Source organism: Gilliamella sp. LMG 34361 (assembly GCF_984569075.1).
The window spans coordinates 2187081-2244751 of the sequence record NZ_OZ474903.1; the positions used below are offsets into that span (position 1 = coordinate 2187081).

Sequence of the window (57671 nt, forward strand, 5' to 3'; positions counted from 1 at the left end):
TGTAAATGATGAACAAAATTAGGTACATTAATCGGTATAACAGATTCATTCCAACGTAAACTATCTTGGTCTACCCAATTCGCAAAATCGCTCGGCAAAAATAATATAAGCACACTGCCTTTCACTAAGGTGCCAGCTAACATTGCAAACGCATCTAGATTAAAACCTTCGGTAGCATCAAAAATAGCATGTTTGAACTCTTGCCCGAGTAATGATTTGCTTCGATTAGGTTGAATATGGTTTTTAATTATTATTGGCAAATTGGTTTGTGCAGTCACAGTAAGCCAATCGCCCGGCTGCTGTTGAATGATAGAACTGACTTGAGTAAATAATTGGGTTGGCGAACCTTTTAACACCCACAGTCTTCTGGTGTTATTAGTCATTAATTAACTTTTTCCAATCAATAATGACAAAATCCCCGCTGCAATTAATGGACCGACCGGTATCCCTTTGAAAAAAGCCACACCAATTAACGTGCCAATTATTAAACCATTTATGATGGTTGGCTGAGCCGCAATTAGTGATATGCCGCGCGTTCCAAGCCAGGAAACTAAAATCCCAACTAAAACAGCTAGTAATGATTGCCAAGTAGTAAATGATTTTAAAATATCGGTGATTTTTAATGAACCATCAGCCAACGGCACCATCATAGCTGCTGTTAAAATAACAATACCTATGATTAAGCCATATTGCTTCAGAAACGGAAAATAAGTTGCTAATGGTGTTAATTTAAATAATAACAGAAGCAATACTGCAAAGGCTACTGTGTTATTATGCGTAATATAACACAGTGCCGCTAAGCCTAATAAAAGAAAGAATGAGATATCAAATTGGACAAACATTAAAGCGGAACTCCGATGCGTTTGGCTACCTCTTCGTAGGCCTCGATCACTCCGCCTAATCCCTGTCGAAAACGATCTTTATCCATTTTTTTCAAAGTCTCTTTTTCCCACAAACGACAACCATCTGGGGAAAACTCATCACCTAAGGTGATTTCGCCCTTAAATAAACCAAATTCTAATTTATAATCAACGAGAATTAAGCCTGCTTTACCGAATAACTCGGTTAAAACAGTGTTTATTTTAAAGCTAAGTTCTTTCATGGTTGCTAATTGTTCGTCAGTTGCCCAACCAAAGGCCTTACAGTGCGATTCATTAACCATCGGATCATGTAGCGCATCATTTTTTAAAAAGAGTTCAAATGTTGGTGGATTAAGGATTTTACCTTCTTCAACACCTAAACGTTTAACTAATGAACCAGCAGCACGATTACGTACCACACATTCAACTGGCACCATATCAAGTTTTTTAACTAATACTTCATTATCTGATAATAGGGCTTCAACCTGAGTTGGAATACCTGCTTCACGCAACTTAGTCATAATAAAATAGTTAAATTTATTATTCACCATCCCCTTACGATCTAACTGTTCAATGCGCAGTCCATCAAATGCCGACGTATCATTACGAAATTCAAGAATTAGTAGATCAGGGTTGTCAGTGGTGTAGACAGTTTTTGCTTTACCACGATAAAGCTCAGCCAACTTTTTCATGTTTATAACCTTATATCAAATTGCCAATAAATAATTAAGGAGCTATTTGCCCCTCTATTTCAAATCAAATACCCCGTTGCTATTTATGTTTATTAAGAACCTAGCGAAGGTAAGTTACTCCAATATTGGGTTAAAATAGACTCGCGCTATTTTAACGCTTTCAGATAAAAGACTATCAGATCGATAAATTAGCGATCATTTCTGATGCTATCTTTAAGATCTTCTTTCAGATCCTTATTTTGATCTGATTCTTCACTATCTTTTTTTTCTTTAACAGGTACAGTTCGAAGTGATTCAGGGGCGACATCATCCATTAATTGATTGAATAACCCAACCACATAACGCTGAACTTCGATCGGTTGTGACATAAGATCTTCACCACCACGCGTTAATGAATTTAATACTATGGTGATGGTTTCTGTTTCGCCTAAAATTTGGCGGGTAAATACAAAAGATGCGTCAACAGGTTGCTGTTCATCTTGACGAATAATAATCGCATCATTGGTTTTAATGGTTTTACTATCGCTTGAACTGACCAGAATATTCTGTTTGTTTAAGGTATTTGGAATATTATTCCAAATACCATAACTAATAGGCACATTAAAAGTAACAGTACCATGTTCATAAAACACAAAAGAATCTGGGATAGTTGAAATAGTTAATGTTGGTGGACGGACGTCAAGTTGTTTACCAACAGCACCTTCAACATTGTTGTTGTCTACATAAAAATCACTAGATTCGACTGGCACAGAAACACCTTCAGGAATAATTAACGATTTTAAAGCTGGAGAACTGAGATAATCTTCATTGCCGTCAATTTCTCGTTTATAACGCTGATCATTACTACATCCAACAAGAAACATAGAAGTAATAACCGATAAAACAGCTATTTTCTTTAAAGCATTGCTTTTCAATTCTATTTTATTCAACATAGATTTCTGCTTTTAGAGTGAGGTTATAGTCAATTTAAATTAATTTAGCATTTTTCAATGCTTGTTCAACTACGGGAATAGAAGCTTCACCCAATTGGACTAATGGTAAACGGATAGCACCGTTCGCAATTAAGCCTAAACGAGCACACGCCCATTTAGCTGGCGTTGGGTTTGGTTCAATAAATAAATGAGTATGGAGCCCCATTAGAGTATCGTTTAACAGGCGCGCCTGTTGGATTTGGTTATTAAATGCCAATTCACAAACGGTTGCTACTTGTTTTGCTGCCACGTTAGCCGTAACCGAAATAACGCCATCACCACCTAAAATAATAAAATCTAAAAAAGTTGCATCATCGCCACTTAATAACTTAAAGTCGTCCCCAACTAATTTACGTGTTTTATAAACGCGAGATAGGTCACCGGTTGCATCTTTTAACGCAACAATATTTTTAATTTTAGCTAATCGACCGACCGTTTCAGGTTTAATATCACTACATGTTCGACCTGGGACATTATAAAGAATTTGAGGTAATGGCGAACTTTCTGCAATAGCTTTAAAGTGTTGGTATAAACCTTCTTGAGTTGGTTTATTGTAGTATGGTGCGACAGTTAAGCAACCAACTACACCAATATCTTCGACTTGACGAGTTAATTCGATCGCTTCTTTAGTAGCGTTTGAACCTGTGCCGGCAATAATATCAATTCGTCCATCTGCATAATCAATAGTACGTTTGATAACATCAATGTGCTCATTATGATCAAGCGTTGCTGATTCGCCGGTTGTTCCTACTGATACAATGGCAGACGTGTCATTTGCAATATGATATTCGACCAATTTTTTTAAGCTTACATGGTCCACATTTCCTTTCGAATCCATTGGAGTAACAAGTGCGACCAGACTTCCTGTAAACATAAAGCGACCTCTCATATTATTGGTTATGATAACAACTTAAAGATTAAAAAAAGCTGCGAATAAGTATGCGATATTTCTTATTTAAATTCAACTTTTGTTATGCAGGATTATCAATATCGACAAAAATAATTTCTAAGTCATTGTGTCTGGCTAACCATTCACCCAACTTTTTAATACCATAACGTTCCGTTGCATGATGACCTGCAGCATAAAAATTAATGCCATATTCTCGTGCAATATGAATTGTCCTTTCCGATACTTCACCTGTAAAAAACGCATCAACCCCTTGCTGAGCAGCCGATTCAATAAAATCCTGCCCACCGCCACTACACCATGCCACCCGATTAATTACCGCTGGTGCATTATTACCACAAAATAAAACTGAACTGCGACCATTATGTAGCTTTTGTTCAAGTTGTTGCTTAAATTCAAGCGCGGTTATTGGACTTTCGAACGTTCCTTTAAAAAGTAAATCGGTAATATCACAACGCGTATCAACTGTAATATCAAACATTTGACCAAGTAAAATATTATTACCCAAAACTGGATGACCATCTAACGGAAGATGGTAGCTATATAAATTAATATCATGACTAAGTAAAGTCTTCATCCGGTGATATTTGATACCCGTGATCGTTTCAGGTTCATTCTTCCAAAAATAGCCATGATGAACCAACACAGCATCGGCATTAAGCTCAACAGCTTTATCTAACAATAATTGACAAGCTGTAACCCCTGTCACAATTTTCTTAATCTCTGGTCGCCCTTGAACTTGCAAACCATTTGGTGCATAGTCACGATATCGTGTCACTTGAAGTTCATTATTAATGATTTGTTGCAGTTCTAATTGATGCATAATAACCTCTATGCGAGTTGAGTATCATTTTTATTGATTTCCCAAAGTACTTCAGGATGAGTATCTGCGATTTTAATCAACACTTTTGCTGGTCCCTGTGGTTCACGCCTTCCCTGTTCCCAACCTTGCAGCGTTTTTTTAGATATGCCAAGTAAGTTGGCAAACTGCGATTGGCTCAAACCGGTTTTTTGTCTAGCTTCGGCAGCGGGGGTTAATTTCACTCTAGTGTTTTTACCATTTTGCCCAGCCAACACCTTATCGACTGAAACACTTAGACGTTTGTCGAGTTTTTCATCAATGCAAAAAACCTCTTCATGGAGTTTTCTATTTTTTGCCATAGTTAAATTTCTTCTATATTAAGAGTATCATCTACCATATTTGGTAAATAAAAGCGTCTAAATAGTCCAACCATTGTACCTCATTGAGGTATAACTTCAACTACTATTCTACGATGTGAATAATATATTGTGATGAAACTATATAATGGTTAACCTAACATCGAAAATTAACTTATTTATAATTTATGATTTATTTTAACCTAATTAAATGATGAATTGTCGTATTTTTAACCAATAATATTGATTAAAAAGAGAATTATTGTGCCTATTTTTGGAATTGGTTTAAGTACGCTTTTTGCGGTATTTTTTGCGATTCATACGATAAAAAACAACAGGCATTTATAAAACTGCACCAGACATCTTATTGCAGTATGCTAACGCTTTATATGAAGATAAACAATTTAACAAAGTCTAAGAGACACTCGACTACCTTCGCGAAACCAACCCTAACTACTATTCGGATGAAGTTCACCTACTTTACACTAAAATTCTGGTTTCACTCAATCAAATCGAGCAAGCTAAAGAGAAGTTTGAAGCACTTGTTGATTACTACCCAAGCTTTGAAGTTATATCTTACTATTTGCAAACACTGATTAATTGGAATGAGATTAATAAGGCAAATCAAGTTTTACAAATTATCGACCACCGCTTAAGGCATTTACCTATACGTGCTAAAAAACTTAATAGTCAATGGATTAGAGAGATTAATTAATCACGACAAAAAATGAGTTAAATTAACCGTTAATAATCTATTGATAACGAATTTAGCCTATGTTCAATGATTTAAATTGATTCTAGTCGAAATAGCTAAAAACTGGCATAATATCAGCAATTATCGTAAAAATAAGACAACTATTGTGCTAAACGCTAAATTATGTGAACGTTTTCGTGGATTTTATCCAGTCGTAATTGATATTGAAACTTCGGGCTTCGATCCCCACCAAAATGCAATTTTAGAAATTGCCGCCATCACTTTAAAAATGGATGAAGATGGTTTTTTATCACCGGATCAAACCTTACAATTTAACGTCAATCCTTTTGAAGACGCCATTTTAGAACCAACCGCTTTAGCCTTTAACGGCATCGATCCTAATAACCCATTACGTGACGCCGTTGATGAAAAAGTTGCATTAGAAACAATATTTAAAGTGGTAAGAACTGGTATTAAAGAAAATGAATGTAACCGCGCGGTGATTGTTGCGCATAATGCCCATTTTGATCACCGTTTTTTAATGGCAGCATCAGAGCGAGCAGGGATTAAACGTAACCCTTTTCACCCTTTTGCCACTTTTGATACCGCCTCACTTTGTGGATTAGTATTTGGTCAAACCGTTCTTGCCAAAGCCTGTGAAGCAGCGCAAATTCCCTTCGATCACAAACAAGCTCATAGCGCTTTATATGACACCGAAAAAACCGCAATTCTGTTTTGTGAAATCGTGAATCGTTATAAACGGTTAGGAGGTTGGCCATTAGCGGTTGGTAAGTCGGAAAATGAAAAATAGTAAAATTCTACATCAAGAAATAAAAAAGAGAGTTTTAATGCTCTCTATTTTACATGATTAATTATGATTTATGCTTTTCAGCTGTCTCTTTGATTAACGTTTGTAATTCACCAGTTTGGAACATCTCTAGCATAATATCACAACCACCAATCAACTCCCCTTCAACCCAAAGTTGTGGAAAAGTTGGCCAATTAGCAAATTTTGGCAATTCAGTTCGAATATCTGGATTTTGTAAAATATCAACATACGCAAACGGCACACCACATTGCGATAACACCTGCACCGCTTGAGCAGAAAAACCACAACTTGGCAATTTTGGTGACCCTTTCATATACAATAGAATCGGATTTTCGGCAATTTGCCGTTTAATCTTATCAAGCGTTGTCAATTCAGTTGTCATTAAGTTGTTTCCTTAGTATGCGATAAAAAATAATGGCGGGTATTTTAACGTACAATAGTTACAAATTATATAGATTTCAACTTTTACTCTAATAGATAATTTAAATGAATTTTCTACTTAGGATTATTTTTTAGTGATAATAACTCAAAATCCCCATTTCTCGATTTTTTGAAGTTTGAAAAGTTTTTTTAAAATTTCAGAAATTTGATTGGTGTAATACGATTTTCTTCCCTTTATAATTGAAACTATTTTTACAATATCCTATCTTAATGAAAAAATCGCTTTTTCATTAATTAAAATCATCTATATAGATGTAATAAAAATTAATTAAACATGGACAATAATGGATTAACGAGGTAAAAAAATCACGAATAAACTATATGGCTTAACTGATATAACTGATTTTAAATTAAAAGGTAGTGCCAGTAAGGTTTGATTAGTCATGGAATGGAAAATAAAATTACTAATACTATTCATTGAGCTAAAGGATTTGTAAATTATTTAAAATTACTTTTGAATTCTAAAGAGAAAAATTATAAGGATATAATTCATGCATTGAAATCAGCTTCAAATTATATTCAAGAGATTTATAATGCAGCTAAAGATTCTTAAAAAAAACAAATAACAAGCTTTGAGTTAAATAAATCATTTTTTTGAAAAATTAATCAGGCAGAAAGACAACTATTGCAATTTAGGCAATTTTATAGGATAAAAATAAAAAAGTGAATTAATTATCAATAGGTTAATGAATTAAAATGATTTAATGTGATAATTAATTAGCGCATAAATTTAAGATGAGTATTAACTATTCTATTCAATTTGACTGCGTGAGGAATTTAAATTAAGGGATAATTATTTATAGATCAATGTATTAATAAAATGATTAAATATAAATATCGTGAAAAAACCGCATAACGCGATCAAAATATGATCATTTGATTTTTATCAAGTTGACAATTTTAAAGGGTACCATGCAATGCTAAGCATCAACAGGAGATTGATAGGACCAACCCTCAGCTTTCGATGAGGACTTAAGGGAGAAACAAGATGATTAGGATCTTGATTCTCTTAGCTCTAATAATGTTGAGTTTTTCCGCTTATTAGAACTAATCAAAGGCGGCGATGCAATCCCCCCAGACACCCTTAATGATAACAGCATTGTTGCTAAAGATCAAAGTGAATAATATGGCGTTAACTAGAACTGAAATTAATGAGCGTAGTAACGAAAAACGTGGTATAAAAAATAAATCATTTAAATTAAATATAGATGATATAGCAATGATTAAACAAAGTGCTATAGATTTAAATATGTCAGAAGCAAGGCTTGTAGTAGAAGTCATCAGCTTTTTCAAAGCTTCCAAATCAAAGTAAATACCACGCTAAACGCGCGCATACGCACGAGGGAAGAGCCTTATAATTAAATTATAAACTATGGATAGGCTACACTAATTCGTACAACTTTTTTAAGGGATAAGATAAACTACCCAAAAAAAAGGAAAATACGATAAAAATAAAACGACGAGAAAGACAAACCTATACAGATGATTTTAAACTGGTAAAGCTATATCAACAAGGTAAAAACCCGCAGTGAATTTGTTTTACAGTATGAGTTAACGCCATCAGCATTAGATAGATGGATAACACAATACTCCACAACGGGTTCATTCAAAACTAAAGATAATCGAAGTACTGAAGATAATGAGTTACTCGCCCTGCGCAAAGAGAATAAACGGTTATTGATGGAAAACGATATCCTAAAGCAAGCCGCACTGATAATGGGACGAAAATCGCAGTGATACAATCAAATCGACATCGCCATTCAGGTTGTGTCGATGTTTAGGTATATCAAGGCATTACTTTTATTATCAGTGCAAAACGCGCCTTGAGAAAAAAGTTTTAAAATATGCACAAGAAATTCAATCTATTTTTAATCTTAGCTATCAATCTTATGGTACGCGAAGGATACGAAAAGCGTTGTCAAATCAAGGTATAATCGTATCGCGTTGTTATGTGGCTAAAGTCATGAAAGCATTATCATTGAAATCAAAATATACCGTTAAACGTTATAAAAACCATTCTAAAGATGTTAATTCAGTTGCGATTGTCAATGTATTATAGCGAAATTTTACCGTGGGTGTAAAAGCGAGTGTTATTGTCGCTGATTTGACTTATATAAAAGTGGGGCAAAAATGGAATTATCTGTGTGTATTACTCGAACTCTCAGCACGAAAGATAGCCGGATTGGACAACACAAAACAACCGAGCTTGTTATGCAAGCATTAAGCCAAATTAAAGCACCATTATCCTCTATCGCGCTATTTCATTCAGACCGAAAAAAAGAGTTTGATAATCAATTATTCGATAGTTGTTTTGAGGTATTTGGTATCACTCGTTCATTGAGCCATAAAGGATGTCCTTACGATAATGCTGTTGCTGAAGCGACATTTAAGACAATTAAAACTGAATTTGTCAAAAATGAGATATTCACCAATACTAATGAACTACGACAACGTTTTTCTGCTTATGCATATTGGTACAACAACAATCGGCTGCATTCATCATTAGGTTATTTGACGCCGATGGCATTTAATAAACAGTTACCCCTTAATTTTGTTGTATGAAAAAGTGTAGACATTCCACATCCCCGCATCTTTCGCGCCAAATCGTCATCTTTTTCGGCAAAGGATATCTCACAGAAATAATCTGGGCTTGGCGATCGTGCGGCCACTCCAGTTGGTTGTTCGCCGACCAGGATGGACACCATGTCGGCATTAATACCTAGTTGTAGAACGTGACCAGATAATACTGTCCATAAATATAAATATAACGATATCGATTCGATGTACTCGTTTTGTTCAACATTGAAATAATTAGATAAAAACGTTTTGATGCGTGGCGTACCGTCCTATTTTAGACATGATAACCATCCGGTGGCTAAATCAAAAGGTTGTTCTTGGGCGACGAGTAACACGATGTCGCGTATCATCTCACGACCTATTGGCTTAAAGCACCCTTCTTCTAAACCAATACGTAGCCTAGAATAATCGGCATCGGTGAATGTTTGCCACTGATCACTATTAACTGGGGTATACATTATTTCATCGCGGAACTGATCAAACTGAATGCTTATTTGGCAAATATCAGGGCTTTGTACAGCGAGATAAACATTATTAATAGTAGCACCTCTATTTTTCCATTTTTATCGCGTTGAAATGCTGATAAAGGCTTTTGTCATCGGAGATTGGCACGATATCAAAATCTTGTGCGCTATAGCCGATGGCATTTAGAAAATCACCATCATCTTTATTAGCGTAGTGTGCATGTAGACATCTAAAATGGCCGAGATCAAACCCACCCGTCTCTTGGCGCAGTTAACATTATCTCAATAATATAAAATATTAATAAAAACCTTGCCAATAAAACTAATATTTCTGATTATCAATGAGATTTATTTTGGTTGCTTTGATCATTAGATATTTGTGATTGCTAGATATCAATACGATTTATAAGAATTTTAAATGCTTTGGTTTCGATATTGCAAATTATCTGACCTTGATGACCTTAAACTAAAATCAATTTTCAGTTTAATCTACATAGTCAGTAGACTTCCATTAATTCAGGTTTCCTGCGCACACCATTATCGGGTGCTAATGTTCCATTACAAGCACCCAACTGATATGTATACGGTCTTAATTTACTATTAAAAAAACAGCTGTTTTATATAAATCAATAAACTTAAATAATGATGAATAATCCAACTCTTACTCTCAAAAAATAAACTATTTAAAATTCGTTATGTTAGAATTATTAGATAGAGTTTTAACAATATTGTTTCAATATAGAAGATATTATGCAAATTTTACCCGCATACGATTTTATATATTGTAAGTAACATCAATCAACTGAATTAATGAAGAATTTTAATAAATGTCTGTTCAAATAAATAAGTACTATCCAGAAATCGACGGGTTGAGAGCTATAGCTGTTTTATTTGTATTAATTTTTCACCTCAATCCTGAAGGTATTTTTAGAGGGGGATATATTGGAGTTGATATATTTTTTGTTATATCTGGTTATTTAATTACTGGAATTATTTATAAAGATATCAATACTCAGCAGTTCAAATTCACCGATTTTATGCATCGTCGAATAGCTAGGTTATATCCTGCTTTATTATTCACTATTTTTTTTGTAATTGTCGGTGGATTCTTCATATATACTACAGATTATTATTTAACAACCTTAAAAACAGTTAAGTACGTTTTATTCTCTATCTCAAATATCTTCTTCATGCGTTCTAAAGGATATTGGGATGCTTCATCGAATGAAAACCCACTATTGCATACTTGGTCGCTAGGCGTTGAACAGCAGTTTTACATATGTTTTCCATTAATTATATATATTCTTAACAAAGCATTTAAAAGCAAATCAATAGTTATAGTAGCTACAATAATTCTTTCAATAATCTCATTTTTTTGTGCTAATTATTTATCTTTAAAAACACCATCATCTAATTTTTATTTCACTTTTTCAAGATTATTTGAATTAGGTCTTGGAGGAATATTTGCGATCAAAAAAAACAACCTAAAGAAGATAAAAAATATTAACAAAGAAATCCTATTTGTATTGGGGTTTTCTATATTATGTTTGTGCGCAATATTTTATAAAAATAAAATAAATTACCATCCGGGTTTAACTACATTACCTGTAATTTTGGGTTCTGTAATGTGCATCTTATACGGTGATGCTAAATTTGCCGGTTTAATCCTACGTCAAAAAATTGTTGTGTATATTGGCACTATATCCTATTCAATTTATCTAATTCATTGGCCTCTAATTGTATTTTATAAATATTTGTCACAAAAAAATTATCTAACCTATATAGAACAAATCATCATATTAGCAACCACAATTCTTTTTGCCATATTTATGTATAGATTTATTGAAGACAAATATCGCAAAATATCTATTTCAATCCTAAAAGCAAGTGGTAAAGCATTTGCAACAATATTTATTTTACTAATAATAACTAATTTTACAATGATACGAACAGAAGGTTTTCCCAAGAGACTAATTGCTATGCCTGAAGATGTTGTTAAGAAATCTAACTATGCGGGCTTTATACCAGAATATTCAAAATGGAATAATGAAATAAAATTATTGGGAGATAAAAATCAATTACCAATTGCCATATTCACTGGTGATAGTTTTTTAGGACAATATATTGAACAAATAGATTCATATTTCAAAAATAAAAATAAATCAGTTCTTATAATTGGTGAATATAATTGTTTGATGATTGATAATATAAATAAATCTAAAAGCCCTACATGTATTGCTGCAACAAATAAACTCTATAATAAATTAACATTAAATTTACCTGTTATACGTATATCAAATTGGTCATCTTACAAAGAACATTCTATGAATAATCGGTTTTATGATAATCAATTCAATGTAAAAAAAGTAGAATTTGATGAAATATGGAATGAAGTATTAAACCAGCAGAAAATTAATGGTAATAAAATGTTAATTGTTCTATCTCATCCTTTAATAGATTATACAGTACGTAAAAACGGTAATGGCCTATTATATTATCTGATCAATAACAACAATGAATTTATAAAAATAAAATATAAAAGCGATGATTTTAGAGTTGAAACTCATAATCAAATAATTAATCTAATTAATATCAACACTAATTTTTCATATTTAGAAATATATGATGTATTTTGTGATAAAGAATTTTGTTATAACGCCCCTAAAGAAAAACAAGATAAGTATTTTTATTCATTTAATGATCACTTATCGACATCTGGAGCAGAAAAAGTATGGGATAATATAGGTGATAAAATCTATCAATTTATTTTAGATAATTCAGGCCCAATTAATTAGGTTTCAAAATTAATGTTGATAAACCTCATCGTATTAATTATAACATGGAAACTGACCCCAGCAGGAATCGAACCTGCAACTAGCCCTTAGGAGGGGCTCGTTATATCCATTTAACTATGAGGTCATCAACACCATTTATTCTAATAAATTTATCAAGACATTACCATTTAAATAATGAAAAATTTTCTATTTTGAGCAAACATGATACAATTTAAGTATTCGATAATTATGATTTATAACATTATGAAAAAAAGAATAATAGGTATGATGTTTTCGGTTTTAGCACTGACAAGTTGCGCGACCTATCAGCCTGAAACCAATAGCTATAGTGACCCACTATCGGGTTTTAATAACGCCATGTTTAATGTTAACTACTATGCACTTGATCCATATATATTGCGCCCTGCTGCTGTGGTTTGGAAGGATTATGTACCAACACCAATACGGAAAGGAGTCGTTAATTTCTCATCTAACCTTTCTGAACCAGCATCAATGGTCAATAGCGCTCTGCAAGGCGAAGGACGAGAATCAAGTAAGCATTTAGCTAGATTCTTTATTAATACTGTTTTTGGTGTTTGTGGTATCTTTGATGTTGCTGGTATGGCAGATCCTCAGTTACAAAAAGGTGCTAAACATGGTTTTGGACAAACATTAGGTCATTATGACGTACCTTATGGTCCTTATGTTGTGTTACCTTTCTATGGTTCTGCTACTCTTCGTCAAGAAGGTGGTGATCTTGTTGATTCCTTGTATCCACCACTTGTTTGGTTAGATTGGGAATGGGCGTTAGTGCGAGGTGCTGTTGATGGTGTTGAAGCGCGCGCGATGGCTATTGAGTACGAAGATTTACTTAAAAACAGTGATGACCCTTATAATTTCATGCGTAATGCTTACTTCCAACGTAATGACTTTAATGCGTCTGGCGGTAAAGTTGATGAGCAAAAAGAGAAACAACGTCAAGAAAGCATTAATGGTATTATTGGCGATATCGACGCCCAATAATTTTTACCAAGCATTTATAGAGAAACACTGAGAGAAAAACGCCGAATCGTTCGGCGTTTTTAATTCTCTTGCATTTCCGGCAAATGTTGCCAAAATCGTCTTGGCATATTTTGTCGTTGTAATTTTGGATTGATTCTTTCTTTAATCGTTAACGCATTACAATAACGATACCACATCGTTTGAAAAAGTTTTTCATCGTCAGTCAGATAATCTTGGTTAATTTTGTTATTGACAATCAGATTATCACTATCGTTTAACGAGATTTGCTCTATTTTTTCTAAATTATAAAAATAACCATACTGGCGTTTTTCATCATAAATTGCCCATTTTTGGTCAGCATAACGATCTTTAAAAAATCGTGTGGTTAACGGTAAAGCATTATAAATAGGCTCTATAACCGCAAAATAGATTTTTTCATCAATATCGCTTGCTGGATTTTGAATAGTATTAAATCGTACAAATTGTTGAATATGGTGTTTTTCTTTGTTCACTTTTTTAGCGATATCATGAACCGTAAGCACATCTGGATCGCCAAAATCGGTTTCAATTGAACAGTTTGCTTTAAAAACTTTGCAAATATAACGAAAAATGATTAAGTCACTTTCAGGCAATTGAGATAACCATGTAAACAAAAGTTGATTGAGAGCTATGGGGGATAACTTTTTCTGTAGCGCCGTGTATACCCTTTCATATTTACTGTTACGATATTCCACTTGGTGAGATTGCGAAACCAAAAGCGGCACTAATTCATCATCGCTCAACAAACATTCAGGCATTTTTTTTAATTTAAACGCATCAAAAACCGCGCATAATAACCCTTCAAAAGTTTTGTCATAATGAAACGCTATCATAACTTACCACCCCATCACTAGCTGTTGTGGAATAGGCTCCTTCTTAACTTCAAGCATTGGCGGATCTTGTAAGCTAAGACGAATATATTCAGCGGATGAATCAAGTAATTTATAGGTTCTCATCTCATGACATACAATAAAAAATTGCGCGCGTTTTAGTACCACACCAATTCGTTTTAATGCTTCGATATTGAGCTTTCGATGTCGTCTTGCCATCACAATTAATTTTGCTGATTTAACACCAATACCGGGGACTCGCAGAATCTTTTGATAACTTGCGCGATTAATATCGACCGGAAAAAACTGAGGATTACGAATCGCCCAAGATAATTTAGGGTCAACAGTTAAATCAAGATCGGGGTGTTCATCATTAACAATTTCATCGACGCTAAAATCATAAAAACGTAACAACCAATCAGCTTGATATAAACGATTTTCACGCACTCTTGGTACTTCTTGCAATACGGGTAATCGTTTATCATAGCTATTTACTGGAATAAATCCTGAGTAGTAAACCCGTTTCATACTTGGGCGCTTATAGAGCTTAGCAGTAAGTTGTAATATTTGATTATCCGTTTCATCCGTCGCGCCAATAATTACCTGCGTGCTTTGTCCTGCTGGCACAAATTTGGGGGTTGATTTGATCTTTTTACGATCTTCAATATTTTCCAGCAAATTTTGTTGAATATGGCGCATGGGTTGATAGATGGTTTGATGATCTTTATCTGGCGCAAGTAGTTTCAAATTGCGCTCCGTTGGGATCTCAAGATTGACACTCATTCGATCTACTAGTAATCCTGCTTCACGGATTAACTCATTACTTGCACCAGGGATCGCTTTCATATGGATATAACCATTGAAGTGATATTCTTTACGTAGAATTTTAACCACTCGAATCATTTTTTCCATAGTATAATCAGCACTACGCACAATCCCTGAGCTTAAAAAAAGCCCTTCAATATAATTACGACGATAAAACTCAATTGTTAAATCAGCTAACTCTTTTGGAGTAAATCCAGCTCGAGCAATATCATTGCTTTGGCGATTAATACAGTAAGCACAATCAAACATACAGTAATTGGTCAACATGATTTTTAATAACGAGACACATCGTCCATCGGCAGTAAAGGAATGACAGATACCACAGCGTGAAGCACTACCAATGCCTTTATTTTTATTACTGCGAGAAGTACCGCTGGATGCACACGAAATATCGTATTTTGCAGACTCCGCAAGTATCTCAAGCTTTGATATTATTTTGTCTTGAATCATAATTATCACCAATAACTGTATATATTTACAGTATTATAGCGATTTTATGTGTCTTCGCAAGTAAATAATCAGATCACAAATAACAAAAAGTTGCTAATAAAACTGCATTTATACCTAATTTATCAAGCTTGCATTAATAAAATGTAAAAATAATGAAAGTTATTGGTTATTTATTTCATTAACCTCATCTTAATTAAAAATCAAAAAATAAAATCAATTATAGGGTATTGTTCAGCTTACAAGTGTACGCTATAATCAGACCAATTTTTCATACGAAGCCAGTTAACTTAGGAGTAGAGCATTAGATGAAACGTGTAGTAATTACGGGATTAGGTATTCTTTCAAGTATCGGGAATAATACCAAAGAGGTTTTAGAATCGTTGAGAGTGGGCCGAAGCGGTATTACTTTCTCCCAAGAAATGAAAGATAGCGGAATGCGTAGTCATGTTTGCGGTAATGTTAAATTAGATACTACTGGACTTATCGATCGCAAAGTTGTCCGTTTTATGAATGATGCTTCTATTTATGGTTATCTTGCTCTACAACAAGCAATCGAAGATGCAAAATTAACCCCAGAACAAGTATCTAATCCTAGAACCGGTCTTATCGCTGGTTATGGTGGTTCAACCAAAACCCAATACAATGTCGTTGCTGGAATGAAAGAGAAAGGTTTACGCGGTGTTGGTCCATACGCGGTAACTAAATCAATGTCATCAGCAATATCAGCCTGTTTAGCAACACCATTTAAAATTAAAGGTGTTAGCTACTCAATGACGTCTGCTTGTGCAACATCGGTACACTGTATTGGTCATGCTGCGGAACTTATCCAACTTGGTAAACAAGACGTTGTTTTTGCCGGTGGTGGTGAAGAACTATGTTGGGAAATGTCATGCGAATTTGACGCAATGGGTGCATTATCAACCAAATACAACGATACACCAGAAAAAGCGTCACGTGCTTATGATAAAAACCGTGACGGTTTCGTTATTGCTGGCGGTGCTGGAATGGTGGTTGTTGAAGAACTTGAACACGCCCTTGCTCGTGGCGCACATATTTATGGTGAGCTAGTTGGTTATGGCGCAACATCTGACGGTTATGACATGGTTGCACCATCAGGAGAAGGGGCTATGCGTTGTATGCAGCTTGCTATTCAAGATCTGGATGGACCAGTTGATTATATCAATACCCACGGTACTTCGACGCCAGTTGGTGACGTTAAAGAATTATGGGCTATTAAACAAGTATTTGGTGATAACATCCCGGCTATATCTTCAACTAAATCAATGACAGGTCATTCATTAAGTGCCACTGGTGCACAAGAGTTGATTTATTCACTACTTATGCTTGAACACGGCTTTATTACACCAAGTATCAATATTGACGAACTTGCAGATGAAGCAGTAGGAATGAACATTATCACCGAACCAACCGAGCGTGAATTAACGACAGTCATGTCAAATAGCTTCGGTTTTGGTGGTACCAATGCTTCAATTGTAATGAAAAAATATAAAGCATAAAGCCTGTTTGTATGTAAATCTAATTCATAAACCGCACTCGCCATTGGTGAGTGCGGTTTTTATGGCAGATTGTTTTAATCAATCAAATGGTAAATGAAGCTGGTTATAATACTTTACTTAAAAACATTTGGGTTCTTTCATTTTGTGGTTGAGTGAGGATTTGCTCAGGCGAACCTTGTTCTTGAATAATACCCTGATCGATAAAAATAACCCGAGTCGACATTTCTCTGGCAAACCCCATTTCATGGGTTACCACCACCATCGTCATTCCCTCTTGAGCAAGTGATTTCATTACCGCTAATACCTCACCAACTAGTTCAGGATCAAGCGCCGAAGTTGGTTCGTCAACAAGCATTATCAATTGTGAAAAAAATACTCAAAATTAGTTTGGTATTTTTCTATCATTTCTCATCATTATCCATGGTTTAAATATTCGTTTTTGAAAACGATTAACATGGCGAAGCTTATCATTGTCTACAGTATTATCCACCTCTCCTACAAATAACTTAATAGTTTAAATACTTTTTTAGACCATAGTAATTTACTGGGATTTTTTGTAAAAATAATTGAGGAGTCTATACCATCTAACTAAAATCAAACTAACTGTTTACTGTTTTTTATATTGAGAATATATCAATAAAACCATATTTATACAAAAATCATGCTTATTGCCATTAGAAATATCATCTCCATTTCTGCCCAAAATAATCTAATAGCTCAAAAATTCATTGAGATCATTGTGATTTAGATTTACTGAGATATTGTAAAAATAATTGAGGAGTCTATACCATCTAACTAAAATCATGCTTATTGCCATTAGAAATATCATCTCCATTTCTGCCCAAAATAATCTAATAGCTCAAAAATTCATTGAGATCATTGTGATTTAGATTTACCGAGGTATTGTAAAAATAATTGAGGAGTCTATACCATCTAACTAAAATCATGCTTATTGCCATTAGAAATATCATCTCCATTTTTGCCCAAAATAATCTAATAGCTCAAAAATTCATTGAGATCATTGTGATTTAGATTTACTGAGGTATTGTAAAAATAATTGAGGAGTCTATACCATCTCGTTAATTATAAGGGGGATATTTTTACGCTTTTTAATTATTTATCATTCAATTATATTAAATTAACCTTACTTAAAGACGCAAAAAAATACTCAAACTAGGTTTGAATATTTTCGGTTACCGCCCATCATTTTCGATATGTTAGATATTCATCTTTTTGATAAAAAAGGTCAATATAGCTGAGCTAATTAACGCTATTACCATAAATAAAAAGGCATGATTATAACCACCATTGGCATTATCAATAAGAAATCCGATGATAAACGGTGATAATACGCCAGCGACTTGTCCACCAAAATTAACAATGCTTGAGGCTTTGCCCATAATTTCCGGTGGGATCATGTGCATTAACATACCCCAGAAAATAGCGAATGCGATAAACATAAATAGTGCCGATACACATTGGAAGACAATAGCTGCTTGAAGATTTTCGACTTGAAACATAAAAAAGAGGAATATTCCAGAGATGAAAGCCGTTAAGCCATAAACATATTTTAATTTTTGCGCGAATTTATCAGCAAAATAACCGCCGACTAACGTGCCTAATGCGCCGAATAAAAAAGGGATAGCGGCTAAGATACCAGTTTTGGATAGTGATAATCCTCTGGCCTCAAGTAAGTAACTTGGTAACCAAGTAGTAAAACCCCAAAATGTAATGTCGAATAAAAACCAAATTAGCGATAATTTCCATAGTATTGGCATTTTTAATACATTTATTAATGAAGCCGAACTATTTGTGACAGTTTCATCGGTATTATCGTTGTTAATTCTTGTAGTTCATTTGCATCAATCAGCCTATTTTCCATTGGATTGTTGCGAATGAATTTGTAGATAAAAAAGCCTAATATAAAACCGGGAATACTTATAATGATGAAGACATCACGCCAACCTAACCATTCAATAATAGCAACCGCCACAATTACGGGTATTGCTGGCCCTAAGGTATTAACTGATGATTGAATTGCCGTCGCTCGCCCACGTTCCTTAGCGGGAAAATAAGTAGCAATGGTTTTCCAAGATGAAGCGGGAAAACAGCCTTCACCTGCACCGAACATAAATCGAGTTAACAACATTAAAGGCAATACATAGATAAGACCAGTAAAGAGAGTAAATATTGGCCACCAAATAATGGCAAAAGCCATCACTTTACGCGGACCAAATTTATCCGATAGATAGCCACCGGGAATTTGAAACAGTGCATAACCAATAAAGAAGGCACTGATAATAGAACCTTGCACTGTCTTATCAATACCAAGGTCGTGACCAATAAAAGGCAATGATACATTCATGACCATGCGATCAAGAAAAGAAAGTAACCAACCTGACCATAATAGTAATAATATGCTATACCGCCCTTTCCATTTTTTTGCTTATACCCAGAGGTAGGAATTTTAGTATTTAACTCATTCATATGATTTCCTTAAATAGTCTCATCCCAATTAATTTGAAAAAAGTTAACCTTTTTCGCTATATTTTTTAACTACACTTTTTAACTGTGATATTCTTTTAATAATTTGCTTCGAATTGAGTTAACAAATTACTATTTATCGTTGTAAGTCAAATGCTCAAAAATCCAATGGGTATAATTCCGTTCACTTTAGTAAACTTTTATTATTATTATATTTACTATTTGTTATAAACGTTCCAAGCCGCTTGTAACCCAGCACCTTGTGTAGTTTTAAAACCAACACGATTTAATACAGCTTCAAAAGCGGTTAATGTTTGCATAACACAAGATTTTCTAGCATTATAGCCCATAGTTCCGATGCGCCATACATTGCCTTTAAGCGGACCAAATGAAGCACCGATTTCAATACCAAAATCATTTAGCATTAAATTACGAACTTCTAGATCGTTGATATGTTCCGGGCGAACAACACCAACAACGTTATTCATTTTGTGATTTAGATCACCAAACAATTTAAGTCCCATGGCTTGTAAACCCGCAACCATCGCCGCACCATTAATACGGTGACGTTCAATGACATTATCAAGACCTTCTTGCAACACAATTCGCGCACATTCGCGTGCAGCGTATAGCATTGAAGTCGCTTCGGTATGATGGTTAATACGTTCTGAACTCCAGTAACGGATAATCATATCGATATCAAAGTAGTTAGAGTAGATCATCTCATCTCGACCACCTTCATCATTATCCGCTCGAATACCTAGTTCAACACATTTACGTGCTTGGATGATTTCGACCATTTTTGGACTTAGCGTAAGTGGGGCAACTCCGGGAGGTCCACTCAAACATTTTTGTAAGCTAACTGATACCCCATCAAGTTGCCATTTATCAACTTCTAGTGGATTACCTACAATTGATGCAGTTGCATCCACATAAGACAATACCCCATAACGGCGACAAATTTCACCAATTTTATCTAATGGTTGTAATAATGTGGTTGAGGTATCACCTTGCACACAAAGTAAGAGTTTTGGTTTAACTTTTTTAATAGCATCTTCGATCATATTAGGATCAAACACTTCGCCCCATGGCACTTCAATAGTATGCACATCAGCACGACAACGGTGGGCAATTTCACAAAGTAATAGACCAAATCGACCAAATACTGGCACTAACACTTTATCGCCCGGTTTAATTGTGGACACAAGAACCGCTTCAATACCAGCTCTTGCGGTGCCATCAATAACAAACGTTTGTTCATTTTTGGTTCTGAAGATATCCCGATAAAGGGACATAGTTTGATTCATATAATCAGTCATAACTGGGTCAAACTGACCAATTAAAGGTGCCGCCATCGCTCGAGTCACACGTGGATCAGCATTGATTGGACCCGGTCCCATTAATAGTCGCGTAGGCGGATTAATTTGGTCATATTTATCTAGATCTAACATTATTTTTTCCTTTGTTAATATCGAGTTAATTAGTTGATGATGACACTGATTCATCTTTTTTTATCTATATTTTTTAAAAAACTGTTGGCAATGGGATGATGAAATTTAAATAGATTCACAATTTCATTCATCACTTTGCCCATATGTGATTTTTTCCAAGCTAATGACAGTGGTGATGGTTTACGTTCATTGACCACTTTACAGGCTATCAATTCACCTGACTCTAAATACGATTGGCAAATTGATTTTGGTAAAAAACCAATACCTAATCCTCTTAAATGGCATACTAACTTGGTGCTAATATTTGGCACAATAATCTCGGATTGACTTGGTAGTAACCACGCTACTCGCTTATTCATATGAACAGAAGTATCCTCAACATTAATTGCTGGGTACTTGCGTAAGCTATCATTAGATAACGCCCCATCAATTTGCGTAATGGGATGATGTTTAGCCGCCACAAACACCCAACTTAGTTCACCGAGTGGTAAGATATTAATCATGGTATCAAGCGATTCGGTACCCGTTGCGCCAATCGCTAAATGACATTCACCATGCAATAATGAATCCCACACCCCCATATAAACTTGTCGATTGATATTGAAAGTTGTAAAAGGGAATTTTTCTTTTAAAAATGTTAATAACTCGGTTACCGCTTCAACATCATATAATAGATTATTAATGGTAATGTTAATTTTACGCTCAACACCATCTCGAATTTGTTGCAATTCATCGGGCATAGTTGATAACCAAAGTAACCATTGGCTACATTGTTCATAAAGATGTTGTCCTGCTAGCGTTAGTGTCACGGTTCGTGTGGTACGCTCAAAAAGCTGAGTATTGAGATCCGCTTCCAATGATTTAATACGATAACTAATGGCCGCTGGTGTTTTGTAAAGTAGCTTAGCCGCTTTTGAAAAGCTATTGCTCTCAACTACTTTTATAAAGGTTCGCATAGTTTCGGTATCTAACATGATTTAATCCCTTAAAACAAAACGATCTATACCTAACCATATACCAAGTAACAAATCGGATCCAGAGGTGTGACCATAATTCACTAAATTTTTTATTGATGAATGGTGATAATTATGTTTTTCAAATGATTTAATCACTTGTTGCACCAATAAAGAAAATTTTCCTTGCAGTGCATAAGTCAAAAAACTAACACTCACCTTAGTAGTTAATAAATCTAATGGCAATGGCTCAAAGGCTAATTTTAGTTGTCGCATTTGCGTGGTAAAACGATGATCGCCAGAAATAACTGCCAACATACCGACAATAATATCATCAAAACTTGGGGTTAAACCCGGTCCTAAACCAATAAACGGTGTAATATCATCAGCGTTGCCATTCATTAAATTATTCATAGTGCTACATAACATTTCAAGTTGCGGTGGATACTCGACACTTAAATTATTGCTCAATTCACCAAATAAACCGGTTGGTTGGTTAATTTGCTTTAACAGACTGGCAATATCGGATTTATTAATTAATGAATGACTTTTAAGAGTTAACTGACAAACATGTGTTGCAAGTGAAATGAGATATAGCCCAATTTGAAGTTCGCCTGTTGGTAATTGATAAAGCGGTATCTCACCATCCAATAAAAACGTTAAAAGGTCATCAAAATCAGATGATTTAAGCACCATGCCCATAGGCGATAAGCCACTATTATAACGATGAATGGTGATTAATCGCTGATTTGGAGTAATTAAATTAATAGTTTGCGGATGAGTACTAAAAAGTGACAACTCACCCGCTTCTATCGGAATATCTGCACTAACTAAAAGAGGTTTGATAATATGCGTTGCTTGCGCTATAGCACGCGGTTGAAAAAGCTCAACAGCGTGCATATTTGGTTGCGCCTGATTAATCGGCTTATTTAAGCATTCATCATCGGCATATAGCAAACTCATAATCTACACTTCTAGTTTTTTGGCTAATGCCTCGAGTGCTTTTTCAAAACAGGCTAACGGTGCTCTAACTGTTCCTGCGCCAATTTGACCTATACCGGCTTGTTTATGGGCAATACCAGTATTAATCAGTGGTGTGATCCCCGTTTCAACAACCAGACGAAGATCTAAGCCTAAACAGCATCCTTGAAAGTTCCATGTCGGAATTTGCAGCAACATATTATGTTCTAGATAAATTTCACTCATCTCTTCAGATACTTCAAATGCGGCATCTGTACCACCCGCGCCAACAAAGCGAGTTACTCCCGGCGCAGCGACCATCGCCGCACCGCCAATTCCAAAGGTTTCAGTGATGGCACTATCACCGATATCTGGGTTAGCATCTTGTTGCGAATAGCCGGTAAAGAACAGACCTTGCGGTGTATTCACTGGAGCGGTGAACCATTGATCGCCAAGTCCACTGACTTTAATACCAAATTCTTTACCATTACGCGTCATTGCGGTAACAATAGTCCCTTCTTTAATTTGCGCCGCGCTATCCATAATGGATTTACAAAATGCCATCGCCACATTTAAAAAGAACTGATCTGTCACGCTTAAAAAGCTAAAGATTTTTTCCATTTCTGCTTTACTGCGGTCAAGTAAAATTAATTTTGGAGAAAGTGTTCTTAATAATAACGCTGAAGCGGCAATATTACGTTGATGGAATTCATCGCCCATGGTAATCGCTTGTGCCATCAAAGCGGTTAAATCGATACCATTATCAAACAGCTTTAAAGCATCGTTTAAGGCTGGTCCTAATGACTCTTTCATCCAACGATGACGATCTAACACCTCTTGACCATAAGCACCAAAACGCATTACTTTACCAATACCTTCGTTTAAATTGCAGTAGGCGCAATTACCATGGGTTACATTTTCAACCACAATCATTGGCATATTGGCTGAGGTTATGCCCCCCATCGGACCAACCGCATTAACAGAGTGACAAGGAATAAATTCGACTTGGCCTGATTCTAATAACTGCAAAGCTTGTTTTTCATCTTGCGCCCAGCCTTCAAACAAGCAGGCACCGATACAAGCCCCCTGCATTGGTCCAGTCATATCATGCCAAACAATCGGCGGACCAGCATGTAAAAGTTTTTTACCTTGCGCTAAGGTTGGTACAGCTTCTTTCGCAGCAACAACACCTACCCAATGTGGTCTAGCCGCTTTAATTCTTTCAATAATTTTTTGGTTTGCTTCATTTATTGCGGTGCTTAACATATCAAAACCTCTTAATTTAATTTTTGCAAAATAGCCGCTAATTTTTTATTGCCGCCGGCTATTGGCGCCCATTGATAATGCACAACAGGAATATTCAATGATTGAAGATCTTCAGCAAAACTTCTCAAACCAGCATTGATTACACTAATATGACTTAATAAAGGGTAGTCTTTAGTTAAGTTGGTTGATTTAGTTGGTGTGATCAGTTTTTTTGCTAGCAAAATAGCTTCAGGCAAATTATTCATCACAACAATATTGGCTGCTTTTAATGCTTCGATTTGCTTGCTACGGCATTGTGGATCTTGTTCTGAACCGGTCACGGTCGCAATAGTAATCAGTGGATGATTTTCATCTCGCTTAGCACAGGCTTTTTGATAACCAGCAATCACTGATTCGGCTGGATCACCATTTGCACCATAGCCAATCACCAAATCCACAAGTAATACGCCAACATCAGGTTTATCACCTAACTGAGCGATCTCCTCTTCACGAATAGAAGGATCAATCATTGGATGAGGTTTACCCACCGTATAAAAATCATCACCTAAATCGATAATTTTATGCCCGTTTTGATCTAACATAATTCCTTTATCGTGGTGATGACTGGTGGTTAAACCGAGTTCCTGAGCAAGCAACATCGCCGCTTCGGAAGCTAAGGTTCCCCCAGTATATAAGCCAGTAATGGTTTTATTGGTCAAATTAGGCAGTTTACTGGCTGTCGCTTCAACAAGACTAAGTAAACAGGCTAATCGTGCGGCTTCATCGAGTGTTCTGGCAAAATAGATATTATCATCTTTAGGTTTATCAATTTTAGAGCCTAAAAATAGTGCTACCACAGGTTTATCAATTAACTTCATAGCCGAAATAACTTTTTCCCTAACACTTTCCGCAGGAGGTTTTGAGATAAAGGTAATGACTTGAGTTTTGGGATCAGCCGCTAACATTTTTAAAGCAGTGAGTGCACTAATTCCCCCAACTTCTAAAGATAAATCACGTCCTCCTAGGCCAATGGCTTGGGTAATTCCCTGATTTAATAAAGCGATTTGCGAAACCACCTCTTGAATACCAGTACCAGATGCCCCAATTACGCCAATATTTCCTTTAGGAATAACATTGGAAAACGCTAATGGTGCACCGGCAATAAATGCGGTTCCACAATCTGGTCCCATCACAATTAGATCTTTTTTAGCTGCTTTAGTTTTTAAACGGATTTCGTCTTCGATAGATACATTATCAGAGAAGATCATCACGTTTTTATTATCATCTAATGCCTGATCGGCTAACTCAGCGGCGTACTCACCAGCAATCGAAATTAAGACTAAATTTGCATCAGGTAATTTTTTTGTTGCACTGGTTAAGCGTCTAGCTTTAAGTAACTTGGCACCACCTTGTTGAGCTTGAGCAATATTTTTTAAAGCATCCTCAAGTTGTTGGCTAATTAGCTTGACAACATCATTAGAATCATCTTTGGTTTTTATGGCGACGCAAATATCATTTGGTGTCGCATCATTAAAGTCTTCACTCCAAAACCCTGTTGCGGTTAATAACGATTTATTGGCTGGAGTACCCATCATGACAGATACTTCTTCAACCTCATCAAGATTACTGAGTTTTTTCGATATCAACATCAAACTGACAGAATCTTGAAAGCTTCCCTTTTTTATAAAAGATTGAATCATGAGAACAGGCCTCTCAATTATGATAAATGCGATTAACTTTGAACTTTTTTAAGCTCATTATAAAAATCTAATAGTTAGATTGTATTTATATATTACGGAAAAAATGCACAATAAGCAGGTAATACATCAAGAAACATTAAGGTTATTAAAAGTATAATATTATTTAAAATCAGTATGATAAAAAATTATTAAAAAATTTTTTATAATAATAACGCCTTAATTTAATTAAATTTCACAAACATAAAAAAGCTAGTTTGATCACATTATTATTTGCTATTAATAGTATGGTAAACAAAAAAACATTTAAAATGATCGGTAATATCGAAATGATATGCGCAGTTAACATCAAAAATAGTCGATGTTAACAATGAAAGAGTTTTAAATAGCAGGTAAATATTTATGAATATTTTATACGATGATGTTGCTAATGCCGTTAAATGGCTATCTAGCTTTGGTGGTTTAGAACAAGGTGGTACTACCCGATTACTTTATACTGCAGAGTGGCTAGCTGCCCAAAAAGCCATCCAAGAAAGACTCTCACAATTTGGCATGAATACCTATTTCGATGATGTTGGCAACTTATATGGTCGATTTGAAGGTAGCAAATACAGAGATCAAGTTATCATGTCGGGATCGCATGTTGATACCGTGGTCAATGGCGGCAAACTCGATGGTCAACTTGGCATCATTGCCGCTATGCTTGCCATGAAATATCTTAAAGAAAATTACGGTCAACCATTACGCACTTTAGAACTTATCTCCATGGCCGAAGAAGAAGGCAGTCGCTTTCCTTATGTCTTTTGGGGAAGCAAAAACGTATTTGCCATTGCTAATAATGAGGATGTTGCCACTATCGAAGACAATAATGGTATTAAATTTGTCGACGCTATGCGCAACTGCGGATTCAAATTTAACAGCCAAAAAGCGCGTACCGATATCAAAGCCTTTTTAGAAATCCACATCGAACAAGGTGGTGTGCTAGAAAGAGAACAAAAAAGCATCGGGGTGGTTACCAGCATAGTGGGCCAACGTCGTTACAATATTCGTTTAATTGGTGAAGCTAATCATGCCGGCACCACGCCAATGAGCTATCGCAAAGATGCCATCTACGCCTTTAGCCGAATTTGTCATGAATCAATAAATAAAGCAATCAAAGTTGACGATCCGCTGGTATTAACCTTCGGTCATGTCGAGCCAAAACCGAATGTGGTTAATGTAGTTCCTGGTGAAGTGATGTTCACAATTGATTGCCGTCATACAGATCAAGCAGAACTGAAACAATTTACCGAAGAACTTGAAGGCGACATGGTGCGTATCGCCAAAGAGCTTGGTCTTAAAATCGAAATAAATCGTTGGATGGATGAAGCACCAATTCCTATGGATGATAAACTAATTAAAATGCTTGAAAACATCTGCAAACAAGAAAACCTAAGCTATCGCGTGATGCATAGCGGAGCAGGTCACGATTCGCAAATATTCGCACCACGAGTGCCAACCGCGATGTTATTTGTACCTAGCATCAAAGGCATTAGCCACAATCCAGCAGAGGACACTAAAACTGAAGATTTAGTCGAAGGAATAAAAGCATTAACTTACGCCCTTTATCAATTGGCTTATCAAGAATAATAAGGAAATAAAATGACAGAAAAAAAAGGTGGCATTCAGTACTGGCATAAAATCGTCGCTTTATTATTCCTTGGTTGGCTAGTCATGTGGATTTATCGTCCGGTTTTAGCGGCGATTTTTCCAGAAATTCAACAAACTGTGGGGCCACAGTCCAATACTGAGCTTGGTTTAATTGCTAGCTGTTACTTTTTTTCCTATACCTTAATGCAAATCCCTGCTGGGATCTTAGTCGATAAATATGGCAAAAAAGCCGTCGTTATTCCTGGTTTTATCCTCTTTACCATCGCTGCAATTATGATTGGTAATGCGCAGACCATGACGATGATCTATATCGGTAGTCTGCTCGCTGGTCTTGGTTGTGGATCTTATTATGGTTCGGCATGGTCACTTTCAGCTGAAAATATTCCTGCTGAAAATCGTAGCTTTGCTTCAGCTATTATCAATACTGGGGCAGCATTAGGTATGGGGGTTTGTTTGCTCTCTACCAGCTTTTTAGTTAAAGCCTTAGAAATGCCATGGCAATATATGCTCTATATTATTGCTGTACTAACACTCTGTTTAATCGCTGGATTTGCAATCATTATCAAAGAACCATCAGTCAAAACCGTTATTGCTCAGAAAAAACAGCAGAAACCAGATACAAATATTGCGCCAAAAGAAAAAAACAACTTTTTTACTAGCCCGATGGTAGCGTGTTACATCATGTACTTTGCGACATGTTATGGCTACTACATGGTGGTAAGCTGGTTACCAAATTTCCTAGAAACTGAACGTGGTTTTACGGGGGGAAGTATTGGTTCGGCATCATCATTAGTCGCATTTGCCGCCATTCCCGGTGCGCTGGTTATCAGCAAAATTTCGGATAAATTCCGATCTAAACGACTATTCTTTATTATTGTATTAGAACTGCTTTCTGCAATAACACTATTAATGGCAATCCAATCTTCCACCATTATCTTATTATTGATCGGTTTAATCCTCTATGGGTTATTTGGCAAGTTTGTGGTTGAACCAATTCTCATTTCACATGTGGCGGATATTGCGCCTAAAAACAGTTATGGTACAGCATTTGGGGTATTTAACTTCTTTGGTATGAGTTCATCAGTGATTGCACCACCATTGACCGGTTTTTTAGCAGATATAACTGGGACCAAAATTACAGGATTTTATGTTGCTATTGCAATCTTAGTTATTGCAACAGCCTTATTTTTCTTAATTAATTTGCGTAAACATATAACTAATTAATTACGTAAACTAGCAACTATTTATCGACAAGAAATGCGATAACTAGTTGACTGAAATTAGTATTTTAATGGCATATTTTACCTAAAATCTTTAGCATATGTTCCAAGGAGATCATTATGGGATATATCAATAATAACATCGGTTACCCAAAAGACCTGTTAGCATCCCGCGCAGTTATCAAACGTCAAAACTTCGCTTTAATTCCTCCAGATGGTTTAGTTAAAAATATAATTCCCGGTTTTGAAAACTGTGACATTACCATTTTAGCAACACCTAAACTTGGGGCTTCTTTTGTCGATTATCTTCTCACCATGTATCAAGGCGGTCAAAACTTGCAAGGATTTGGTGATGATGGCATTGAAGTATTCGCTTATGTAATTGAAGGTGAAGTTAGTGCTAAAGCTAATGAGCAAACATACCATCTACCAACTGGTGGCTATATCTATTGCCCCGCAGGCGTCAAACTCTTTTTACAAAATTTGACGGCTTCATCGCGTTTATTTTTATACAAACGCCGCTATAACCCTATTTCAGGATATCAAACCCGTCTGATTGCCAATCATATTCAACATCTTGAGCCGGTAAATTATGAAAATATGGATAACGTATTTATCCAAGACTTACTGCCTAAAGAGCTCGGGTTTGATATGAATTTCCATATTCTTACTTTTCTACCAGGCGCAAGTCATGGCTATATCGAAACCCATGTGCAAGAACATGGCGCTTATTTGCTGAGCGGTGAAGGTATGTACCTGCTTGATAATCAATGGATACCGGTCAAAAAGGATGACTACATTTTTATGGGTGCCTATGCTTTACAAGCTTGTTACGCTGTTGGCCAGCAGCCATTAAGTTACATCTACTCCAAAGATTGCCATCGTGATGTAGAACTCTAAACATGATAAAGGACACCGTATGGAACTCATAGTTATAGCATTAGGTGGTAATGCGATTTCGAAACGAAATGAATTACTCTCTATTAATAACCAATATCAAAATATCAACAGCACCACTAAATTTATTGCAAAACTAACTAATAAATATCGAATTGTCATTGTGCACGGCAACGGACCGCAAGTGGGACTACTTGCCCTACAAAATGCTAGTTATCCAAATGTGCCCGCTTACCCTCTTGATGTACTTGTTGCGCAAACACAAGGCATGTTAGGCTATATGATCCAGCGAAGCTTACAGCAACATGACAATGTCAACCAAGTTGCCTGTGTATTAACGCAAGTCGAGGTGGACAGTAACGACCCCTCATTTAAAGATCCTACCAAATATATAGGGCCAGTATATCAATTAGAAGAACAACAAAAGCTCCAAGCTCAATATGGCTGGCAATTTAAGCAAGATGGCAAATACCTGCGTCGAGTTGTTGCATCCCCAAAACCACAAAAAATTATTGAGCTTGATACCATTAAAGAACTTGTCAACCAAGATACTATCGTTATCTGCAATGGTGGCGGAGGCATTCCAGTAATTAAAGATAAATCGGGTTACAAAGGTATTGAGGCAGTGATTGACAAAGATCATAGCGCCGCACAACTCGCCATTGAACTAAAAGCCGACCATTTAATGATCTTAACAGATACTGACGCCGTATATGAAAACTGGGGGACACCACAGCAAACTGCTTTAGGCAAAGTCGATACCAAACAAATACAACCAATGGCAATTGATGACGGCGCTATGGGGCCTAAAATAAAATCAGTCATTGAATTTGTTCAGCAAACCGGTAACACCGCTTATATCGGCAACTTAACCGATATTGAATCGCTATTAGCACAAACCAAAGGCACCATCATCACACAATAGCGCAAAATCTAAATAGCCATAACCGATAGCGTGGCGAGGAGTTTTAATATGAGACTAGACAGACAAACACTACACAACTTAATTGCCAAAAAGTTACATAAAGCGGGATTAACTCAAGAGCATGCGGATATCGCCGCTGACACGCTAGCATTTGCCGATGCACGAGGCATTCACTCACATGGTGCAGTGCGAGTTGAATACTACGCTGAGCGCATTGCCAAAGGAGGCATGACTGCCTATCCTAATGTCAACTATAAACAGACTGGTCCATCGTCAGCAATATTAGATTTTGATAATGGTTGCGGTTTAGTTGCCGCTAAAGTTGGTATGGACAAAGCGATAGAAATGGCTCAAAAAAATGGCGTTGCCGTAGTAGGAATTCGTCGAATGTCACATAGTGGCTCGCTTTGCTACTTTACCGAAATGGCTGCTAAACAAAACTTAGTCGCCATATCCATGTGCCAGTCCGACCCAATGGCTGTCCCCTATGGCGGCGCCGAAGAGTTTTTTGGTACCAATCCTATCGCTTTTGCTGCACCGACTAACGATGAGCGTGTTGTTTCGTTCGACATGGCAACCACAGTTCAAGCATGGGGAAAAGTCTTATACGCAAGATCTAAAGGCGCTGCAATCCCACCAACCTGGGCGGTTGATGAACATGGTGAACCCACAACCGATCCCTACAAAGTAAATGCCCTATTACCAATCGCTGATGCTAAAGGTTATGGTTTAATGATGATGGTAGATGTGCTTTCTGGCATCCTACTTGGCTTGCCATTTGGCAAAAACGTCTCATCAATGTATGCCGACCTTTCTAAAGGCCGAAACCTTGGTCATCTGCATATTGTGATCAATCCAAAATATTTTATCGGCCTAGATATTTTTAAACAAACTATGTCCGCTATGCTAGACCAACTAAAACAAGCTAAACCAGCCAAAGGCGTTAGTGAAGTCTTTTTTCCCGGCGAAAGAAGCAAAAAACGCGAAGCCGATTATTTAAAAAATGGCATAGAGATTGTTGATGATATTTATAATTATTTAATTAGTGACGATATTCATTATAATCGTTATGATCATAAAAATAAGTTTGCGCAATAGACTTGGAATGACAAAAACCCCATCCCTCTATTTTTTTGAGGGACGAGGAGCTCTGCCTGCTCGGCAGCGAGTAAAACAGTGAAGAATGGGAAAACCTCCGACTATTTCTTAACTGCCTACACGGCAGTGAACTGGAGATAAAGCACATATTGAGCTTTTTGCAATTTCTCAACTGCCTATACGGCAGGGAACTACGCAATACATACTATAAACATTATTTGAAAAAAGGCAAAGCGCAATTTTTGTTTTAAAAACACTTTTTTAAGTGGTTTTTTAGTATACTGATTTTTAATGGTTTTTTGGGTCAAGAGAAAGTTAACAATAAATGAAATTTAAATTCAAAAACCCCGTTCCTCAACTTTTTTGCTTTAATAAACATCTCTCCTCAAAATGTTTGATAGTTCATCAATTCTCTATGTTATGATTGAATAAAATCAAGATAGTTTTTCGTTATTTGATTGCCTTGAGGCTTTAAAATTGAAACATTTTCTCGTTTACTTTCATCCCAATGAAATAATTATCATCAGCTTAACAAGTATGGTTAATTTGAGTGATAAATTAGTTCGATATCCAACTGAAAAGATTAAAGAAATTAACATTAAGAAAGGTTAATTTAAAAACAAACTACATCTTGTAATAAATAATATATTTTTTACCATTCTTAATCGTTTTCTTTTAGTTAAATGGCAAAATCAAAATTTAAAAAATATTTTAAATACCTATCGTTTTTTTGAAAGTGATAAGAATAATTTTTCTCCTTTGATTTAGTTCTGTTAGCTAAACTTGCATATTTCTATTTTCTAGTTTAATTTATCGTCACTAACCAATTCACTTTTTGAGATGTAAAATGACGATATCATTTAAAGAACAACAACAAAGGATCAATTTTGTTAAACAATTTTTTGCTGATAAATTAGCCAATAACCTATCACTGATTGAGGTTCAAGCACCACTTTTAAGTCAAATTGGCGATGGCGTTCAAGATAATTTATCTGGCACTGAAAAGGCCGTTCAAGTTAATATTAAGAGTATTGCTAATGCAAAATTTGAAGTGGTGCATTCATTAGCAAAATGGAAACGCAAAATCTTGAGCCAACATAATTTTCCGATTGGTGAAGGTATTTATACCAATATGAAGGCACTACGCCCTGATGAAGATAAACTCTCTCCTATTCACTCTGTTTATGTCGATCAATGGGATTGGGAAAAAGTAATCAGTCCTGAAGATCGCAATTTAGCTTATTTAAAGCAAACTGTTGAGAAGATTTATAGCGCGATCAAAATAACCGAAAAAGCAGTTTCAGAAAAATATCATCTTTCTTGTTTTTTACCTGAAACAATCACTTTTATGGATAGTGAGCAGTTGTTAAAACGTTATCCACATTTATCACCAAAAGAGCGGGAAAATGCAATTACGAAGGAATTAGGCGCCGTATTTTTAATTGGTATTGGTGGTGAATTATCAAATAATGAAAAACATGATGTGCGTGCTCCGGATTATGATGATTGGAGCAGCGATAATGAAATGGGTTCGAAAGGTTTAAATGGTGATATTTTAGTATGGAATCCAGTGTTAAATAGTGGTTTTGAAATCTCATCAATGGGTATTCGTGTCGATCCAGAAACGTTAAAACGCCAATTAAAATTAACCAATAATGAAGATCGCTTACAATATGCTTGGCACAAAGCGTTAGCCAATGGTGATTTTTTGCAGACAATTGGAGGGGGAATTGGGCAATCTCGATTGATAATGCTGCTTTTACAACAACAGCATATTGGCCAAGTCCAAGCTAGTGTTTGGGATGATACAACTAAACAAAATTATCAACAACTTTTGTAATTCATATACAGCATACTTTACTTCAACCGGTAAAGTATGCTTTTAGTAACTTTTATCTAATCCCATTTGCCAAAAACCAGCCACAAGTTGAGTTGCTTATTTAAATATTTGAGCTAATTGTTCAAATCGGCTGGTATCTATACTTAATAAGCGTTCATTAATCCATGCAATTTCAGTTTGCATTGCTTGTTGAAATTTTTTACTAGCATACATATTGATCCAAGTGTGATAAGAGGTATTTTCGGCATCAAACCAATGCTAAAACCAATTGGCGCTCATACCATAACCAATTAAACAAGGCACTAAGACAATATGTAAATCTAATAAATCACCTTTTAATCCATCATCAATCACGTATCTTATATATTCCCTATTAGCTTTGGCTTCTTTTAATGTACTCAATTCATGTTCAGTAATTTGCCATTTTTTGCAATATTCAATATGTAAATCAAGTTCAATTTCGACAATGGTCTTTAAACTCTTTAATGATTGTCGTATTTGAATCAGATCATGACTTTGATATACAGAAAGCCCCCAAGCTCAAGAAAAGTTAATTAAAAAAAGATAATCTTGTTTTAGATAGTGTTGGAAGCAAGCTAAATCTAATGTTCACTCTCCTAATTGTTAAATAAAATCATGCTGAATATAGCAATCACTCTTACAAGATTTAATAAGTGCGTTAAACGATAGTATATGGACTCCCTTCTAAACAAATTAATATCAAGGAGTAACAGACTTGCAGAAAAAATGTGTTGTAAACTTCCTTCGTCGGTGTTAACTGAATCAGGTTCAACGGGTTTAATCTCAGCCTAGGGCACACCAGTTTAACAATTATTTAATAGATGAAATAGATAAGAAGGAACTTATTATTTAATCCTTCTTTTTAATTATTAACTATTCAGTTTTTTGTTCAATTTTTGACTCCTGATTTTCTGTAGATGATGGTGCAGAAGTTTGAACTTTTTCACTCTCAGTTTGAGTTGAGACTGGAGCTGGGGCTGAATCTGAAGCAGGAGCTTGACTCGAAGCCGGAACGTTACTTAAATTGGGTTCATTACTATCTTTTGGCGTTGTAGAGTTTGGCGCGATTGATGACTCGGCCGGTGTTTTTGGTTCCTCTTTAGTTACTTCATTGGAACTATGTCGGGCCCGAATATAGACAATGTTTTGTTGACCGCGATCACATGATCCAACAATTTTACCTTCTAGGTTCTGTTCATTTTGGTCTGATGGAACTAGTTTTAATTGGAAACTGTCTTCATTAACACCGTTATTTTTGATTTTTTCGGCGATATTTGCCCTGATTTCATCACAATTTGATGCAGATGCAACCACAGGAAGGCCCAACAATAAAACTAACGCTAACTTTTTCATACTCTTTCCTTAATGTCATTTAAGATTAATGCATTATAGAATGATTAATTAAACTGTCTATATCGTTTTAAGCAACGCATAAATATATGTTATCAATAGATTTAAAAAAGTTCGCTTAATAACAATTAGTTGAATTTTACCTTAATTACGATCTTGTTGTTCAATTGATTTTAATTTATCTAAAACCCATGACCGAATATCGGACAATTCTGCTTCAGATAATCGATTAACAAAATCTCTTTTTTCGTGGAGATGTTTGCGATCTTCTTCTGTCAAAACCACACCTTTTAAATTTAATAATACCTCTTTACGGTACATAGAATAGATAAAATCTTTTATCAATTCATCAGAAAGATTAATGTCAGCCATTTTGATTTCCTTATTTTATTGAGCTTATCTAATTAATGCCATCATTTGTAATTTCAAAGATAAATCCAGACCAAAAAGTAGACCGACTTTAACTATAATCTAATCGCTATTAGATAACAATGGTTGAACCAGACAAAAAACCGATAAGTTAGCGATTAATATAATTACTGAAGTTTAAATTATTCACTTTATTATTTGATAAGTATTTAACAAACCTGTTGATAACTAAATAACGATATGATTATTAATGTTTTAATATCATGGTTAAATTTTAACCACCAAAATTTTACTCTTATATTAGCTAAAGTAATCAAGTCCATTTGATAATATTTGATTAAATAATAAAAGATAAAAAAAGCAGCATAACATTTGCAATATGCTGCATAAATAACACAAAGAATCGAAAACAAGAAAAAACTTATAAAGCAGTGAAGAAAGCGATTAAACCAAATAATACGCCTGGAGAGTTAGCTATCGCAATTGGCCAATCCTTTTTTTGTTGTAATAAACCATAACAGACCCATAAAGAGCAGTTGATTGCGGCCGCTAAAGGTTGAGTTGGATTGGTTTTGAGTCCATGAAGATTATCGATAATTTGTGGGATATAAGACACGTACATACCTAATGATGCAATAGTTGCAATAACACCCAAATAGTGAAAAGCCTTTGGCGAAAGATTCAAAATCAACCTACCTGCTTAAATATGAATGAAGCGAATAATCTAACATATATCACAAACGAGTTAAACCTTGTTATATCTTGGCTCCAGATAATTTTTTGTAAATAAAATGATAAAATATTTTAGTTCAATTTACTTTTGACAAATAAAACAACAGCATTATTTGCTGTTGACTGTTTAATTAGTGATTTCATCTAATTTTGCAAGCAATATACTTGTAATAAAGTAAAATGATTATTGTTACAACTTTGCGGCTATTTTGAGACCATAACTAAGATTTTAGCGATTGAAGCTGCTGACGCAAATGATAGCACCTCTTTAGCTACAGGTAGTAGAATGGCAACAAATATACCCGATTTTCTTAGTGCAAGAGCGTTTACTTTAATTGACGCATCCATGCAAATTTACTAAACGGTTAATATTGGTACTAAACCTGTGATGAGTCCATTTGTAAAAGATCCAAAATATTTTCCCGTTCCTAGTGAAAAGGTGTATAAACGTCCTTTTATAATTAACATTATTCACATCATTACATCCCGAAATTTTTTAATGCATGGTTTTATTTTCATACCACCAGCTTTATTTTTTATAATTTGAATAATTGTTTTACACTTTTTATCTGCTTAGAATCTAAATCACTGCCAAAATTCCTTGATTTGGCATCTAAATAACCGTATTTCTCGGCGACTGCTGCTTTTATTGTTGTCACAAAATCATCACCAATGTTATAGATATTTGATAAACGGCTTATTTCTTTTTGTAATAGTTGGAGCTGTTTGAAATCGTTTTCTTTAAACGCTTTTACTATACATGCAAATAGTTCGGGCACGACGTTATTTAAACCAGATAGAACACCCGCACCACCATTAAGTAAATTCGGAATGAAATATTCATCAAAACCAGCAAATACCGAAAAATCGTTACGGATTGCTTGAGAAGCAAGCACAATGGAACGAGTGTGAGAAGCACAATCAATTGTATCTTTAATACCAATAAATCTTGGACAATTCACCATCAGTTTTGAAACAAGTTTTGCATCAACATCACAGCCAGTACGAGCAGGAAAATTGTAAATAAACCAATCACCAAGAAATCTAGAATTTAGGTATTTGTAATATTCATATAATTGATTAGCTGTCTGTGCCAAATAGTAGTGTGGTAATGCCATTACCGCTGGATATCCTGCATCATATGCAGCATCCGCTAAACGGATCATGTCATCAACTACGGTGGTAGAAACATTGACAATTAACGGTAAATGTGTGAACTGATGAGCGTGTTTGATAATAGCTAATCGTTCGTTGATGCTTAATGTCGCAAACTCACCAATTGTGCCCATAACCAAAATACCATTGATTTTTGCATCAGTTAACATTTGGTAGTGTTTTTCCATAGCAGCAAAGTCAATTTTATTTTTGTTATTAAATGGTGTGATAGCCGGGCAAATTGCTCCCGAAAACTTAAGTGATTTTTTCATAGTGGCATCCTTATTTTTACACCAATATATTGAAATATAATAAATCCAATTACAACAGCGTTACTATTTAATCAATTAGAAAATTACTCAACCATATTTTTTAGTTAATGTGATCAAGATCACCGAATTAAATCTAAAATGAATAAAATAGGTGATTGTAAAAAATAATAGATAGATTTAGACTAATTTAAATTCAATATATTGGTGTAAAATGTATGAATAAAATATCGCAAACGCCAGCCATTGATAAAGCCACGCTAATTTTGAAATTTATTGCTCATAATGGTGGGGTGACATATACGCAAATTTATCAAGGCCTTTGTTTACCGCAAAGTTCTTCGTCATTGATCTTGAAAAGTATGGTGACTAATGGTTTATTACGACAAAAAGGAAATAAGTATTTTTTAGGGCTTAATCTGTATGAATTTGGTAATAAAGCAATTGAGCAATTTAATATTAAGGATTTAGCTCTTGAACCACTCTCTTTTTTGCGGGATAAAACACAGTTGGCTTGTCATTTAGGTATTTTGGATGGTGATGCTGCAATCTATTTAGCTAAAATTGAGAGCGATAATGCGATACAAATTAAAAGTTGGTTAGGTCGTCGATTATCTTTACATAGTTCGGCATTAGGTAAGGTACTGTTAGCTTGGTTACCGGAACAACGTATTGATGATCTGTTTCCTAGTGAACAGTTGCCAATTAAAACTAAAAATACCATAGCAACTAAAACTGATTATAAAAAGGCATTGCAATTCGTAAGAAAGCAAGGTTGGGCATTTGATGATGGCGAAGACTTTGATGAGGTAACTTGCTTAGCCGCTCCGATTTTTGATAAGCATGGTAATGTTATCGCCGCAATGAGTACCTCAGGAATAAGATTTCAAATGCCGCAAGAACGAATTGCTGAATTTACAGAATATTTGTTGATCGCAGCAAACATGTTAACTAAGAAAATAATTGGCTAGTTATCATATAAGACCTTTTTCAACGACCATATCTAGCAATTATAGTTGAAAAAGGTTTTTGTTAAGTTATGAAAGGCTAGTTTGTTTGGTCTCTTTACCAAGAAATAGTATTGCTAAGATAGCTACCAAAATTGATAAGCTAAATAAACCAAATATCATGCTAACACTAATTTGATTAGCCATTAAAAACCCAACCATTAATGGGCCTAATATGCCGCCAATTCGGCCTATTGAGGCAGCCATGCCAGCACCAGTTGCACGAATATTAGTGGTATATTGTTCTGGCGTGTAGGCATGCTCCCCAAGCACCTAGGTTGAAAAATGATAGTAATGCGCCACTAGGTTTATTGAGTCAGCAATACAAAATAAATACGCACTGATCAAGGTTCCGAATAAATACGCTATTAATACCCATTTTCGCCCTACTCGTTCGATCAACCAAGCAACGGTAAAATAACCTGGTAATTGCGCTAGAGTCATCATGAAAATGTAGCCAAAACTTTTTACCATATCAAAGCCTTTATGCATCATCACGCTTGGTAACCATAAGAACATGCCATAATATGAAAACACCACACAAAACCAAACAATCCATAACATTATCGTCTGACGACAAAATGAGCTCGATAGTAGCGATTGTAGTTTTTTGATGATGGGTTCTTTTTGAGCATTATAATCTTGATATGAATGTGAATCAGGTAAGTTGAAGCGTAGGTAAAGGGCATAAAATGCCGGTATTGCACATAAGATCATTGCGCCTCGCCAACCGACTGCTGGTAGAGGAATTAAAAAGTATGCGATTAAGGCTGCTAAAATCCAACCTACGGCCCAAAAGTTCTCAAGTAATACCACAACGAGCCCACGCACCTGAGGTTCAACACTTTCACTCACAAGTATTGATGCCACTGGCAGTTCACCACCTAAGCCCATACCAATGAAGAATATTAAAATCAGTAAGCTACCTAGTCCCCAAGCAAAAGCCCTTAAACCGCTGGCAATACTGAACATTAATAAAGTGAATAAAAAAGCAGATTTATGCCCTTTTTTATCGGCATAAATACCAAATAAAAAGGCACCAACAGCCATACCAATTGAGTTAACACTACCGATCCAACCAAGTTGTGCGGGTGTGAGACCCCAATCTTGTTTTAAAGCAGCTAATATGAAGGATAATAATCCAACGTCCATTGCATCAAAAAGCCAGCCTGTACCAGCAATAAGCAATAATTTGTTTGTAGATAATAGTGCGGTTTTTGAACTTTCCATAATAAATTAACCAATAAAATCTTGGTAAGCGTGGTCAAAACAGATTTTTTTTAAAATGTCCATAGCTTAATCGGATTGAACCAACATTATCACCGAACTCTATGCCTTGTGATACAATAGTGTGTTTGGATAATAATTGATTTAAAATCGCCAACTCTTGTGCGGCACTACTAACAGGTAAATGAGCATATAAATGAAAACCGCCGGTAGGTATTTGGTAAGTGATGTCTCCTTTAAAATAATTATTAAGCCAATCCATTAACTGAGTGGCTTTGTGCTCTAATTGTAGACGTAACCACTTTTGGTGGGTTTGGTAATGATTTGTTAAATACTCTTCGGCTAAAAGTTGCGGTAATATACTTAATCCTGAGTCAATATGTTGACGTATATTGGCCAGTTTTTCGATAATTTCGCACGGAGCAATCATCCACCCTACACGTATATTACGACCGATATATTTGGATAATGATCCTAAATAGACAACTTGATTACTGGTATCGAATTTTTTTATTGGTGTAATATTGGTCTTTTCATCAAAGGCTAATCCACTATAAGCATCATCCTCAACAATACCAATACACTGTTTTTGACAAAATGCCAATATCTGTTTTTTTCGATGGTTACTCATCACACAACCTGTTGGGTTTTGGAATATCGGATTTATAAATAACCATCTGATTTGCCGCTCTAACGCTACTTTTTGTAAGCTCTCTAAGGTTATCCCTTCATTATCACATTCAATGCCATAAAGCCTAACGCCTGCCGCTTGGAAAAGTGGTAATGAATAAAAATAAGAAGGTAACTCAATACCTATTGCATCGCCAGGTTTTAATAATCCTTGAGTAATCAAAAATAGTGATTGTTGCGTGCCCGAGGTTATTAAGATTTGATCGGTATCAACCGTCATACCAAGTTGCGTTGCCATATAGTTGGCGATTTGCAGTTTGAGAGAAGGTAATCCCAATTGCAAAGTGTCACTCTGTTTTTCATAAACAATCATTTCATGCGAAGTAATATGGGGTAATATCAATTTGGGGATCATATTAGTTGGCAAATCACCATTAGCCAAATCACAAATATATGCCATTTGCTGACGAACCTGAGCGACTTTTTGTTGATAGACATTTTTGCGATGCTGATAAAAGTGAGATGGCAATCGCCAGTTAATGGTGGAGTAAGCTTGAACTCCCCATTTTTGCTCATTAATAAATGTCCCGCTACCTTGCTTACGAACTAATACACCACGTTCGGTTAAAATATCCAGCGCATGCACAATCGTTGAGCGGTTAACTTGTAGATTTTTGGCTAACTCGCGCTCCGATGGTAATCGTTCACCAGCAATTAATACTCCTTGTTCAATATAGTTTTCAATCAATTGGATAACTTTCTTAAATAGTGCTCCGTTAAAAGGAATTAATTTTTGTCTGTGCCACATTGTTTATTTTATTGAATTTCTTTTAAAACTCATTATTTTGCTTAAAATTGGATGGTACAATTATAGTCCAATTGGCTGTTTATTGCAGTGATTTAATTCTGAATAATAGTCCATAAACTAGACAGCTAACAATTCAGGAGTAAAAATGAAAACAGGTACACAAACCGTAAAACGTGGAATGGCACAAATGCAAAAAGGTGGCGTGATAATGGATGTCGTCAATGCCGAACAAGCCAAAATCGCTGAACAAGCAGGTGCCGTAGCCGTAATGGCTCTAGAACGAGTTCCTTCCGATATTCGTGCTGCAGGTGGCGTGGCAAGAATGGCTGATCCAACTATCATTGAAAACGTGATGAAAGCGGTAACTATACCAGTGATGGCAAAAGCGCGAATTGGTCACATTGTTGAGGCGCGTATTTTAGAGTCAATGGGCGTTGATTACATTGATGAAAGCGAAGTACTCACCCCAGCTGATGAACAATATCACTTATTAAAAGATGAATTTACTGTTCCTTTTGTGTGTGGTTGCCGTGATTTAGGTGAGGCATTACGCCGAATTGGTGAAGGCGCTTCAATGCTACGCACCAAAGGTGAACCGGGAACAGGCAATATTGTTGAAGCGGTAAGACATATGCGTCGTGTTAATGAGCAAATTCGTCTCGTGGTTGGCAAATCAAAAGACGAGCTGATGACGTTTGCTAAAGAAATTGGTGCACCTTATGAGTTAGTATTACAAATTAATCAACTTGGAAAATTACCTGTGGTTAATTTTGCGGCTGGTGGCGTTGCAACACCTGCTGATGCAGCATTAATGATGCAACTTGGTGCCGATGGTGTGTTTGTCGGTTCTGGTATTTTTAAATCGCAAAATCCAGAAAAATTTGCCAAAGCGATCGTTCAAGCAACCACTTATTTTGATGATTATCCAAGATTGGCTGAGCTGTCAAAAGGATTAGGTGAAGCGATGAGAGGAATTGAAATCAGTAAATTAAGTGAATCAGAAAGAATGCAAGATCGAGGTTGGTAATGACTTCAAAAGCATGTAAAACTATTGGTGTGCTTAACTTACAAGGTGCTGTAACTGAGCATTTGAATATGCTCGCGAGCCTTGATGGGGTGAGCCCAATGACAGTTAAGCAACCTGAGCAGTTAAGCCAGCTTGATGGCTTAATTATTCCTGGTGGAGAATCAACAGCTATTAGCCGTTTAATTAAACAAAATGGATTATTTGAACCAATACAATCATTTGCTAAACAAGGTAAAGGCATCTTTGGTACCTGCGCGGGGTTGGTACTTTGCGGTAGTTCAACTCGCCATAATGAAGTTGAACAACTCGGGTTACTAGATATTACTGTCGAACGTAACGGTTTTGGTCGGCAAATCGATAGCTTCGAAACCAAGATTGATGTTGCGCCTATCGGTCAACAAATTCCAGCAGTCTTTATTCGCGCACCGTATATTACCAAAACGGGTAAGCAAGTAACACAACTCGCTTTTATTGATAATCATTGTGTGATGGCAGAGCAAAATAATATTTTAGTTTGCTCATTCCATCCCGAATTAACAACAGACAATCGTATAATGCGCTATTTTGTTGAAAAATGTTAGTTACAACCTTCACCCCATTTTTAATTGGATAAAAATGGGGTGAAGGTTGTACTATTTAATAATTGACAAGAATTATTAGTGCTTTTTTACCTGCAAAAACCCCGTTCCTCAACTTTTTTACTTTTTCTAAATGATGTTAATTATTAAGTCATCTATATCTTTTTTTTTATTTATCTGTACAATGCATTAAGAAATGATAAGTATGACAAATAAAGAAGGAAATTCGTTATGATGACGGGTAATTGCTTATGTGGCGACATTGTCTATCAACTTAATAGTGATATTAAAGCGATCGTTTTTTGTCACTGCTCACGTTGTCGCAAACAAACTAGTTCGGCTTTTAATTCGGCAACAGTGGTTAATAAGGAAGATTTAACTTTTATTAAAGGTGAAGAAAATATAAAAGTGTTTTCTCATGCTGGCGTTAATCGCCATTTTTGTAGTAAATGTGGTTCGCATATTTTTTCTAGTCGGGATAATGATGCTAGTACTTACCGTTTGCGCATAGGCTTGATTAATGAACCGATTAATGCTGAAAAGTGTATTCATGTTTATACCGGTTCAAAAGCAAATTGGGATACTATTTGTGATGGTTATCCTGAATATGAAGAAGGTATTCCGGCTAAATAATAATAGTCCAGTTATAGGACAAATCGTAAATAGCCGGACGATGATCAGAGTGAAACTAAAACATCATCGTCTCAACAAGCTTCATCTCGTTGCCAATAGGTTTTATATGCAAAACCCATTAGATTATTGGTCATCTTAATTTCTTGTAATCGTATAGACCAAATCGGAGCTTTCATCACTCTGGCAAAGGGAAAAGCATGATAATAAAGCTCATAGGCATGGCTTGCCTGATTTTCAGTAAGTAGTTCAGCGTTAGCTGTAAATTGAATGCCCTGTATTTTGATGATCGATTTTGGACTATTGCTAATTGTACCTGCAACATTTGGATTTTTTAGCATCGCTTGTGCATGCTTAGTTTTTAATTCTGATAAGAGGTATAAACACCAATTTTCTTTATCAAATACATAAAATGCATTACATACCCATGGTTGATTTTCCGCTAATATCACGCTTAAACTTAAGACATGTTGCTGTTGTATAAATGTTGTGATTTTAAGATCGGACGACTTCATGATTTTATTCAGACTTTTGATTTAAATGCATATCTTCACCCCAGCGAGGTAGACTCGGCACCTCAATATCAAACAGGTCGAGCGCTCTTGCAACACTGTGGGTAATAATATCATCGACACTTTCAATGTGTTGGTATAACGCAGGAACGGGTGGAAAAATAATGCCGCCCATTAATGTCACCGTTTCCATATTTTTTATATGGCCTAAATGTAATGGCGCTTCTCGTGTCATTAAAACTAAGCGGCGGCGCTCTTTAAGTACGACATCAGCTGCGCGAGTTAATAAATTATCGGATAAACCATGAGCTATTGCAGCTAGTGTTTTCATTGAGCAAGGTGCGACTAACATGCCTATCGTTTTGTATGACCCACTGGCGATTGCGGCACCTATGTTATCAACTGAATAAACGATATCAGCTAAGGATTCTAATTGTGCTAATTGGGATTTAGGATGCTCGTAATTCCCCGTTATTTTAGCGGCTTTAGAAATAACGAGGTGAGTTTGAATGTCCATCGGTTTTAGGAGTTCTAAAGCTTTTATACCGTAAGCAAAGCCTGTCGCACCACTTATGCCAATTATCATTCTTCCCATATTGATTCCTGTTGTTAAATCGAAATGCTAACTTTAGCGTCTATTTTAGCTTAGATTAGCACGTTATAGATAATAATATCTTTGCTGGGGAAATTTAATTTACTAGAGAAGAAAAGCACACCGCCAACCAAGTTGCCAGCGGTGCTATTTGATATAACTTATTCTATAGCCATTGGTTGGTTAACAATTTTTGTTTCTCGTTGACCTTGAATTGCTTTAATTTTTGCTGCATATTTTGTAACTTCATCTTTACTTGATAACAAATTATACTTCAATATAAACTCAGCACTTTGACCTGGCTCAAGTTGACGAACTCTTTTTTGCGCCCGTTCAATGGTAACTGGATAAGCAAAGCTGGTACCAGGCTCTAAACCCGTAACGTATCCTTGTTTGAGTGTGTCAGTGTTTTTCCATAATGAGAGTACAGGAAGTTGGTTTATATTAAAAGCAATACCAGCAGCTTTATCACCTGCTTTATTTGTTACCATGACTTGTGTATCTCCTTTTTCATCAGCATAAGGATATACATTAAAAACCATTTCATCAAAATTTTTAGTTGGTCCTAAATAAGTTTGCCAAGTTTTTAGTCCTGCTTGAGCATAATCATTAAATGGCGATATTTCTTTAACCGGTGCCACAAATTTTGCACCTTCTTCTAAAATTGGAGTACCATAATTACTATGATAAATAATCTGATAATCCTTTATATAATCACCTTTATTCGTAATCGTATCATGTACAATGAACTCTTTTGTACCAGGTACATAACTCAACGACACCCAAGTTTCTAAATTACTCTTTTTAAATGTGTTTTCTTTGATTAAACCTTTTACGTTAATCGTATAAGGTGCTTTATCATCAATAGTTACAATTAATTTCGATACTGGCGTATTTTGTGCTCGTCCATGAAGTGTATATATCATACCATCTGCTTGCACTGCATGTCCTGTCCATTCAAATCCACAACGTACCATCATTTCATTAAATCCATCAAGCCATCCTAATCCAGAACGGCTTTCTAAATTTATAAATTTTGGATTAACTATTTCATTTACAGGTGAGTCCCAACCCATTCGTATACCATCCCCTACGACTGATATTACACCTAAACCACGCGTAGGACTCAATTTGATTGAAAAATTATTACTCTTAATAGTAAGTAGTTCAGTTCCTTCTTGCTTACCACCTTTGAGAATAACGTTTTCAACAGAAAATATTTCTGATTTAATACCTAAATCTTTGCTTGATATAGACCATTTTCCCTGTTTTATATTTTTTTCGCTATCTGTTAAGACAAACTCTTTTGCATTGGCCGTCATAGAAGCTAAACAAGTTAATACAGCTAGTGATGTTATTTTAACTTTCATAATTTATTCCTTATAGATGAAATGAACAAAACTGAATCGGTTCAGTTAATATGACATGAAAAAGGAAAAATTAATAAAAAAAATATCAAAAATGCGAGCTAATTCACAATTTCGATATAAATTAAAATAGTAATAATGTTGGGATTAAAACTTTTTGTAAAAAAATTAGCAAATAGGTCTTACTTGCCCTACTTTCCAGTGTTTTCGACAAACTGAGTGGTATTCGCTATCACCAAGATGTATCGAATTGCCAAATTTAACTATTTGTCCATTTTCGCCTTCTAAAAGAATCATTGTGGCTTTTTTACCGCACCAGCAAACCGTTTTGAGTTCGCGATAATTATCAGCAATTTCTAATAGTGTTTTTGAACCTTCAAATAAATGTCCCATATAATCTGTTTTTAGGCCAAAAAACATCATTGGAACGCCAAATTCATCACACACGTCTGATAATTTCCAAATGGTATTAGATGATAAAAATTGACTTTCATCAATCAAAATACAGGCATAGTTATTTTGTTTAATCTGTTCAATAATACCATCGACAGTATTATCATCAAGTTGTAATGCTTTTTTACGTAAACCAAGTCGGGAGACAATCTCAACTGCAGAGTCACGGGTGTCGACTGATGATTTAAGTAATAAAGTCTGCATATTATTACTTAAATAGTTATGATCGATTTGCAACAGTTCAGTGGATTTCCCGGCATTCATTACGCCATAAATATAGTAAATTTTAGACAAAATCAGCGTCTCAAAAGTTGAATATTAATTATCGATAACAGAGAAAATAAAAGGTAAGCGGTCAAACTTACCTTTTGATGAATCAAATTATTTTGCTTTACCTTGGTTTGCAACCGCTGCTTGTTTAGCTGCGATTTCATCTGCATTACCTAAGTAATAATGTTTAACCACTTTCATGTTATCATCAAATTCATAAACTAATGGTACACCAGTTGGGATGTTAACATCGATAATGTCATCATCACTGATATTATCTAAATGTTTAACCAAAGCACGAAGTGAGTTACCGTGAGCTGCAATAATAACGCGTTCACCTTTTGCAACACGTGGCGCAATAGTTGATTCCCAGTAAGGAAGTACACGTTTGATAGTCAATGCTAAGCTTTCGGTTAATGGTAAATCTGATTCAGGTAATTTGCTGTAACGTGAATCGTGCCCAGGGAAACGTTCATCTGATTTTTCAAGTGCAGGAGGAGTAATAGCGAAGCCACGACGCCACAACTTAACTTGATCATCACCATATTTAGCAGCAGTTTCAGCTTTATTTAAGCCTTGTAACGCTCCGTAATGGCGTTCGTTTAATTTCCAGTTCTTCTCAACAGGTAACCATGCTTGATCAACTTCATCAAGAATGTGCCATAATGTATGTATTGCACGTTTTAAAACTGAAGTATATGCATAGTCAAATGTAAAACCTTCTTGTTTTAACAATTTACCTGCTTCAGCAGCTTCTTTGTTACCTTTATCGGATAAATCAACATCAGTCCAACCACAAAAACGGTTTTCCTGATTCCAAACGCTTTCTCCGTGACGAATAAGAACTAATTTTTTTACTGCCATGAATATAACTCCTTAGTTACGTAAAATAAAATGGTTAAATGAATTTTATTAAAAATGCATGTTTAACTTTATGCATTTTTAACATATTAATCGTCTTTATGTATTCAAAATACTCATTAATTTGATAAGTATTTTAATGGGTCAACTGATTGCGCTTTATAACGAATTTCAAAATGTAGTCGTACTGATGAAGTTCCAGTTGCACCCATTGTCGCAATTTGTTCACCTGCTCGAACATTTTGTTGTTCTTTAACCAAAATAGTTTGGTTATGCGCATATGCCGTTAAATAGTCATCATTGTGTTTCACAATAATTAAGTTACCATAACCTGGCAATGCATTACCAGTGTAAACCACCCGACCATCGGCTGCTGCAACAATTTTAGTACCTAAAGTGCCTGCAATATCAATTCCTTTAGTCGCATTAGAGAATTTTTCGATGATCTTACCTTGTGCTGGCCACTGCCATGTAATATTAGCGACATTAGAGGTGGTTGTTGGTATCACAGTTGGGCTATTTTCAGTTACGGTTTCAGTGGTTTGAACCGTATTAATTGGTTTATCTTTGCCATTTAAGGTGGTGGTAGTCACGGTTGTGACGACTGGTTTAGTTGAACTATTGGTTGATTGACCAGTAGTACGTGCATTAGTTGATGTTGTTTTTTTAGTTTCAACAATCGTTGTACCGCCACTGACATCAAGTACTTGACCTACATTAACAGCATAAGGTTCTTGAATGTTATTTTTAGCGGCTAACGCACGATAATCATTACCAGTAACCCAAGCAATATAAAATAATGTATCACCTCGTTTAACGGTATAAGTATCACCTTGGTATCCACCTTTTGGAATATCATTATAATTACGATTATAAACAATACGCTCATTCGATGTTACAACACTAGCTGAAGAATTAGTTGTTGCAGAAGAGTGAGATGTAGGTGCTGAATAAGTTGATGGAGATGAAGAAACTCGACTACCGATAGAAATATTCGTAGGCGGTTTTGAATAAACCGATGAGGTTGAAGATCTCGATGAATCGGATATATCTTCAATGTCAGCTGGATTTGTCTGCGTACACGCAGCAATCATCAGACTTAAACAACTTAATGTGAGAGTTTTTTTCACAATAACACCTTTCATTTGTTTATATAGTTTTAATATGAACATTTTATCGCTTTTATAACAAAAAGCTATTATATTAATTACCAGCAAGCTAAATCAATAAAATCACTGTTAAAAAAGCACATTTAATGTCTATAAGTTGTAAATTGAGCAATTTTTGCAGGTTATGTTGCCAATAATTGATAAAGCAACTTCTAAACTAAATTTGAAATCCAAATTACCAATATCAGTAATAACAGTTTAAAGAGGTTTGAAAAATATACTATTTTTTGCCCATTCAATTAATAATCACTAACACTATTTACGATGCAAGGAGCATATACAATAAATTTGGTATAGAATAATTCATGCTTTGAATTTTACAATGATCTGAAAATAATGACTCTATATATTGTTGCTACACCTATTGGTAATTTAGATGATATTACCCTTCGCGCAATTAATACCCTTAAACAAGTTGATCTGATTGCCGCTGAAGATACTCGACATAGTGGACTGCTTTTACAACATTTAGGCATAAAAGCTAAACTGATTGCCTTACATGATCATAATGAGCAAGAAAAATCACAACTGTTGATCGAAAAACTAAAATCAGGATTATCAATTGCGTTAATATCTGATGCAGGTACACCTTTAATTAATGATCCCGGTTATCATTTAGTTAAGGCTTGCCGAGAAAATAACATCAATGTGGTACCTGTCCCCGGTGCTTGTGCAGCAATTGCTGCGCTTTGTGTTGCTGGGTTACCTTCTGATAGGTTTAGTTATGAAGGATTTTTACCCGCTAAAACGAAAGCACGACAAGATTATCTCACTAAATTGCTTGATGAATCTCGAACGATGATTTTTTATGAATCCACACATCGACTTTTAGATACGTTGCACGATATGCAAACCATTTGGGGAGGCGATAAACAGATCGTATTAGCCAAAGAACTAACCAAAACATGGGAAACGATTGTCAATTTTTCCATAATAGAGTTGATTGATTGGTTACAAGAAGATAGTAATCGACAAAAAGGGGAATTTGTTTTGATTGTCGAAGGAAATAATAAAACTAATGATGTGATTGATTCGAAAGCAATTAATACACTGAAACTATTACTTAAAGAGCTACCTTTAAAAAAAGCAGCGGCAATAAGTGCTGAAATTTACGGACTGAAAAAAAATCAATTGTATCAATTGGGGTTAACATTCGAAAATTAAATAATAATTCGATAGTTAATAAAATGGTTTCAATGATACCCACACTTTGATTTCAAATATTGGTTTCGATAAACTTATTTTAAACTGCATCAGCATTAGCACAATTAGCACAATTTAGTATATAATTAACAACTATTTTTAAGATTTTTATAACACAAGGTAATAAACAATATGGGATTTAAATGTGGAATTGTCGGTCTCCCGAATGTGGGCAAGTCAACGCTTTTTAATGCATTAACCAAAGCTGGAATTGAAGCGGCTAACTTTCCGTTTTGTACTATCGAACCAAACACAGGTGTAGTGCCAATGCCCGATCCGCGTTTAGATCAATTAGCGGAAATTGTTAAGCCACAACGAACCTTACCAACGACGATGGAATTTGTTGACATCGCAGGTTTAGTTAAAGGTGCGTCTAAAGGTGAAGGGCTTGGAAATCAATTTTTAGCCAATATTCGTGAAACCGAAGCGATTGGTCACGTTGTTCGTTGTTTTGAAAACGAAAACATCGTCCACGTTGCCGGTAAAATCGATCCGGCTGAAGATATTGAAATCATTAATACTGAGCTTGCTTTAGCAGATCTTGAAGCTTGTGAACGTGCAATTACACGTTTACAAAAACGTGCTAAAGGTGGTGATAAAGACGCTAAATATGAACTTGAAATTCTTGAAAAGTGCCTTCCTCACCTTGAACAAGGTAAAAAATTATTACTTTTAGATTTAAGCAAAGAAGAGTTAGATGCAATTAAATATCTAAGCTTCTTAACTTTAAAACCAACCATGTACATTGCCAATGTCAATGAAGATGGTTTTGAAAACAATCCTTTTTTAGATAAAGTAAAGTCCATCGCTGAACAAGAAAAAGCCGTAGTCGTACCAGTTTGTGCCGCTATTGAAGCCGAACTTGCTGAGCTTGATGACGCTGACCGTGATGAGTTTATGCAAGATCTTGGTTTAACCGAACCAGGCTTAAATAGAGTCATTCGTGCAGGTTATAGTCTGCTTAATCTACAAACTTATTTTACTGCTGGTGTTAAAGAAGTTCGTGCATGGACTATTTCTGTTGGTGATACTGCACCGCAAGCTGCAGGTAAAATTCACACCGATTTTGAAAAAGGATTTATTCGTGCTCAAACCATTGCTTTTGATGACTTTATTAAATATGGTGGTGAACAAGGGGCTAAAGAAGCGGGTAAAATGCGTTCAGAAGGAAAAGATTATATTGTGCAAGATGGCGATATTATGAATTTCTTATTTAATGTTTAATTAACTTTTAATGGGTGTCTTTAAGTACGACACCCTATTCATTCGTTTATCAAGTATAACTAAAAATTAATCACCCGCCAAATTAAACGGTCTATCACTCATCTCTAGAAAGGGTAATCAATTATGAGGAACTTCATTTATGTTATTAACCTTTGAGCAAGCTAAAAAAAATATACTTGAAGCAGTATCCATTAATTATCATCCTTTAACTAAAAAAGTGGCATTATTTGATGCTTTAGATCGTGTTACGGCTGAACCCGTTATCTCTCCAATTAATGTACCTAGTTTCAATAATTCGGCTATGGATGGTTATGCTGTGAGATTATCAGATATCAATCAATCTAAATTATTACCTTTAGCAGGCTCGATTTTTGCCGGGGATGATATCTCTAATTTAAATTGGCCTATCGGAACCTGCTTACGTATTATGACTGGCGCCCCTGTACCTGATGAAGCAGATGCGGTTATTATGCAAGAACAAACTGAACAAAGTAAGTCTGGTATCAATTTTTTACATGAAATTAAAATCGGCAGCAATATTCGTTATATCGGTGAGGATGCCAAGCAAGGAGCGATTGTGGTGACCAAAGGTACTCGTTTAACTATTCCAACACTCTCTAGTTTAGCTACCCTTGGCATTGCTGAGATAACCGTGTTTGATAAATTAAAAGTCGCCATTTTCTCAACCGGCAATGAATTATCAGATATTGGCAATCCATTAATAAATAATAGTGCTATTTATGATAGTAATCGCTTTACGCTCAAATTACTACTAACTAAATTAAATTGCCAAATCATTGATTTAGGGATTATTGAGGATGACCCAAACAAAATTAAACAAACGCTTGAAGCAGCGTCTAAACTTGCTGATTTAGTGATTACCAGCGGTGGGGTGTCTGTTGGTGATGCAGACTATACTAAAACCGCTTTAGAAGAGCTTGGCCAAATCAAATTCTGGAAAATTGCAATAAAACCAGGCAAACCATTTGCTTTTGGTAAGATTGGTGATGCGTTGTTTTGTGGATTGCCCGGCAATCCGGTTTCAACTTTAGTCACTTTTTACCAGTTAGTTCAACCGCTAATTTTAACACTTACCGGACAGAATTTACTCGCCAGTGATTTATCGTTCAAAGTAAAAACAGCAACTAATTTAAAAAAAAGTGTTGGTCGATTAGACTTTCAACGTGGTGTGTTGCAAGTTAATTCTGATGGTGAGTTAGAAGTTGTTTCAACTGGTCAACAAGGCTCACATCTAACTCAATCATTTAATCAGGCTAATTGCTTTATCATACTTGAACAAGAAAGAGGCAATATTGCTAAAGGTGAATTTGTAACAGTTGAGCTATTTAACAATTTATTAAAATAAAATGATTAAAATAGCGCAACTAAAATTGCGCCGGTCGCAATCATGGCAACACCAACGGCAGACAGAAAAGAAATTTTTTCACCAAAAATAATAGCAGCAAAAATAACCGCAAAAACGACACTAAGTTTATCTATTGGTGCAACTTGCGACACTTTACCTTCTTTAATTGCCATAAAGTAAAATAACCACGATAATGCCCCTGCTACCCCACTTAATGCAATAATAAGTAAAGCCTTTTTATCGTTAAAAAACGTGTTAATAAGATTTAGCTTTCCTTGCACAGCTACCACCCCAACTAAAAATATCGCCATAACAATCGCTCGTATTGCCGTTGCGGTATTAGCATCAAGATGTTGTAAACCAATTTTCCCTAAAATTGCAACGCAGGCAGCGGTTATTGCAGATAATAAGGCATAAATAAGCCAAGCGCTCATACTAGTATCTATCGACTTGGAAAAGATATTGTTGATTATTTGAATTTTTCTGGCATTGCTCAGATTTGCTCATCACGCCTCGGCAATCCTCAAGTACACCATGGGTTTTTGACCAATGATATTGTTTGCCTTCATCATTTTTACCACCACAGGCAGTTAAACTCAGAGCAAGACATGTTATTGCGATTATTACTGGTTTCATCTTATTCCCCTTGCAAATAATGAGTCATTTTTTAATTTACTGATTATTTTAATGCATTATTAAACGGATTGATAGCAAAGCTATCACCTATTTTTAATATATGAAAGTCGCGATCTTCTTTTAGTGAATTTAATACAGATGGCGGTTCGTCTAATGGTTCATCCGCTAATTCAAATGCACCCCAATGAATTGCTAAAGCTGATTGGCAATTTAATTCATCATAGAGTTGCAACGCTTGTTTTGGATCAATGTGTTGTGATTGCATAAACCAACGCGGTGCATAAGCACCGATGGGGATCAATGCTAAATCGATTTGCTTAAATCTATCAGCAATTTTCTTTAAAATGGATGAATAACCAGTATCCCCCATAAAGTAGATGGTTTTTGTTAGCGATGGATTATCGATATCTGTTTGCATTACCCAACCACACCATAAGGTTTTATTCACATCAAAAACACCGCGATTACTCCAATGCTTTGCAGGTGTCGCCGTATACGTTATTCCATTAACCTTACTAGATTGCCACCAGTCCAGTTCAATAACTTGTTTTGCTCCCCACTTTAATAGTTTTGTTTTAAGCCCCAGAGGAACCAAAATAGTCATTTTAGGAAAGCGTGTTACCAGATGTCGGACACTATTAAAGTCAAGATGGTCATAATGGCTGTGTGATATCACAACCACATCAATTGATGGTAATTTATCAATGGTAATGGCGGGTTGGGTTCGTCGCTTTGGGCCGATAAATTGAAACGGCGAAACTCTATTGGAAAAAACCGGATCGGTTAATATCCATTTATCATTAAGTTTTATCAACGTAGTTGAATGACCTATCCACCAAACTCTATTTCCTTCTAGGTTAATATCAATTGAGCTACACCATGTTTGACTAAATGCGTGGTATCCGGCTTTTGGAGGTAAGACTTTACGTTTAATCCGCCAACGCAAAGCATCAATAAATTTAATTGAAAAAGGTTCAATATTGTCAAATCCTCCGACTTTATGATGTAACATATCACTTAGTTCATTTAGTGACTTATTTAGTAGTTTATTTTGTTTATTCATTAAGTTAATCTTGTTTGGTTAATTAACACTGCGTTCAATTAACACAGCAACATTACCAGCATTGGCAATAGCATCTGGTTTTGAAACTTTTACTTTTAACCATTGAACAGAAAACTGTTCAATGACTAACTCTGCAACACGTTCAGCCACCGTTTCGATTAGTTCAAATCGATTTACTTCAATAAATGAAGTTATCGATTGGCAAACTACAAAATAGTCTAAACAAAATTCAATCTTATCGCTTTTTCCTGCTGGTTTATTATTCCATGCAATTTCTAAATCAAGAATTAACTTTTGTTTAATGGTTTTTTCCCAATCATAGACTCCAATTGTGGTATAAACTGTTAGCGACTCAATTAATACTCTATCTTTAATCATCAAACTCATCTTTAATTCCAAGCATTGATACTGTTTAAAATAGAGATTACCGAATCTTAATAAATTACGCTATAATTTATTTCAAATAACAGTAAATATCTGGTTCATATGACACGAATTTTTCAGCCTTATATAATTAACCAAAATAGTTTAATCACTTTAGACGATAATGCTTTTAATCACTTAATCCGTGTTTTAAGGATGAAACCTGGCGAATCTATTACGCTGTTTAATGGTTCTAACCAAATTACACCTGCTGTGATCCACGAAGTAAATAAAAAAAACGTTGTAGTAAAAACAGCTAGTACTATTTTTGATAATCGTGAATCACCACTAAACATTCATTTAGGCCAAGTTATTTCTCGTGGTGATAAGATGGAATTCACCATTCAAAAATCAGTCGAATTAGGTGTTACAACCATTACTCCATTACTTTCTGAACGTTGTGGTGTCAGACTTGATCAAGAAAGACTTGAAAAGAAAGTTCAACAATGGCAAAAAATTATCATTTCGGCTTGTGAACAATGCGGGCGCAATATTGTCCCAACCATAAACCCAGTATCAAAATTGGAAAATTGGTGTGCAAGTTTAACCGATAGTTTAAAACTCAACTTACACCCTAAAGCCGAAAAAGGAATTAATCAATTACCAACTGATAATAAAAATATTAGCTTATTAATTGGACCCGAAGGTGGACTATCTAACGAAGAAATTCAAATGACGTATCAATATGAGTTTACGGATGTTTTACTCGGACCACGAGTTTTACGTACTGAAACGGCTGCTTTAACGGCAATAACCGCCCTTCAAGTTCGCTTAGGTGATTTAGGTTAATGACATAAATGAATAAGTTAACAAATGATTGCTTTGCTTATTAATCGGTAACGAGTATGATAGTCGAAACTTGATTAATATTGCTAAAACTACACTCTACCTTGATTTCATACCAGATTTATAAATTAGGTAGAAAAGCATGCAAGTCGTCAACACCAAATTCAGTACTATCAAATAAAAACAATAAGGAGTGACCATGATCAAACTTGGTATTGTTATGGATCCCATTAGTCATATCAAATTAAAAAAAGATACCAGCTTTGCGATGCTGCTTGAAGCACAAAAGCGCGGTTATCAACTTTATTATATGGAGATGAATGATCTATTTTTATCTAATGGTGAAGCATATGCAACCACACGTATATTAAAGGTTCATAACAATAGTGAACATTGGTTTGATTTTGATGATGAACAAACGATAGCCTTAAGTGAACTTGACGTGATATTAATGCGAAAAGATCCTCCGTTTGATACTGAGTTTATTTACGCAACCTATATTTTAGAACGTGCGGAAGAAAAAGGCGTATTAGTAGTTAACAAACCGCAAAGCCTTCGTGATTGTAATGAAAAATTATTTACGGCATGGTTTGCTGATTTTACACCAGAGACCTTAGTTACTCGCCAAACATCACAAATTAAGGCTTTTCATCAGCAGTTTCACGACATCATTTTAAAACCACTTGATGGTATGGGCGGATCGTCAATTTTCAGAATTAAACAAGATGATCCTAATGTATCAGTTATTATTGAAACACTAACCGAACATAATACCCGTTATTGTATGGCTCAAAACTTTATTCCAGCAATAAAAGATGGTGACAAACGTGTTTTAGTTGTCGATGGTGTACCCGTCCCTTATTGTTTAGCGCGTATACCTAAGAAAGGTGAAACTCGAGGCAATTTAGCCGCTGGTGGACATGGTGAAGTGAGAGCACTGAGCGATAGTGATTGGAAAATTGCTAACAGTATTGGACCAATATTAAAACAGAAAGGGCTTTTATTTGTTGGACTTGATATCATTGGGGATAAATTAACTGAAATCAATGTAACTAGCCCAACCTGTGTTCGAGAAATTGAAGCCGCTCACCCTGATTTATCAATCACAGGGCTTTTAATGAACGCAATTGAATCAAAATTGAATAAAAAGAGTAAAAAATGATAAGAGAATATCGACCAAACGATTTAGATGCCATTATGAATATATGGATACAAGGAAATGAACAAGCTCACAACTTTATTGATATTGAATTTTTTAAACAGAACTACGATATAGTTAAAATGTTGATTCCAATGTCAACAATTTATGTTCAAGATCTTAATGGTGTTGTCGGTTTTATTGGTCTAAGTGAAGATTATATTTCAGGGCTATTTGTTGAGAAAAGTTATCGGCATCAAGGTATCGGAACGGCGCTAATTGAAAAAGCAAAACAACACCACAATGAACTATCGGTACATGTTTATAAACAAAATAATGATGCGATTGACTTTTATTTATCACAACATTTTGAAATTATTGGTGAATCAATCAACGAAGAAACTAATTATCCTGAAGTATTAATGCGTTGTAATGTGGAACATAAAGTCAAAATTGGCAAATGTGCATTATAATTTAACAACAATGTGAATATATGAATTTAAAAAATCATTTTATTATTGCGATGCCAACATTACATGACTCTATATTTAGTCGTTCTGTTGTATATATTTGTGAGCATAATCGTGATGGAGCAATGGGTATTATTCTCAATAAACCTATTTTAGAACTCAATGTTCAGACCGTATTATCTCGCCTTGAGATCACAGCTTCAAAAAGTTGTGCTGAACTTGAGCATCCTGTATTTTGTGGTGGTCCACTAGCCGAAGAGCAGGGTTTTATTTTACACACACCTCATCAAGGGTTTGCGTCAAGTATCCAAATTTCTGACGATATTATGATAACCACATCACTTGATGCATTGAAATCAATTGGTTCACCTGAACAACCCAAAGATATCTTTTTAGCACTAGGTTACTCAAGTTGGCAATCGTTACAGCTTGAAGGCGAAGTAGCAAGAAATGATTGGTTAGTAAGCGAAGTTAATCCACAAATTATATTCGAAGTTGCTATTGAAGATCGTTGGAAAAAAGCCGCTGGATCATTAGGTATTAATATCAGTACCATCTCTCACCAAATGGGTAACGCATAACCGATGGCAACCATTATTGCATTTGATTTTGGTACCGCAAGTATCGGGGCAGCTATAGGTCAGGATATCACCAAAACAGCTAACTCATTGTGTTCTTTCAAAGCACGTGATGGGATACCTAATTGGCAATCTGTCGAAAAAGTACTTAATGAGTGGCAACCAGATTATTTAGTGGTAGGGCTGCCACTAAATATGGACGGAACTGAACAACCGTTAACGGCTAGAGCGCGCAAATTTGCTAATCGTTTACATGGTATGTTTGGTTATCAGGTTCATCTACAAGATGAACGATTATCAACCGTCG

59 protein-coding genes, 1 tRNA gene, 3 pseudogenes and 1 riboswitch (2 of these 64 cut by a window edge) are annotated in these 57671 nt (G+C 35.5%); of the genes and pseudogenes, 25 read left to right on the forward strand and 38 right to left on the reverse strand.

Annotated features, from left to right (window positions below; translation table 11 throughout):
• From AC5LXI_RS10340 to AC5LXI_RS10370, 7 genes are all read right to left on the reverse strand, one after another.
• Positions 1-383: the 5' portion of a tRNA(Met) cytidine acetyltransferase TmcA gene (locus AC5LXI_RS10340; protein WP_493442244.1), read on the reverse strand. 1489 nt of this gene lie to the left of the window's left edge; 383 of the gene's 1872 nt are visible here — the first part of the coding sequence; the start codon lies at positions 381-383; its stop codon lies off the left edge, out of view.
• Positions 384-386: 3 nt separating this feature from the next.
• Positions 387-842 (reverse strand): DUF441 domain-containing protein, encoded by a 456-nt coding sequence (locus AC5LXI_RS10345; protein ID WP_493442245.1) that lies wholly within the window; start codon positions 840-842, stop codon positions 387-389.
• The gene (gene purC / locus AC5LXI_RS10350) at positions 842-1552 is read right to left on the reverse strand and encodes a phosphoribosylaminoimidazolesuccinocarboxamide synthase (RefSeq protein WP_493442246.1); all 711 of its coding nucleotides are present in this window, start codon (positions 1550-1552) and stop codon (positions 842-844) included. The genes AC5LXI_RS10345 and purC overlap by 1 nt, the downstream gene beginning before the upstream one ends.
• A 188-nt stretch (positions 1553-1740) precedes the next feature.
• Complete coding sequence (locus AC5LXI_RS10355; RefSeq protein ID WP_493442247.1) at positions 1741-2484, reverse strand: hypothetical protein; 744 nt, start codon at positions 2482-2484, stop codon at positions 1741-1743.
• Positions 2485-2518: 34 nt separating this feature from the next.
• A complete protein-coding gene (gene dapA, locus AC5LXI_RS10360) occupies positions 2519-3397 on the reverse strand; it encodes a 4-hydroxy-tetrahydrodipicolinate synthase (protein WP_493442248.1) in 879 nt (292 codons plus the stop codon).
• A gap of 97 nt (positions 3398-3494) precedes the next feature.
• Entirely contained in the window at positions 3495-4253 is a 759-nt protein-coding gene (locus AC5LXI_RS10365) for a Nif3-like dinuclear metal center hexameric protein (protein WP_493442249.1), read from the reverse strand.
• A gap of 8 nt (positions 4254-4261) precedes the next feature.
• A complete protein-coding gene (locus AC5LXI_RS10370; protein ID WP_493442250.1) occupies positions 4262-4591 on the reverse strand; it encodes a helix-turn-helix domain-containing protein in 330 nt (109 codons plus the stop codon).
• An 824-nt stretch (positions 4592-5415) separates the two neighbouring features.
• Between AC5LXI_RS10370 and rnt the strand changes: the two genes are divergently transcribed.
• A complete protein-coding gene (rnt, locus tag AC5LXI_RS10375; protein WP_493444291.1) occupies positions 5416-6093 on the forward strand; it encodes a ribonuclease T in 678 nt (225 codons plus the stop codon).
• A 61-nt stretch (positions 6094-6154) separates the two neighbouring features.
• Here rnt and AC5LXI_RS10380 read toward each other — a convergent pair whose 3' ends face one another.
• Complete coding sequence (locus AC5LXI_RS10380) at positions 6155-6481, reverse strand: Grx4 family monothiol glutaredoxin (protein WP_493444292.1); 327 nt, start codon at positions 6479-6481, stop codon at positions 6155-6157.
• 1197 nt (positions 6482-7678) lie between these two features.
• Here AC5LXI_RS10380 and AC5LXI_RS10385 point away from each other — a divergent pair.
• The 3 genes from AC5LXI_RS10385 to AC5LXI_RS10395 all read left to right on the forward strand — a co-directional run bounded on the left by AC5LXI_RS10385 (position 7679) and on the right by AC5LXI_RS10395 (position 9114).
• Complete coding sequence (locus AC5LXI_RS10385; RefSeq protein WP_493442251.1) at positions 7679-7864, forward strand: ribbon-helix-helix protein, CopG family; 186 nt, start codon at positions 7679-7681, stop codon at positions 7862-7864.
• Between the two features lie 453 nt (positions 7865-8317).
• Positions 8318-8611: an IS3 family transposase gene (locus AC5LXI_RS10390; protein ID WP_493442252.1), complete on the forward strand. Its 294-nt coding sequence runs from the start codon at positions 8318-8320 to the stop codon at positions 8609-8611.
• Positions 8612-8682: 71 nt separating this feature from the next.
• Positions 8683-9114, forward strand: coding sequence for a transposase (locus AC5LXI_RS10395; protein ID WP_493442253.1), 432 nt, complete (start codon positions 8683-8685; stop codon positions 9112-9114).
• A gap of 284 nt (positions 9115-9398) precedes the next feature.
• Here AC5LXI_RS10395 and AC5LXI_RS10400 read toward each other — a convergent pair whose 3' ends face one another.
• Entirely contained in the window at positions 9399-9587 is a 189-nt protein-coding gene (locus AC5LXI_RS10400) for a hypothetical protein (protein WP_493442254.1), read from the reverse strand.
• Positions 9588-10420: 833 nt separating this feature from the next.
• On the opposite strand from AC5LXI_RS10400, the gene AC5LXI_RS10405 reads away from it, so the two are divergent.
• Complete coding sequence (locus AC5LXI_RS10405) at positions 10421-12388, forward strand: acyltransferase family protein (RefSeq protein ID WP_493442255.1); 1968 nt, start codon at positions 10421-10423, stop codon at positions 12386-12388.
• A 52-nt stretch (positions 12389-12440) separates the two neighbouring features.
• Here the strand turns inward: AC5LXI_RS10405 and AC5LXI_RS10410 are convergent.
• Positions 12441-12512: transfer RNA gene (locus AC5LXI_RS10410), tRNA-Arg, on the reverse strand.
• 119 nt (positions 12513-12631) lie between these two features.
• Here AC5LXI_RS10410 and AC5LXI_RS10415 point away from each other — a divergent pair.
• Positions 12632-13390, forward strand: coding sequence for an MlaA family lipoprotein (locus tag AC5LXI_RS10415; protein ID WP_493442256.1), 759 nt, complete (start codon positions 12632-12634; stop codon positions 13388-13390).
• 59 nt (positions 13391-13449) lie between these two features.
• Here the strand turns inward: AC5LXI_RS10415 and AC5LXI_RS10420 are convergent, their stop codons facing one another.
• Both AC5LXI_RS10420 and AC5LXI_RS10425 read right to left on the reverse strand, forming a co-directional pair.
• Positions 13450-14241, reverse strand: a complete 792-nt coding sequence (locus AC5LXI_RS10420; protein WP_493442257.1) for a TIGR03915 family putative DNA repair protein — start codon at positions 14239-14241, stop codon at positions 13450-13452.
• 3 nt (positions 14242-14244) lie between these two features.
• Complete coding sequence (locus tag AC5LXI_RS10425; RefSeq protein WP_493444293.1) at positions 14245-15510, reverse strand: putative DNA modification/repair radical SAM protein; 1266 nt, start codon at positions 15508-15510, stop codon at positions 14245-14247.
• Positions 15511-15818: 308 nt separating this feature from the next.
• On the opposite strand from AC5LXI_RS10425, the gene fabB reads away from it, so the two are divergent.
• A complete protein-coding gene (gene fabB, locus AC5LXI_RS10430) occupies positions 15819-17030 on the forward strand; it encodes a beta-ketoacyl-ACP synthase I (RefSeq protein ID WP_086359708.1) in 1212 nt (403 codons plus the stop codon).
• 103 nt (positions 17031-17133) lie between these two features.
• On the opposite strand, the pseudogene AC5LXI_RS10435 reads toward fabB, so the two are convergent.
• From AC5LXI_RS10435 to AC5LXI_RS10470, 8 genes and pseudogenes are all read right to left on the reverse strand, one after another.
• Positions 17134-17388: pseudogene (locus AC5LXI_RS10435) on the reverse strand (polar amino acid ABC transporter ATP-binding protein); the annotation flags it as partial.
• A gap of 859 nt (positions 17389-18247) precedes the next feature.
• Positions 18248-18808, reverse strand: coding sequence for an MFS transporter (locus tag AC5LXI_RS10440; RefSeq protein ID WP_493442258.1), 561 nt, complete (start codon positions 18806-18808; stop codon positions 18248-18250).
• A gap of 14 nt (positions 18809-18822) precedes the next feature.
• Positions 18823-19395 (reverse strand): MFS transporter, encoded by a 573-nt coding sequence (locus AC5LXI_RS10445; protein ID WP_493442259.1) that lies wholly within the window; start codon positions 19393-19395, stop codon positions 18823-18825.
• A 337-nt stretch (positions 19396-19732) separates the two neighbouring features.
• Positions 19733-20965, reverse strand: a complete 1233-nt coding sequence (locus AC5LXI_RS10450) for a pyridoxal-phosphate-dependent aminotransferase family protein (protein ID WP_493442260.1) — start codon at positions 20963-20965, stop codon at positions 19733-19735.
• Positions 20966-21015: 50 nt separating this feature from the next.
• A complete protein-coding gene (gene allS / locus AC5LXI_RS10455; protein ID WP_493442261.1) occupies positions 21016-21939 on the reverse strand; it encodes an HTH-type transcriptional activator AllS in 924 nt (307 codons plus the stop codon).
• Positions 21940-21942: 3 nt separating this feature from the next.
• Positions 21943-22881, reverse strand: coding sequence for an oxamate carbamoyltransferase subunit AllH family protein (locus AC5LXI_RS10460; protein ID WP_493442262.1), 939 nt, complete (start codon positions 22879-22881; stop codon positions 21943-21945).
• Positions 22882-22884: 3 nt separating this feature from the next.
• A complete protein-coding gene (locus AC5LXI_RS10465; protein ID WP_493442263.1) occupies positions 22885-24144 on the reverse strand; it encodes a YlbE family protein in 1260 nt (419 codons plus the stop codon).
• Positions 24145-24155: 11 nt separating this feature from the next.
• Positions 24156-25823, reverse strand: coding sequence for an acyl-CoA synthetase FdrA (locus tag AC5LXI_RS10470; protein ID WP_493442264.1), 1668 nt, complete (start codon positions 25821-25823; stop codon positions 24156-24158).
• Positions 25824-26222: 399 nt separating this feature from the next.
• Here AC5LXI_RS10470 and allC point away from each other — a divergent pair, with 399 nt between their 5' ends.
• The 6 genes from allC (at position 26223) to asnA (ending at position 33450) form a co-directional block, all read left to right on the forward strand.
• Positions 26223-27449 (forward strand): allantoate deiminase, encoded by a 1227-nt coding sequence (gene allC / locus AC5LXI_RS10475; protein ID WP_493442265.1) that lies wholly within the window; start codon positions 26223-26225, stop codon positions 27447-27449.
• A gap of 12 nt (positions 27450-27461) precedes the next feature.
• Positions 27462-28694 carry an MFS transporter gene (locus AC5LXI_RS10480; RefSeq protein WP_493442266.1) on the forward strand — a complete coding sequence of 411 codons (1233 nt, stop codon included), beginning with the start codon at positions 27462-27464 and terminating at the stop codon, positions 28692-28694.
• Positions 28695-28810: 116 nt separating this feature from the next.
• Entirely contained in the window at positions 28811-29590 is a 780-nt protein-coding gene (allE, locus tag AC5LXI_RS10485) for a (S)-ureidoglycine aminohydrolase (protein WP_493442267.1), read from the forward strand.
• A gap of 19 nt (positions 29591-29609) precedes the next feature.
• The gene (locus AC5LXI_RS10490) at positions 29610-30512 is read left to right on the forward strand and encodes a carbamate kinase (protein ID WP_493442268.1); all 903 of its coding nucleotides are present in this window, start codon (positions 29610-29612) and stop codon (positions 30510-30512) included.
• A gap of 48 nt (positions 30513-30560) precedes the next feature.
• Positions 30561-31610 carry an ureidoglycolate dehydrogenase gene (allD, locus tag AC5LXI_RS10495; protein ID WP_493442269.1) on the forward strand — a complete coding sequence of 350 codons (1050 nt, stop codon included), beginning with the start codon at positions 30561-30563 and terminating at the stop codon, positions 31608-31610.
• Between the two features lie 847 nt (positions 31611-32457).
• On the forward strand, positions 32458-33450 hold the full coding sequence (gene asnA, locus AC5LXI_RS10500) for an aspartate--ammonia ligase (protein ID WP_493442270.1): 993 nt from the start codon (positions 32458-32460) through the stop codon (positions 33448-33450).
• Between the two features lie 258 nt (positions 33451-33708).
• Here the strand turns inward: asnA and AC5LXI_RS10505 are convergent.
• The 6 genes and pseudogenes from AC5LXI_RS10505 to AC5LXI_RS10530 form a co-directional block, all read right to left on the reverse strand.
• Positions 33709-34047 (reverse strand): annotated as a pseudogene (locus AC5LXI_RS10505) (thiaminase II/PqqC family protein); the annotation flags it as partial.
• A 146-nt stretch (positions 34048-34193) separates the two neighbouring features.
• Positions 34194-34282: riboswitch (TPP riboswitch) on the reverse strand.
• Between the two features lie 62 nt (positions 34283-34344).
• The gene (locus tag AC5LXI_RS10510) at positions 34345-34824 is read right to left on the reverse strand and encodes a DUF1161 domain-containing protein (RefSeq protein WP_493442271.1); all 480 of its coding nucleotides are present in this window, start codon (positions 34822-34824) and stop codon (positions 34345-34347) included.
• 141 nt (positions 34825-34965) lie between these two features.
• On the reverse strand, positions 34966-35193 hold the full coding sequence (locus tag AC5LXI_RS10515) for a hypothetical protein (protein ID WP_493442272.1): 228 nt from the start codon (positions 35191-35193) through the stop codon (positions 34966-34968).
• A 418-nt stretch (positions 35194-35611) separates the two neighbouring features.
• On the reverse strand, positions 35612-35875 hold the full coding sequence (locus AC5LXI_RS10520) for a SemiSWEET family transporter (protein WP_493442273.1): 264 nt from the start codon (positions 35873-35875) through the stop codon (positions 35612-35614).
• Between the two features lie 251 nt (positions 35876-36126).
• Positions 36127-36270 (reverse strand): hypothetical protein, encoded by a 144-nt coding sequence (locus AC5LXI_RS10525; protein ID WP_493442274.1) that lies wholly within the window; start codon positions 36268-36270, stop codon positions 36127-36129.
• Positions 36271-36458: 188 nt separating this feature from the next.
• Positions 36459-37349, reverse strand: a complete 891-nt coding sequence (locus tag AC5LXI_RS10530; RefSeq protein WP_493442275.1) for a dihydrodipicolinate synthase family protein — start codon at positions 37347-37349, stop codon at positions 36459-36461.
• A gap of 215 nt (positions 37350-37564) precedes the next feature.
• On the opposite strand from AC5LXI_RS10530, the gene AC5LXI_RS10535 reads away from it, so the two are divergent.
• Positions 37565-38317, forward strand: a complete 753-nt coding sequence (locus tag AC5LXI_RS10535; RefSeq protein ID WP_493442276.1) for an IclR family transcriptional regulator — start codon at positions 37565-37567, stop codon at positions 38315-38317.
• A gap of 66 nt (positions 38318-38383) precedes the next feature.
• On the opposite strand, the pseudogene AC5LXI_RS10540 reads toward AC5LXI_RS10535, so the two are convergent.
• Positions 38384-39583: pseudogene (locus AC5LXI_RS10540) on the reverse strand (MFS transporter).
• Between the two features lie 34 nt (positions 39584-39617).
• Positions 39618-41018 carry an aminotransferase-like domain-containing protein gene (locus AC5LXI_RS10545; RefSeq protein ID WP_493442277.1) on the reverse strand — a complete coding sequence of 467 codons (1401 nt, stop codon included), beginning with the start codon at positions 41016-41018 and terminating at the stop codon, positions 39618-39620.
• 145 nt (positions 41019-41163) lie between these two features.
• Here AC5LXI_RS10545 and pdxS point away from each other — a divergent pair, with 145 nt between their 5' ends.
• The 3 genes from pdxS (at position 41164) to AC5LXI_RS10560 (ending at position 43256) form a co-directional block, all read left to right on the forward strand.
• On the forward strand, positions 41164-42045 hold the full coding sequence (gene pdxS, locus AC5LXI_RS10550; protein ID WP_493442278.1) for a pyridoxal 5'-phosphate synthase lyase subunit PdxS: 882 nt from the start codon (positions 41164-41166) through the stop codon (positions 42043-42045).
• Complete coding sequence (gene pdxT, locus AC5LXI_RS10555; RefSeq protein ID WP_493442279.1) at positions 42045-42626, forward strand: pyridoxal 5'-phosphate synthase glutaminase subunit PdxT; 582 nt, start codon at positions 42045-42047, stop codon at positions 42624-42626. Before pdxS ends, pdxT begins: the two co-directional genes overlap by 1 nt.
• A gap of 228 nt (positions 42627-42854) precedes the next feature.
• Entirely contained in the window at positions 42855-43256 is a 402-nt protein-coding gene (locus AC5LXI_RS10560) for a GFA family protein (RefSeq protein WP_493442280.1), read from the forward strand.
• 71 nt (positions 43257-43327) lie between these two features.
• On the opposite strand, the gene AC5LXI_RS10565 is transcribed toward AC5LXI_RS10560, so the two are convergent.
• From AC5LXI_RS10565 to nlpD, 6 genes are all read right to left on the reverse strand, one after another.
• Positions 43328-43768, reverse strand: a complete 441-nt coding sequence (locus AC5LXI_RS10565; protein ID WP_493442281.1) for a hypothetical protein — start codon at positions 43766-43768, stop codon at positions 43328-43330.
• A 4-nt stretch (positions 43769-43772) separates the two neighbouring features.
• Positions 43773-44360: a UbiX family flavin prenyltransferase gene (locus AC5LXI_RS10570; RefSeq protein ID WP_493442282.1), complete on the reverse strand. Its 588-nt coding sequence runs from the start codon at positions 44358-44360 to the stop codon at positions 43773-43775.
• Positions 44361-44518: 158 nt separating this feature from the next.
• Positions 44519-45727, reverse strand: a complete 1209-nt coding sequence (locus AC5LXI_RS10575; protein ID WP_493442283.1) for an aldose 1-epimerase family protein — start codon at positions 45725-45727, stop codon at positions 44519-44521.
• Between the two features lie 165 nt (positions 45728-45892).
• Positions 45893-46471 carry a thymidine kinase gene (locus AC5LXI_RS10580; protein ID WP_493442284.1) on the reverse strand — a complete coding sequence of 193 codons (579 nt, stop codon included), beginning with the start codon at positions 46469-46471 and terminating at the stop codon, positions 45893-45895.
• Between the two features lie 87 nt (positions 46472-46558).
• Positions 46559-47311, reverse strand: coding sequence for a 2,3-diphosphoglycerate-dependent phosphoglycerate mutase (gene gpmA / locus AC5LXI_RS10585; protein WP_493442285.1), 753 nt, complete (start codon positions 47309-47311; stop codon positions 46559-46561).
• Between the two features lie 116 nt (positions 47312-47427).
• The gene (nlpD, locus tag AC5LXI_RS10590; RefSeq protein WP_493442286.1) at positions 47428-48438 is read right to left on the reverse strand and encodes a murein hydrolase activator NlpD; all 1011 of its coding nucleotides are present in this window, start codon (positions 48436-48438) and stop codon (positions 47428-47430) included.
• Between the two features lie 375 nt (positions 48439-48813).
• Between nlpD and rsmI the strand changes: the two genes are divergently transcribed.
• From rsmI to moeA, 3 genes are all read left to right on the forward strand, one after another.
• Complete coding sequence (gene rsmI, locus AC5LXI_RS10595) at positions 48814-49641, forward strand: 16S rRNA (cytidine(1402)-2'-O)-methyltransferase (protein WP_493442287.1); 828 nt, start codon at positions 48814-48816, stop codon at positions 49639-49641.
• Positions 49642-49812: 171 nt separating this feature from the next.
• Positions 49813-50904, forward strand: a complete 1092-nt coding sequence (gene ychF, locus AC5LXI_RS10600) for a redox-regulated ATPase YchF (protein ID WP_493442288.1) — start codon at positions 49813-49815, stop codon at positions 50902-50904.
• A gap of 139 nt (positions 50905-51043) precedes the next feature.
• Positions 51044-52270, forward strand: a complete 1227-nt coding sequence (gene moeA, locus AC5LXI_RS10605) for a molybdopterin molybdotransferase MoeA (RefSeq protein WP_493442289.1) — start codon at positions 51044-51046, stop codon at positions 52268-52270.
• Positions 52271-52275: 5 nt separating this feature from the next.
• Here the strand turns inward: moeA and AC5LXI_RS10610 are convergent, their stop codons facing one another.
• Genes AC5LXI_RS10610 through folB form a run of 4 tightly spaced genes read right to left on the reverse strand, consistent with a single transcriptional unit; the run spans position 52276 to position 54347 of the window.
• Complete coding sequence (locus AC5LXI_RS10610; RefSeq protein ID WP_493442290.1) at positions 52276-52704, reverse strand: EamA family transporter; 429 nt, start codon at positions 52702-52704, stop codon at positions 52276-52278.
• Between the two features lies 1 nt (position 52705).
• Entirely contained in the window at positions 52706-52906 is a 201-nt protein-coding gene (locus tag AC5LXI_RS10615) for a hypothetical protein (RefSeq protein ID WP_493442291.1), read from the reverse strand.
• Between the two features lie 43 nt (positions 52907-52949).
• Positions 52950-53969, reverse strand: coding sequence for an MBL fold metallo-hydrolase (locus AC5LXI_RS10620; RefSeq protein WP_493442292.1), 1020 nt, complete (start codon positions 53967-53969; stop codon positions 52950-52952).
• Positions 53970-53987: 18 nt separating this feature from the next.
• Complete coding sequence (gene folB, locus AC5LXI_RS10625) at positions 53988-54347, reverse strand: dihydroneopterin aldolase (RefSeq protein ID WP_493444294.1); 360 nt, start codon at positions 54345-54347, stop codon at positions 53988-53990.
• Positions 54348-54455: 108 nt separating this feature from the next.
• Here folB and rsmE point away from each other — a divergent pair, with 108 nt between their 5' ends.
• The 5 genes from rsmE to ruvX all read left to right on the forward strand — a co-directional run.
• The gene (rsmE, locus tag AC5LXI_RS10630) at positions 54456-55181 is read left to right on the forward strand and encodes a 16S rRNA (uracil(1498)-N(3))-methyltransferase (protein WP_493442293.1); all 726 of its coding nucleotides are present in this window, start codon (positions 54456-54458) and stop codon (positions 55179-55181) included.
• A 196-nt stretch (positions 55182-55377) separates the two neighbouring features.
• The gene (gshB, locus tag AC5LXI_RS10635) at positions 55378-56340 is read left to right on the forward strand and encodes a glutathione synthase (protein WP_493442294.1); all 963 of its coding nucleotides are present in this window, start codon (positions 55378-55380) and stop codon (positions 56338-56340) included.
• Entirely contained in the window at positions 56337-56789 is a 453-nt protein-coding gene (locus AC5LXI_RS10640; protein WP_493442295.1) for a GNAT family N-acetyltransferase, read from the forward strand. The genes gshB and AC5LXI_RS10640 overlap by 4 nt, the downstream gene beginning before the upstream one ends.
• 20 nt (positions 56790-56809) lie before the next feature.
• On the forward strand, positions 56810-57367 hold the full coding sequence (locus AC5LXI_RS10645) for a YqgE/AlgH family protein (protein ID WP_493442296.1): 558 nt from the start codon (positions 56810-56812) through the stop codon (positions 57365-57367).
• Positions 57368-57370: 3 nt separating this feature from the next.
• Positions 57371-57671, forward strand: the 5' portion of a protein-coding gene (ruvX, locus tag AC5LXI_RS10650) for a Holliday junction resolvase RuvX (RefSeq protein WP_493442297.1). The gene runs 119 nt beyond the window's last position; only the first 301 of its 420 coding nucleotides appear in the window; the start codon lies at positions 57371-57373; its stop codon lies beyond the right edge, outside the window.

What these genes read in the sequence shown, in the direction of transcription:
- fabB (WP_086359708.1), top strand. Translation starts at nt 15,819, where the DNA reads ATGAAACGTGTAGTAATTACGGGATTAGGTATTCTTTCAAGTATCGGG.
- AC5LXI_RS10405 (WP_493442255.1), top strand. Translation starts at nt 10,421, where the DNA reads ATGTCTGTTCAAATAAATAAGTACTATCCAGAAATCGACGGGTTGAGA.
- AC5LXI_RS10640 (WP_493442295.1), top strand. Translation starts at nt 56,337, where the DNA reads ATGATAAGAGAATATCGACCAAACGATTTAGATGCCATTATGAATATA.
- rsmI (WP_493442287.1), top strand. Translation starts at nt 48,814, where the DNA reads ATGACTCTATATATTGTTGCTACACCTATTGGTAATTTAGATGATATT.
- AC5LXI_RS10490 (WP_493442268.1), top strand. Translation starts at nt 29,610, where the DNA reads ATGGAACTCATAGTTATAGCATTAGGTGGTAATGCGATTTCGAAACGA.
- AC5LXI_RS10395 (WP_493442253.1), top strand. Translation starts at nt 8,683, where the DNA reads ATGGAATTATCTGTGTGTATTACTCGAACTCTCAGCACGAAAGATAGC.
- rsmE (WP_493442293.1), top strand. Translation starts at nt 54,456, where the DNA reads ATGACACGAATTTTTCAGCCTTATATAATTAACCAAAATAGTTTAATC.
- AC5LXI_RS10610 (WP_493442290.1), bottom strand. Translation starts at nt 52,704, where the DNA reads ATGAGCGCTTGGCTTATTTATGCCTTATTATCTGCAATAACCGCTGCC.
- AC5LXI_RS10450 (WP_493442260.1), bottom strand. Translation starts at nt 20,965, where the DNA reads ATGTTAGATCTAGATAAATATGACCAAATTAATCCGCCTACGCGACTA.
- AC5LXI_RS10345 (WP_493442245.1), bottom strand. Translation starts at nt 842, where the DNA reads ATGTTTGTCCAATTTGATATCTCATTCTTTCTTTTATTAGGCTTAGCG.
- ychF (WP_493442288.1), top strand. Translation starts at nt 49,813, where the DNA reads ATGGGATTTAAATGTGGAATTGTCGGTCTCCCGAATGTGGGCAAGTCA.
- AC5LXI_RS10400 (WP_493442254.1), bottom strand. Translation starts at nt 9,587, where the DNA reads ATGTATACCCCAGTTAATAGTGATCAGTGGCAAACATTCACCGATGCC.
- AC5LXI_RS10515 (WP_493442272.1), bottom strand. Translation starts at nt 35,193, where the DNA reads ATGGCTGACATTAATCTTTCTGATGAATTGATAAAAGATTTTATCTAT.
- AC5LXI_RS10420 (WP_493442257.1), bottom strand. Translation starts at nt 14,241, where the DNA reads ATGATAGCGTTTCATTATGACAAAACTTTTGAAGGGTTATTATGCGCG.
- AC5LXI_RS10645 (WP_493442296.1), top strand. Translation starts at nt 56,810, where the DNA reads ATGAATTTAAAAAATCATTTTATTATTGCGATGCCAACATTACATGAC.
- AC5LXI_RS10565 (WP_493442281.1), bottom strand. Translation starts at nt 43,768, where the DNA reads ATGAAGTCGTCCGATCTTAAAATCACAACATTTATACAACAGCAACAT.
- purC (WP_493442246.1), bottom strand. Translation starts at nt 1,552, where the DNA reads ATGAAAAAGTTGGCTGAGCTTTATCGTGGTAAAGCAAAAACTGTCTAC.
- AC5LXI_RS10620 (WP_493442292.1), bottom strand. Translation starts at nt 53,969, where the DNA reads ATGAATAAACAAAATAAACTACTAAATAAGTCACTAAATGAACTAAGT.
- AC5LXI_RS10470 (WP_493442264.1), bottom strand. Translation starts at nt 25,823, where the DNA reads ATGATTCAATCTTTTATAAAAAAGGGAAGCTTTCAAGATTCTGTCAGT.
- AC5LXI_RS10560 (WP_493442280.1), top strand. Translation starts at nt 42,855, where the DNA reads ATGATGACGGGTAATTGCTTATGTGGCGACATTGTCTATCAACTTAAT.
- AC5LXI_RS10525 (WP_493442274.1), bottom strand. Translation starts at nt 36,270, where the DNA reads ATGGATGCGTCAATTAAAGTAAACGCTCTTGCACTAAGAAAATCGGGT.
- pdxT (WP_493442279.1), top strand. Translation starts at nt 42,045, where the DNA reads ATGACTTCAAAAGCATGTAAAACTATTGGTGTGCTTAACTTACAAGGT.
- gpmA (WP_493442285.1), bottom strand. Translation starts at nt 47,311, where the DNA reads ATGGCAGTAAAAAAATTAGTTCTTATTCGTCACGGAGAAAGCGTTTGG.
- AC5LXI_RS10465 (WP_493442263.1), bottom strand. Translation starts at nt 24,144, where the DNA reads ATGTTAAGCACCGCAATAAATGAAGCAAACCAAAAAATTATTGAAAGA.
- AC5LXI_RS10535 (WP_493442276.1), top strand. Translation starts at nt 37,565, where the DNA reads ATGAATAAAATATCGCAAACGCCAGCCATTGATAAAGCCACGCTAATT.
- pdxS (WP_493442278.1), top strand. Translation starts at nt 41,164, where the DNA reads ATGAAAACAGGTACACAAACCGTAAAACGTGGAATGGCACAAATGCAA.
- AC5LXI_RS10530 (WP_493442275.1), bottom strand. Translation starts at nt 37,349, where the DNA reads ATGAAAAAATCACTTAAGTTTTCGGGAGCAATTTGCCCGGCTATCACA.
- AC5LXI_RS10385 (WP_493442251.1), top strand. Translation starts at nt 7,679, where the DNA reads ATGGCGTTAACTAGAACTGAAATTAATGAGCGTAGTAACGAAAAACGT.
- AC5LXI_RS10510 (WP_493442271.1), bottom strand. Translation starts at nt 34,824, where the DNA reads ATGAAAAAGTTAGCGTTAGTTTTATTGTTGGGCCTTCCTGTGGTTGCA.
- moeA (WP_493442289.1), top strand. Translation starts at nt 51,044, where the DNA reads ATGTTATTAACCTTTGAGCAAGCTAAAAAAAATATACTTGAAGCAGTA.
- folB (WP_493444294.1), bottom strand. Translation starts at nt 54,347, where the DNA reads ATGATTAAAGATAGAGTATTAATTGAGTCGCTAACAGTTTATACCACA.
- AC5LXI_RS10615 (WP_493442291.1), bottom strand. Translation starts at nt 52,906, where the DNA reads ATGAAACCAGTAATAATCGCAATAACATGTCTTGCTCTGAGTTTAACT.
- allD (WP_493442269.1), top strand. Translation starts at nt 30,561, where the DNA reads ATGAGACTAGACAGACAAACACTACACAACTTAATTGCCAAAAAGTTA.
- AC5LXI_RS10545 (WP_493442277.1), bottom strand. Translation starts at nt 41,018, where the DNA reads ATGTGGCACAGACAAAAATTAATTCCTTTTAACGGAGCACTATTTAAG.
- AC5LXI_RS10445 (WP_493442259.1), bottom strand. Translation starts at nt 19,395, where the DNA reads ATGAATGTATCATTGCCTTTTATTGGTCACGACCTTGGTATTGATAAG.
- AC5LXI_RS10570 (WP_493442282.1), bottom strand. Translation starts at nt 44,360, where the DNA reads ATGGGAAGAATGATAATTGGCATAAGTGGTGCGACAGGCTTTGCTTAC.
- AC5LXI_RS10460 (WP_493442262.1), bottom strand. Translation starts at nt 22,881, where the DNA reads ATGAGTTTGCTATATGCCGATGATGAATGCTTAAATAAGCCGATTAAT.
- AC5LXI_RS10415 (WP_493442256.1), top strand. Translation starts at nt 12,632, where the DNA reads ATGAAAAAAAGAATAATAGGTATGATGTTTTCGGTTTTAGCACTGACA.
- AC5LXI_RS10355 (WP_493442247.1), bottom strand. Translation starts at nt 2,484, where the DNA reads ATGTTGAATAAAATAGAATTGAAAAGCAATGCTTTAAAGAAAATAGCT.
- asnA (WP_493442270.1), top strand. Translation starts at nt 32,458, where the DNA reads ATGACGATATCATTTAAAGAACAACAACAAAGGATCAATTTTGTTAAA.
- gshB (WP_493442294.1), top strand. Translation starts at nt 55,378, where the DNA reads ATGATCAAACTTGGTATTGTTATGGATCCCATTAGTCATATCAAATTA.
- dapA (WP_493442248.1), bottom strand. Translation starts at nt 3,397, where the DNA reads ATGTTTACAGGAAGTCTGGTCGCACTTGTTACTCCAATGGATTCGAAA.
- AC5LXI_RS10370 (WP_493442250.1), bottom strand. Translation starts at nt 4,591, where the DNA reads ATGGCAAAAAATAGAAAACTCCATGAAGAGGTTTTTTGCATTGATGAA.
- allE (WP_493442267.1), top strand. Translation starts at nt 28,811, where the DNA reads ATGGGATATATCAATAATAACATCGGTTACCCAAAAGACCTGTTAGCA.
- AC5LXI_RS10440 (WP_493442258.1), bottom strand. Translation starts at nt 18,808, where the DNA reads ATGCCAATACTATGGAAATTATCGCTAATTTGGTTTTTATTCGACATT.
- allC (WP_493442265.1), top strand. Translation starts at nt 26,223, where the DNA reads ATGAATATTTTATACGATGATGTTGCTAATGCCGTTAAATGGCTATCT.
- allS (WP_493442261.1), bottom strand. Translation starts at nt 21,939, where the DNA reads ATGTTAGATACCGAAACTATGCGAACCTTTATAAAAGTAGTTGAGAGC.
- AC5LXI_RS10480 (WP_493442266.1), top strand. Translation starts at nt 27,462, where the DNA reads ATGACAGAAAAAAAAGGTGGCATTCAGTACTGGCATAAAATCGTCGCT.
- AC5LXI_RS10575 (WP_493442283.1), bottom strand. Translation starts at nt 45,727, where the DNA reads ATGAAAGTTAAAATAACATCACTAGCTGTATTAACTTGTTTAGCTTCT.
- AC5LXI_RS10365 (WP_493442249.1), bottom strand. Translation starts at nt 4,253, where the DNA reads ATGCATCAATTAGAACTGCAACAAATCATTAATAATGAACTTCAAGTG.